The sequence below is a fragment of the Flavobacterium frigidarium DSM 17623 genome, assembly GCF_000425505.1.
GTDB classification, from domain to species: domain Bacteria; phylum Bacteroidota; class Bacteroidia; order Flavobacteriales; family Flavobacteriaceae; genus Flavobacterium; species Flavobacterium frigidarium.
On the sequence record NZ_AUDO01000013.1, the window covers coordinates 1 to 57,671 of the forward strand.

Below are 57,671 nucleotides of genomic sequence, written 5' to 3' on the forward strand. Positions count from 1 at the left end.
TCGGAAGAGCTAAGAAGGAAACTGTATGTCTTCGTTGTTTCTGATACTCTAACCTTCCGATAGCTATCGGAAGAGCTAAGAAGGAAACTGTATGTTTTATAAAGAACGTTTTAATCTTTTTTGATGCTTTATTTTGAAATGTTTTTCAGTTGTAAAGCGGTGCAAAGATAGGTCTAAATTTGATATCTCCAAACAAAAAATAAAATATTTTCAATTTTTTTTATCGGCCTACAATGGCTTTGTAAATGTCGTTTCCGTTAGCAAATAATAATAGTGTGATAAGTAAAACGAAACCAACAACTTGTGCGTTTTCTAAGAATTTATCTGATGGTTTTTTACCTGAAATTATTTCGTACAATAAAAACATTACGTGTCCTCCATCAAGTGCTGGAATAGGCAATAAATTCATTACTCCAAGCATAATTGATAGTAATGCAGTAATTCTCCAAAAGGTCTCCCAGCTCCATGTTTCAGGAAAAATATCAAAGATTGCTTTAAATCCACCTACTTGCTTGTATGCTTTAGTTTGAGGATTAAAGATCATTTTCAATTGTTTTCCGTAACCTATAAGTTGGTCTTTACCTTTTGTAAGCCCTACAGGGATTGACTCCATAAAAGAGTATTCCTGTTTACTGATTTTATAGTACCCTAATTTTTCTAAATTATCTATGGTCAATCCACCGCGCTGCACACCTACAGTACCTTCTTTAGATATTTTAAGAGTGATGTTTTGCTCTTTTTGATCACGAAGTATTGTAGCTGGAATCGTTTTTCCTTTACTGTTAGCCAATATAATCTCGGCTTGATCAAAATATTTAGTTGGTTGCCCGTTTAATGATGTGATTAAATCTTTTGGTTGTAAAGTAGTATTGGGTGAATCATCTTCAACTGCTCCTATTACAAATGGCATACGAATGTCAATAAGATTCGTTTTTTCGTACTGTGACAATCGATCAACTAAGTCAACTGGTAGTGCAATTTCTTGCTCTTTACCATTTCTTTCGATCAATACCTTTCTAGACATGATCAATTTCATGGTGATGTCGTTGTCAAATCTTGCAATTTTCTCACCATCGGCAGCTATAATTTTGTCACCTGTTTTAAAACCGGCTTCTTGCATTACAGGATTGTTGATTAACATTCCGTCTTGAAAATCACTGTTGGCAACATAAGTTTCGCCATAAGCAAATGCCATTCCTATATATATAATGAATGCCAATATAAAGTTTACAGTAACCCCACCAAGCATAATGATTAAACGCTGGTATGCTGGTTTAGATCTAAATTCCCAAGGTTGTGGAGGCAAAGCCATTTGCTCTTTATCCATACTCTCATCAATCATTCCTGAGATTTTCACGTATCCACCTAGTGGCAACCACCCAATACCGTATTCTGTTTCTCCAATTTTCTTTTTAAGAAGTGAATATTTAACATCAAAAAATAAGTAAAATTTTTCGACTCTGGTTTTAAATAATTTAGCAGGAATAAAATGTCCTAATTCGTGAAGTATTATAAGTAATGATAAGCTCAATAAAAATTGAGAAAGCTTGATAAATAGATCCATTTTTAAATTTTAATTCTTTTTATAACCCACAAAAGTAAGGTTTTCTATTTGTATAATTTGCAATTATTATTCCATAAGACTTTAAAAGTTTGTTAATTAATACAAATTCAGTTTCAAAATAACTTAAGGTCTACTAACTTTACTATCGCAGTAGATTGAGCAACGTCTTGTGATTTTTTTATCGAATGTACATTCGAAAATCACCTAAAAATTTGGCGCTCTGCTGCAAAAAATACTAATAAATAAAAATATAGATTTATGTCTTCACAATTGTTCACAGCTATAAAAATAAAAGATATTACTTTTAAAAATCGCATTGTTATTTCGCCAATGTGTCAATATTCGGCAACCGATGGATTTGCCACAAACTGGCATCTGGTACATCTAGGAGCACGTGCCATTGGTGGTGCTTCATTAATTATTCAGGAAGCTACTGCTGTCGCTCCCGAAGGTAGAATTTCTCCGGGTGATTTAGGGATTTGGAGTGATGCCCATATCGAAAAGTTTATCGAAATAAATGAATTTATCGAAAGCCAAAATTCGGTTCCGGGTATCCAATTAGCACACGCCGGTCGCAAGGCAAGTGTGTCTACACCATGGGAAGGGAATAAAAAATTAGACGATTCAGAAGGTGGTTGGGAAACCGTGGCACCAAGTGCGATTGGCTATCATGATAACGAACCAAAACCTGTTGCACTAGATAAAAACGGAATTCAAAAAGTACTTACTGATTTCAAAGTAGCGACTAGAAGATCAGTAGAAGCGGGCTATAAAGTGATGGAAGTGCATGCAGCACACGGATATTTATTGCACCAATTTTTATCACCGCTATCTAACATACGTACAGACGAATATGGTGGAAGTTTTGAAAATAGAATTCGTTTAACACTTGAAGTAGTTGAAGCAGTGCAATCAGAATGGCCAAAGAACTTGCCGTTATTCGTAAGAATTTCTGCTACAGATTGGGCAGAAGGTGGGTGGAATGCAGAGGAATCAGTAAAACTTTCGGCTATTTTAAAAGACAAAGGGGTGGACTTAATTGATGTTTCATCAGGGGCTTTGGTTTCGTACCAAAAAATTCCAGTGGAACCAAATTACCAAGTGCCTTTTGCTGAAAAAATTAAAAAAGAAACCGGAATATTAACTGGAGCTGTAGGCCTAATCACTGAAGCACATCAAGCAGAAGAAATCATCACTTCTGGAAAAGCAGACATGGTTTTATTTGCTAGAGAATCATTAAGAGACCCTAACCTTGCTTTGACTTTTGCCCATGATCTAAATGCCGAAACTACTTGGCCAAAACAATATGAAAGAGCAAAGAAATAATTTTTAGAATTTTTAAAATAGAGAAGTCACATAAGAAGTAAACACAAATTGCACAGATTTTCACGAATTGCTGTAGTTTGTGTTTGCTTTTTTTTATTTTGCATCGTAATGAAATTTGCGCATAATTTTTAGCCACTTATTAATAGAACATCCGTTCAAACATACAATCTAGTGCACGCTCGTTACGACCACAAAAAAATCCGTTTGATCCGACATAATCCGTGTCATCCGCATCCCATCCCGTACTGAAGATCACAAACATTATAAACAACAAAGAAAACCAGCTTCCAAAACACATAATAAAACCATAAGCCAATCTTAAAAAAATCCGTTTAAATCCGTTTAAATCCGCGTGCCATACCACAACAATGACTACCCACAATCCAAAAATCAAATAAAAACCAGCTTCTAGAGCACACAATAAAACCATAAGCCAATCATCAAAAAAATCCGTTTAAATCCGCGTCATCCGCGTGCCATCTCGCAATAAAGGCTAAGCGCCAAAAGTTTTAAAGTAAAATCCGTGGTCCACCACGTAATATAAGTCAAGCGAATTTCAAGCCTTAATAAAAAATCCGTTTGATCCGACAAAATCCGTGTCATCCGCGTTCCATCCCGCAATCAATGGCAAGTGCTACAAGATTAAAGTAAGATCAGCGTGCCATCCCACAACAAAGGCTACCCATAATCCAAAGAACAAATAAAAAGCAGCGTCCCATCAAACAAAACACAACTCATGAAAAAAATAAAAACAGCCCTTCTATCATACGGAATGTCAGGCAAAGTATTCCACGCACCATTTATAAAGCTACATGAAGGATTCGAACTTTTAGGATCTTGGGAACGAAGTAAAAAATTAATCCAAGAGGATTATCCAGAAACGGTTAGTTACACCACGCTAGAAGAACTCTTAAATTCTGATGTTGAATTAGTGGTGGTCAACACTCCAGTGGCCACACACTATGAATACGCAAAAAAAGCCTTACTAGCAGGCAAGCATATTATAGTCGAAAAAGCATTTACCACCACAGTCGCAGAAGCAGAGGAATTAGTGGCTCTGGCCAAAGAAAAAAACTTAAAACTTGCCGTATTCCAAAACAGAAGGTGGGACAGCGATTTAAAAACGGTGCAAAAAGTTTTAAACGACAAAGTCCTTGGAGAAATCGTAGAAGCCGAATTTCATTTTGATCGTTACAATCCTAGCTTGAGTGCTAAGTCACACAAAGAAACAGCAAACGATGGTGCAGGAATCCTGAAAGATTTGGGTCCGCATTTAATTGATCAAGCACTGTATTTATTTGGATTACCTAACGCTGTTATGGGAGATATTAGAACGACTCGAGAAGGATCATTAGTAGACGACTGGATTGATATTTCGTTATACTACGATAATCTAAGAGTACGTTTAAAAGCTGGTTTTTTTGTGAGAGAAGCAAATCCAGCATACACTATCCATGGTAAAAAAGGCTCGTTCTTAAAAGTTCGCGGTGATGTGCAAGAAGACGATTTAAAAGAAGGTAAAAAACCAAATCTAAATACTTGGGGAACAGAAAAACCAGAAAATGAAGGACTGTTGCACACTCAAGAAAATGACAAACAAATTAGAGAAAAAGTAAGCACATTACAAGGAAATTATTACGACTTTTTTGAGGGTGTTTATCAAGCGATTGTACACGAGAAAGCAATTCCTGTCTCTGGTCAAGATGGCGTTAATGTGATGAAAATTATCGAAGTCACAATTGCAAGTAACACTCAAAAACAAGTGATTACGATATAAAAAAAAACTAAATTAGAGTATTAATTTTATTATCAAGCTGTTTTCCAAATCTCACCATGTTGCGATTTAGAAAACAGCTTTTTTTCTTTTTAAGTGCGCTGTGACAATGAATAAGCACAATTATGGATTTTTTTTATAAACAATAACGTTGTATGTGATAGCGGCCAACAGGCTAATGCGTTGTTGCCCATTCCTTTTGACTACTTTTGCCGACTGAAATTAATAAAAAGGAAAATATCTTGATCGATTTAAAATTTATAACTAAGTATAAAGCCAAAGGGAAATATAAAAAAACCTATGGCAATGTAAAACTATCTTACTTAAATAGAATACGTTGGGCCGTGTCTTCATTCTATTTCGGGATGGGGTTGTGTTTTGCTACTTGGGCCAGTAGAATACCCGATATTAAAACAGCCCTTGATTTAAGTTCGGGAGAATTAGGGACAATTTTATTTGCAGTTCCTTTAGGGCAATTGCTAATCATGCCTTTTTCAGGAAAATTAGTAACTCGTTTCACCAGCTATAAAATCTTGATCGCTTCTTGTTTTCTATATGCGGTGAGCATGACTAACCTAGGATTAGCAACAAACTCTTGGCAACTATCCTTAGGTTTGTTCTTTTTTGGACTGTTCAGTAACCTAACAAACATAGCAGTCAATACCCAAGGAGTCTATACTGAGGTTTTGTTTAAAAAAACAATCATGTCCTCTTTTCACGGTATGTGGAGCTTTGCAGGATTTACTGGAGCATTAATAGGATTAGCAATGCTGGCTTTAGAGTTATCGCCTTACCATCATTTTTTAATTGTTGCAGCAGTGGTTTTTATATTGATGCTATTCAATTATAAATTCTTAATTAAGGCCAAAGAAATCCCAAAGAAAGAAACTAAAAAAATGTTCTCAAAACCAGATAGCGCCTTATTGTGGCTGGGAGTAATTGGTTTTTGTTGTATGGCTAGCGAAGGTGTAATGTTTGACTGGAGCGGTGTTTATTTTAAAGATGTTATCAACGCGCCAGGCCCCTTAGTGATTTTAGGATATACTTCGTTTATGATTACCATGGCGGGTGGTCGTTTCTTGGGAGATGGCTTGATTTTAAAATTCGGACGTAAAAAAGTAATCCAAATTAGTGGCTGCTTGATTTCGATAGGATTGTTCACGGCAGTTGCTTTTCCGTATGTAATTCCGGCAACAATCGCCTTCATGTTTGTAGGAGTAGGTGTGGCAACCATTGTTCCTACCTTATATAGTATTGCTGGAAAAAATTCCACAGTGCCGCCAGGTGAAGCGTTAACTATCGTTTCTAGCGTAAGTTTTCTAGGGTTTTTAATGGGACCTCCAGTAATAGGTTATATCGCCGAATTATCTAGTTTGAGATTTTCATTTGCATTCATAGGAATCTTTGGTTTTTTAATTGCATTTATGGCTTCTAGAATTAAAGCTATTCAATAATTTCAGGAATAGAACGCACTCTTTTATAATACATATTAGTCCCGCTGTACACAGTATCTTTATAGCCAAACCCTGGCTAAAAAGGATACTCGTTTCCATCGGGATTATTTACAACGTTTTGTTCTAGTAACTGCATTTTTTAAACGGTGCAACCATCCTATTTCTGTACTATCAACAGCTCAAATGCAACATTAGTATGAATCATATTTCAACCCGAGCAACCAATACTTTTAAGCTTAAAGATCATTCCATAAGATAGTTAATAGGTAAAATTCTTATATTTTTTTTGTGTAAACGTTAAATGTTTTTTATATTTAGAATCTGAAAATCAAACATTTAGTACAATTTACAGTAATTATTAACTCCCCAATTAATAATTTCTTGCAATTTATTGAAGCAGCGATAATACAAAACAGCTAGCTTTATAATAGCTTTTTTATTTAGCAGTACTATTTCATCTCAACAGCATATTCTATCGCAGTTGTTGGCAGCATTTCTACCTACATTTTCAGGTTAAAATCGCAACTAAAACCATAAATCTGCTTATGAAAAAATACTACTTATTGCTATTTTTTACTCTTTTTACTGTTACTTCATGGGCTCAAAATTCTAGCACACTTTCTGGAAAAGTATTAGATGCAAAAACCCACAAACCATTAGAATATGTTGTTGTGTCTGTGCAAAACACTAGCAAAATGCAATTAACCACTTCCAGCGGAACTTTCCTCTTCAACTCACTTGCCCTAGGACCACAAATGCTGCTTTTTCACAGTCAAGGATATAAAGATGCTTTGTACCCCGTAACTATTCGTGTAAACCAAACACTAGATCTGGGAAACATTTTATTAGAACATGACGAAATCTCCCAGCAACAAATGGCTGTTATTCGACTATATGATGAGGATTTAAGCGAAGACAATAGCGGCTCTGAAAGTATTTCGGGAATGCTACAGTCATCACAAGATATTTTTCAAAAGGCGGCGGCTTTTAATTGGGGACAAGCCCGTTTTCGTGTTCGCGGTCTAAATACGGAACAGGCAGTGATCATGATTAACGGCATCAAAATGAACAAGATTTATGACGGTAGACCGCAGTGGAGCAATTGGGGCGGACTAAACGATGCTACCCGAAATCAAGAATTCACAATAGGAACTACAGCTTCTGATTACACTTTTGGGAGTATTCTAGGAACCCAACACATGAATACTAGAGCATCAACATATAGAACAGGAACAAAAGCGACATTGTCTGCAACGAATACCAATTATAATGGCCGCGCGATGATAACACACGCTACAGGAATGAACAGTAAAGGCTGGGCGTTTGTATTTTCGGCAGGAAAAAGATTGACGCGAGAGGGGCATTTTGAAGGAACTACTTACGATGCAAATTCTTTGTTATTGGGTGTCGAAAAGAAAATCAATGACCAGCATGCTATCAATTTCACCGGTATGTACGCTCGAAATGAAAGAGGTAAAAACGGACCAAATTCTGCTGAGGTGATTGCGCTCACAAATGTAAACTATAACGCCTATTGGGGTTATCAAGATGGAGAGAAACGAAACTCGCGAGTGAAAACAATCGAGGAACCACTGTTTATTTTAAATCATTATTTTAAGGTCAATAAGGATAGTGATTTGAATACTAGTTTTATGTATCAGTTTGGTGGAATAGGGAATAGCAAAATTGATTACCAAAATGCAAACAGTCCTGACCCTACTTATTTTAGAAAAATGCCCAGCTATTTTACCGCTCTTTATGAACGTGACAATGGAGAGTTTTCTGGAGCATTCATACCTGATTTTGAAAATGCGGCTAAGAGTGAAGCATCTTTTCTAGCCAATCCTCAAATTGATTGGAGTGCTTTGTATCGCGCGAATCAAAATCCAATTACAAATCAAAACGGAACCATCACGGGCTATACTGCAGCAAAAAGTCATTATGTATTATATGAGGACCGTACTGATGATAAGCTGTTTGTGGGTAATTCAGTTTTTAATACAGTTTTAACAGAGAATATTTCATTGCAAGCGGGGGCTACTTTTCGAAAATTAAAATCTCACAATTATCAAAAGTTGACCGATCTCCTTGGTGGAAGCTACTTCGAAGATATCGATGGATTTTATAAAGGAAAACAAGCGCAAGCCGACCTGAATAATCCCAACAGGCAAGTAAAAGTGGGAGATGCTTATGGATACAATTTTCTATTTGATGCAACTACCTTTGATGCTTTTACTCAATTTAAATTTGCATACACTAAGGTCGATTTTTACTTGGCTCAAACATTTTCTAATAGCAGTTATCAACGCGAAGGATTGTACAAAAACGGAATTTATGAGAACATATCCTTTGGTAAAAGCCAAAAATTAAAATTTGAAAACTTTGGATTCAAAGCAGGACTAACCTACAAAATATCAGGAAAGCAATTGTTCCATTTTAACGCTGCCCACCTCACAATAGCGCCTAGTTTGCGAAATGCCTTCCCTAATTCTAGATTAAACAACGCTACTCTAGACGGACTTAAAAGTGAGACAATAAGTAGTGTGGATGCCAACTATATTTTTAGATCACCAAATATCAAAGCGAGAGCGACAGCTTATTATATTGCCATGCGGGATGCGACAAAAACCAGTTTTTTTTATGCTGAAGGAATATTTGATAATGGTGGCGGCGATACCAATACTAATGCTTTTGTAGGCCAATCACTTACGAATATCAATACTAGGAATGTGGGACTTGAGTTGAGTTTTGAATATCAATTAACCACAACAATTAAAACAACATTTGCTGCGGCTTATGGTAAAAATATTTATGCTAACAATCCCAATTTAAGTGTCAACAATGACGCGCTAGCCACAGTAGAAAACACAAAACCTTCGTTTGATTTTGGTCCGGCATTATTAAAAAATTACAAACAAGCCGGTATGCCGCAACAAGCATACAGTTTAGGTTTAGAATATCGAGATCCTAAATACTGGTGGGTGGCAACAAATTTAAATTACCTCGCCGATGCATACATTGATTTTTCGTCGATTACTAGAACAAATAGTTTTAATATAAATCCTGCAAGCAGCGCACCTTTTCCAGAAGTTACCGCCGAAAGGTCAGCAGAGTTATTAAAACAAGAACGTTTTCCTGCGGTGTTTTTGCTAAATGTTATAGGTGGAAAATCGTGGCGAATCAAAAGAAAATATATTGGTTTATTCATCAGTATCAACAACGTTCTAAATTTAAGATACAAAACCGGCGGATACGAGCAGGCGAGAAACGGAAATTTTAGACAACTTAATCAGGATGTTTCTAGCGGGACACCTTCTTTTGGTAGTAAATATTATTATGGATATGGTAGAACTTTTTTCTTAAATCTATCCTTTAACTTATAAACACAAGCAGTATGATAAACCAGTGGAACAAACTTATTTTTTTAGTACTTCTATCAACACTTCTAGTAAATTGTGACAATGATAATGTCGCTACGCCCAATTTATTATGTGATCAAACAGACCTAGTCGCTAATAAATCAGTTGCTGATATTCGTGCAGCCAGCAACAACATTGTAAGAGGTTATAACTATGATGACGTGATTGAAGCTTATGTGGTTTCAAGTGATGAATATGGGAATTTTTTTAAGGCAATTTCGTTTCAAACCTTGCCCACAGCCACGACTAAAACCATAGGATTTAGTGTTCCTATCGATGTGAGTAATGCTTACATTGACTATAGGGTGGGAAATAAAGTGTATGTCAAACTTAAAAATCAATTTACTGATATTAGATACGGTAGTTTGCGTATAGGAACGAGCTACATTAGTAGTTTTAATATTGGTGGAGTGGGCCGATTGTCTCAGAATGATTTTAAGGATATTTTGATCGCTTCCTGCACAACTGTTTCTGATGATCAGTTAGTAACGCCAATGACCATAGCACAATCTCAAGATGATGAAAAGGTAAATACATTAATTGAAATCTCAAATGTGCAGTTTACCGAAGAGGCAATAGGGAGAACTTTTTATGAAGAAACAAATGACATTGGCGGAGCCACAAACTGGAGTTTGAGAGATGATGAAGGCAATCAAATAATTTTGAGAACTAGCAGTTATGCTCGATTTGCTGCAGATGATCTACCTACAGGAGTGGGTACGGTACGCGGTGTGCTTACTAAGTATAGCGATGACTTTCAATTAGTAGTGCGATCGCTAGACGATATTGCTATGAAAGGGGAGAGAGCCATCCCTTTTTTTATCGAAAATTTTCAATCAGTAACCGACAAGGCAAATTTGAGCTTGCCTGACTGGACCAATATTGTTACCGAGGGAAAATTATTCTGGAGATCGGGTATACTTGATGGGAACGGCTATGCTGAGTTTGCAATAAGCGGAACAAGAGTAGACTTGAATGAGGCTTGGCTAATTTCACCACCTATAAATTTAGACGACACTATAAACGAAGTACTCACCTTTAGAACGGCACAAGAAGGATTAGATGTGAATTCAAATTTGAATGCTCTGGAAGTATACATCGCGACTGATTTTGATGGGCTAAACGTTGATCAAGCATCTTGGATAAATTTAAATCCAAAGTTACCCAATCAAGCCACTCCCGATTTACAGTATATAGGTTCTGGGAAAATTGATTTGTCTTCTTATGAAGGCGAAGTGCATATTGCCTTTAAGTATGTGGGTTCAGGAAAGAATTTAGCACTCGACGGAAGCTTTCTGCTTGACGATGTGCAAATTGTTGCCGAATAATTTGTAATTATATCAAACACACTTTTAGTATATTTGCAGAAATAATAAATTTTAAACACCATGAAATACGCTTTATTCGCTGGGTTATTAACACTTTTTATTTCTTGTAACAGTGGTTCTAAGGATGAAAATATTGATTTTGTAAAACAAAACGATGCAGATATTACTGCTTATATTAAGGAGAAAAACTTAGATGCAACAAAAACAGATTCAGGTATGTACTATGTCATTACTGATCCAGGAACTGGCGCACAACCTACAGCAACTTCTAATGTGACTGTGGCTTACAAAGGGTCTTTCTTGAACGGAAAGGTATTTGACGAAAGTGAGGCAGACGGAATTAGCTTTCCTTTAAACCAAGTTATCAAAGGATGGACAGAAGGTATCCCATTATTTAAAGAAGGCGGAAGCGGAATTTTATTAATACCAGCACACTTAGGTTATGGTGAGAATGATTATAGCACAATACCGGGTGGATCAGTTTTGATTTTTGATGTAAAGTTGATTTCGGTAAATTAATACATAATACATTTATGCTAAAGGGATTTTTACAACAGGTAAAAATCCCTTTTTTTATATCTAATTTACAACTGTGTTGTTAAAAAAACTTTAATAAGAATGTACATCTTTAAATATTACACTACCTTACAGTTAATAGCATACAAATGATTAAATTTGTAACTTATTTAAAAATATGTTAGAAAAAGAAGTATTAAATTTTGAAAAGACCGCCATTGTTGGTATTGTAACGCAAAATCAAAGTGAAGAGAAACTAACGGAGTATCTTGACGAGTTGGAGTTTTTGACTTTTACAGCAGGTGGGGAAGTAGTGAAGCGTTTTTCACAAAAAATGGAGCGCCCAAATCCCAAAACTTTCATGGGAACTGGGAAAATAGAAGAAATTCATGCCTATGTAAAGGAAAACGGAATCTCAACTTTGATATTTGATGACGAGTTAACGCCTTCACAACAAAAGAACATCTCAAAAATAATAGTAGAATGTAAAATTTTAGATAGAACACACCTTATCCTAGATATTTTTGCACAACGTGCAGAGACTTCTTATGCGAGAACTCAGGTTGAGCTAGCACAATGTATTTATATGTTGCCCCGCTTATCAGGATTATGGACTCACCTTGAACGTCAAAAAGGGGGAATTGGAATGCGTGGACCTGGAGAAACTGAGATTGAAACAGACAGACGTATTGTGCGCGATAGAATTGCATTATTGAAAGATAAAATTAAAGCTATCGACAAGCAAATGGGAACACAACGCGGTAATCGTGGTTCGATGGTGCGTGTGGCTCTCGTAGGATACACAAATGTAGGTAAATCAACTTTGATGAATGCGGTAGGGAAAAGTGATGTTTTTGTCGAAAATAAATTATTTGCTACTCTTGATACAACCGTTAGAAAAGTAGTGATTAAAAACCTGCCTTTCCTATTGTCTGATACTGTTGGTTTCATACGTAAATTGCCTACTATGTTAGTCGACTCTTTTAAGAGTACGCTAGATGAGGTTCGTGAAGCTGATTTGTTATTGCATGTTGTTGATATTTCTCATCCAGATTTTGAAGATCATATCGCATCTGTAAATCAAACATTGTTAGACATTAAAGCTAATGATAAACCAGTAATTATGGTTTTCAATAAGATTGATGCTTACAAACATTTGACAATCGACGATGATGACTTGATGACTGAGAAAACACCAAAACATTACACACTTGAAGAGTGGAAATCAACTTGGATGGGTCGCGTAGGTCAAGAGAACGCCTTGTTTATTTCGGCAACAAACAAAGAAAATTTTGAGGAATTTAGAGCACGTGTTTATGAAGCTGTAAGACACATTCATATTACTCGTTTTCCTTACAATAAATTCTTGTATCCTGATTATAAAGATGCTGTCGAAAAAGAAGATGACGACGACAACGAAGAAGAATAGAACATTACGCAAATCCCTTTTACTTTAAAAGGGATTTTTTTAGTTTAAAACTGTTGGGAATGGATTGAAGCTTTTCCTTTTTAAAAAAAAATAGCTTTACAGTTACAAATAAAAAGAGTATCTTGATTTGAATATTTAGTTAAGATGTAGTGAAAAGTAATATCCCCAACATAGCATTTAAAGGCAAGCAGGGAGCCACAGATATAGAGCTTATTTCCTTAAATGAGTTATTTTTGCGTGTAGGAGAAAATCCTGATCACGATCCTAGGCAGCCACATCGCATTGAATTTTTTGCACTATTGATTGTAACTAGCGGTGCTGGGACACATCAAGTCGATTTACAAAATTATGATATTACAGCAGGGGATGTGCTTAAGATTGCCAAAGGACAAGTACATGCATTTCAAGAAACTTTTGAATACGAAGGTTTTCTTGTCGCCTTCACGGAAGATTTTCTAGTCAAACAGTTTTCGAAATCTTCTGTTGATTTTATTTCTCATTTATACAACTACCACCTTTCTAAAACGCCTGTTCAAAAAAGCTCACATACACTTCCATTTCTAAAGGAAGCGCAGTTCGAACTTAAATTAACTAACGACTACGCTAAAAAAGAAATTTTAGCCAAAATAGTAGAGCTTTATCTTTTGAGATTAGAGCGTCAAGCGCAAATCGATTTTCCCGTAGATGTAAATGTGAAGCATCAAACACTGTTTCTGAATTTTAAAAACTTGGTTGAAAAAAAATATACAGAAACACGCAATGTAAAAACATACGCTGAGGAATTAGCTATTTCTCCCAAATATCTGAATGAAATTGTTCAAAAGGTGACTTTAAACACCGCTAAGAACTTCATAGATAATTATGTTATTCTCGAAATTAAAAGGGTGATTTTCGCGCAAGCGCTAAGTCTTAAAGAAATTACTTATCTAGTGGGTTTTGATGAGGTGACTAATTTTACTAAGTTTTTTAAAAAACATACTGGATACACCCCTAAAGAGTTTAAATCTAGTTTGTAGTTACATGGTTTCATATTTACCATTATGTGAAATCTTTTCACCTTTCTGTTTTTCTTAATGTAAACGAACTTTGCTCAAAAATAAATTATGAGTACAATAGCAAAATGCCCAACTTGTGGCAGCACTTCAAGCATAAAAGAAAAAGAAGGAACAACAATTTACCAAGCCATTCAAGATGAAGATGCCTTAAAAAAAATAGGTCAACTGAAAAAAGCTATGGAGAAATTCAAACTTAAAGCCGAAGAATTAGAACTAGAGTTAGCTACTTTAAAAGCGTTTAAATAAGTTTATCACAATAATTCACTATACGCATTTCAAAAACTTTAAATCTTAACTTCATGAAAATTGCAGTAACATCAGCGAGTGGGAACTTAGGTTCTGCTATCGTAAAATCATTAATAAAAGAGATAGGTGCGGCAAATATTGTGGCTATCGCACGCACTCCTGAAAAAGCCACATATTTTGGAGTTGAGGTAAGAAAGGGAGATTATAACAACCGAGAAGATTTTAACAAAGCACTTAAAGGAATAGATAAGGTGATGCTACTATCGGGTATGGATGTACCTGAAAATAGAATCGTGCAGCATCAAAATGTGATTGCTGCTGCTAATCAAAATGGTGTAAAAAAGATTGTCTATACAAGTATTATAGGTGATGAGCATGGAACATCATTTAGTCCTATTGTAAATAGCAATCGCCAGACTGAACTGGATATTAAAGACTCAGGAATGGAATGGGTGATTGATAGAAACGGAATTTATATCGAGCCGGACTTAGAATATATCCCAACGTACATACAGGAAGGGATGATAAAAAATAGTGCTGATCAGGGTAAGTGTGCATATACAAGTCGGGAAGAGTTAAGTTATGCTTATTCAAAGATGTTGCTAGAAGACACACACAATGGACAAACATACAATTTGGTAGGTGAGCCTATCACACAAACACAGTTAGCTGAATACATTAATCAAGTGTACGATACTAACCTCATATATGTAAGCACATCTATTGCAGCTTATAAAGAGGAGCGTCAAGCTGCTTTGGGAGATTTTCTGGGAAATATTATCGCAGGTATTTATGAGGGAATTAGAAATGGAGCTACTAATATACTATCTGATTTTGTCATAGCAGCTTCTAGAAGTCATAAATTACCTTTACAAATGATTAAAGATTTTCTCGATAAGAACAATTAAATACATTGCCAATCATTTTCTTTCTATCCAATTTTATAAGTCGTCACTTTCTAAAGTTCTATCTTTGCACGACTTTTAATTAGATCCATTTTTGAACCAAGAAGAAACCATAAGAACAAATTTCATTGTATGTACGCAATGCCAAGGTCGTGGCAAAAAAAGCAAAGGCCTTAGTAAAAATGTGCGCAAAAATCACCAAAATGCTTTACGACAGTATGAGCGTTCAGGTAGAAGTGATAGTGAACCTATTTTACCTAAAGCTCATTTATATGTTTGCTTGAGTTGCAACGGTTCTGGTATAGTGGAGTGCCAAGATAAACCTATTGCAGATGTTGCAAAGTTTCCTCATGTTGCTATTATTGGTGCCGGTATAGGTGGAGTGGCACTAGCAATAGCATGTTTGCATCGAAATATTCCATTTACTTTGTATGAACGAGATCAGAACTTTGAAGCACGATCTCAAGGATACGGCCTTACATTACAGCAAGCGACAAAAGCTGTTAAAGGTTTAGGAATAGCGTCATTAAAAGATGGGGTAATTTCGACTAAACACATTGTTCACAAAACGAATGGTGAAATTATAGGAAGCTGGGGAAATAGAAAATGGATTGCCGCAGAAGATGATTATTCATCAAAGCGAACAAATATTCATATTGCGAGGCAATCTTTGCGCCAAGCTTTATTAGAACAATTAGGCGACGACGACAAAGTATCTTGGGGACATCAATTGCTGGATTTTACCGAGTCAAAAGAAGGCATTTCATTAGAATTTAATTTTGAGGACCAAATTAAAAAGACCCATGCAGATCTTGTAGTAGGTGCTGATGGTATTCGAAGTATTGTTCGAAAAAAAATCATAGGGGATCAATACACCCCTTTACGGTATTTAGATTGCATCGTTATTTTAGGTATCTGTCCGTTAGCGGCATTAGATAATATTGAAAGTCCGCTATTGGATTCTGCTACAGTTTTCCAAACGGCAAACGGTAACGAACGTATTTACGTGATGCCGTATGACCAAAACACGGTAATGTGGCAACTTAGTTTTCCAATGACTGAGCAGGCTGCGATCGCATTAAGTTCAAAAGGTCCCAATGGCTTGAAAGCAGAAGCAATTAAGCGAACCAACTGGCACAGTCCCATTCCAGAAATTATCGCAGCTACTCCAGAGTATAAAATTTCAGGATATCCAGTATATGATCGCAAAATTCTAATAGAGGAGGATTTAAAAAGCCTTGGGAATTGCACCTTAATAGGCGATGCAGCCCATCCTATGAGTCCTTTCAAGGGTCAAGGTGCTAATCAAGCATTGCTAGATGCCTTGTCGTTAGCAAATACTATTTACAAAGTTTGTAACCAACCCAATCTTTGGGAAAGAGCCGAAATAAGAGAAACTATTTTAAAAGAATATGAGCGGGACATGCTATTGCGATCAGCTGTTAAGGTCAAGGATTCTGCAGCCGCCGCACAGTTTTTACACTCAAATGATGTGCTACGGGAAAGTGATGCGCCTCGTGGCAGCCGTTCATAGGACTAATAAAAAAATAATTTTCAAAAGTAAATCCTGCACAAACAAACATCTGATTACTATCTAAACTTCGCCAACGTTAAATATAGTATAAAGTCTTTACTGCTAAGTCTTCACTGTAATTTTTTTTCGAAATTTATGCTTAATTTAGAGTGATAATACAATCGCTGAACTTTCTCTTACACCACATTTTTAATCGTACACAATCTAATAAAGTTCAGGCATAAAATTAAATTATGAAAATCTACCCTACAAACATAAGAGAACAAGACCACTACCTTACAGAAAAAATCAAAGAGCAGTGCCAAAAATATTTTGTCCCCAATACCGTTAATGATTTGACTTTAGGTTTGTCAAATGTAACAGCTGCATTCTATGGCTTATCGCTAAAACATATTTCGACCGAATTTGGCAAAGAAGCAACTAATCGCATTTCGAAGAAAATATTTTATGATTTAGGAAAAATGAAGGCGATTCAATGTAGAGATAAAATGCCTGACTTTCCTTATGATACCAAAGCATTTGCATTAACGACAATCACGGCTATCTACACTTCAAATCCAGAATACGTTTTCACTATTAGTGAATTTACTCCTGAGAAAACAGTCTTAAAACTTGAAGGAGTTGACCGTTACTTGAAAATATTGAAAGAATTAAAAATTGAAGATCAAATCGAACTTCCTACTCTGCTAGGATTTATGGAAGGAATCAATGATGAACTAGCGCTAGATGCTGAAATCACCTACGAGATTGAGGTCAACGAGAAAGAAAATACAACCAATACAACATATACTTTAACAAAGAAATAAGCTTGCCATAAATCAAAAAAAAAGTCCGCTTTGAAATCATTTTCAAAGCGGACTTTTTGATAAATACTGGGATTAGAAACCGTAGTTTACTCCAATACCAAATAGTTCTTTTACTTGTACTCCTTTAATAGCGTTGTCATCATAAATTGCTTGCAATGCTACGTTAGCAGATAAATATTTGTTGATTTTCATGACCACATTCATTTGGTAATCGATATCAACATTTTGTGGATTATCAAGATAATTCGAATACAAATTCAGTCTGTTTTCGATAGAAACATTGCTCATCACCACAAATTTGTAATAAGCAGAAATACTTGCTCCAAATTCAAAACGTGAGGTATCCCCTTGTAATACACCAAAAGAAGATCCAAGCTCAGTAAAGTGACTGTGAACAAATATTGCTTTTGCGGCAGCTGGAGCAAAATTTACGCTTAAATTGTCATTCTTTTTCCATAACATACCTGGACCCACTTGAAAATAAGCCGGTGAGAAAAAGTGTGAAATGCGTGTACCATCTTTGTCTAAACCAGTGTCTAATTGACTCTTAAAATTAAAGTACGCAGAATAGTACCAGTTGCCTGACGCTTTCTTTCCCCATAATGAGTTCAATTCAAGTCTGTCATCTGTTTTTGCTGTTTGTTGGTCGCCTTTAATTTTACTCAAACCATAAGCAAGTATAAACTTATTGTCCCAAACGATATCCTCTTTCTTATAATTGAAATCGTAATTCAAACCAAAGTTTCCTGCAATGTTTGAGGTTCCTCCACCCAGCCATTGCTTGTTGTAAGATGATTGATTGAATAACAAGGAAATATTACCTTTCTTGGTCCATAATTTTGTTGAATCCTTTACAGCTTCTTCTTGTGCATTACTCACAAATATTGTGAAAACAAATAGGAGTGTTGCTAATGATTTTTTCATAGTGTTTGTTTTAAAAACACAAATGTAATTAAATATATTAAAGTGAAGTATTTTGTATAATACTGTTTTACAGATAGTTATTTAATTTATAATAGTATTTTACATACAGTAATTTATTTAAAAATGACAACTTAAATTAAGTACTCGATTTTAAATTAAAATTTCATTCCCAGAATTTAAAAACTTGACGTACAGTTATTTATAAAAATAAACTTGTGCAAAAGATGCTATGTTGTTGCTGTAAGAATTAATGAAAGAAGACTGAAATTACACTCAATTCAAAAGTTAATAAAAAGTTAATTAATTTTTAGACTAACTGTATAAATAATCGTTAAATAACCATTTTAAGAGTATAATGGATATGGTACTGAATAAAAATAGCGCAAATTATAATAGTGAAGCAATTGCTTGAATATTATAATTTGCGCTAGGATATATTACTTTGATTACAGCTTTGGAGCTTTGTAAAGTGGCACTGCAGAACATGCCTCGCCGTACATAATACTCCTTGCATATGTTTGTAAATTGCTTGCAGCAATAACATAAGCACGCATAGGAACTGGTTTTTTAGAACAACCTTTAATAATTACAGCCTTATTTTTATAAACGCTATAATCAACATTTGCTAGAAGACCTTCGTATAATGCTGCGTCAAGATCTTCTATAGTACCATTTACAATCTTTGATGCAAATGGTGCTAATTGTATGGTGACTAATATTGAAGCCCATGCAGGAACAATAGCATCAGTGCTGCAATGTATAGCTACAAGCTGATCTTGATATTGAGTCCAATCGTGATTTTTTAAATGTTCTCTAAAGTCTTTTTCCTTTAATAGAAAACCCTCTAAAAGCCATTGTGAAATATCGATTTGTGTACGTACACCCTTTGGATAATAATCTTCAAGATCAAAAACCTCAAGAGTACTACTAGCTACTTTATTTATTATTTCTTCCATCTCTTTTATGTTTAAAGTTTAAAGTTTCAGGTTTAAAGTTTTGCACGTATAACTTGACATCTCAAACTTGAAACTTTTTTAAAGCATTCCTAGTTCTAGTTTTGCTTCTTCACTCATTAAGTCTTTACTCCATGGTGGGTCAAAAGTGATTTCTACTTCGGCATCTTTTACGTGCTCGATAGATCTTACTTTATCTTCTACTTCCTTAGGTAAACTTTCAGCAACGGGACAGTTAGGAGAAGTAAGTGTCATTAAGATTTTTACTTCATAATCTGTATTTACCATAACATCATAGATTAAGCCTAATTCGTATATATCTACAGGAATCTCAGGGTCGTAAATTGTCTTTAATTTTTTTACGATCGCTTCACCTAATTGGTTTGTGTCTATTTCTTCAGTCATTTTTCTTATTTTTTATTTTAGAATATAAGCTTTAAAAGGGCTTATAAAGTAGCATCATTTTTTGCGTTAAATGCTAATGCATACATTTTGATATTTTTAATCATTGAAACTAATCCGTTTGCTCTAGTTGCAGACAAATGCTCTTTTAATCCAATCTCATCTATGAAACCCATATCAGCGGCGATTATATCGGCAGCTTTTTGATTTGAAAAAGTACGAATCAATATTGCGATAATTCCTTTAGTTAAAATGGCATCACTATCTGCAGTAAAAACAACTCTATCATCGTTTTGTTCTCCTTGTAGCCACACTTTTGACTGACATCCTTTGATTATGTTGTCTTCCGTTTTGAATTCGTCTTTAATAAGAGGTAAATTTTTGCCTAGGTCAATGATGTATTCGTAACGCTGCATCCAATCATCAAACATTGAAAATTCGTCTACTATCTCGTCTTGTATTTCTTTAATATTCATCGTCTTGTTTTGAAAATGAGTTAATTTTATTTACTAATTTTTTAATTTCGTACGGCGGAAAACCGTGATCAAAACTGGGAGATTTATAAGTGACACCTTTATATGTTATTTGCAAATTTGCAATAGCAGCACCATCATAAAATCGTTTCTCAGTAGGAGATTTTAAATCTTTGATCTCCTCTAAATCCACTTCTTCAAAAAGCGAAATGAGTGTTTTCCAATCTTCATCTGAAATTTTTTCAGGCTTAGTTTTTTCGTTTCCTGTTCTATCTTCTGTAATCGATACAAACTGCTCTTCAATTACTATTTTTTGGTAAAATCCTCTTGTATTTGCAACATATTCAATCACAGCAGTATTGATGTCTTGATCAGTTTTACTGTCACATCCTTTGCCCACAAACAAGGTTAGTATTAATAGGGAAATTAGTTTCATATTGTATAAATTAAGACAGCATCATTACCGCTTTTTTAATAGCTTCAATCATGGCGTCAATCTCTTCCTTGGTATTATAAAATGCAAACGATGCACGTATCGTACCAGGAATGTTAAAGTGATTCATAATAGGCTGAGCGCAATGGTGACCTGTACGAACAGCAATTCCTAATTTGTCAACTATCGTACCAATATCGTAAGGATGAATGCCCTTGATATTAAATGAAATCACAGAGGTTTTATTTTCTGCAGTTCCTACAATGTTTAATCCCTCAATCTCTAGTAATCTTTTGGTTCCGTACTCAAGCAATTCTAATTCTTGTGCTTGAATGTTTTCAAAACCTATTTCGTTCATATAATCGATGGCGGTTCCTAACACAATTCCTCCTGCAATATTGGGAGTTCCTGCTTCAAATTTAAAGGGTAGACCCGCATAAGTTGTTTTTTCGAAAGTCACCTCTTTGATCATATCACCACCACCTTGATAGGGTGGTAATTTATTCAACCAATCTTCCTTACCATACAAAATTCCTACTCCCGTAGGGCCACACATTTTATGTCCAGAAAACACATAAAAGTCACAATCTAATGCTTGTACATCAGGTCTAAGATGCGGTACTGCTTGAGCTCCATCTATTAAAACGGCTGCGCCTACTGCATGTGCTTTTGAAATGATTTCCTTTATAGGATTTACGGTTCCCAATGCATTCGAAATATGATTTACCGTTACAATCTTTGTTCGATCAGATAATAACTTATCATACTCTTCCATTATTAGCTCGCCTTTTTCATTCATAGGAATGACTTTAAGAACGGCCCTTGTTCGCTCACATAACATTTGCCATGGAACGATATTGCTATGGTGCTCTAATGCCGAAACGATCACTTCGTCACCCTCCTTTAATAGAGAAGTAAATCCGTTTGCAACGAGATTGATACCAAATGTTGTCCCCGAAGTAAAAAGCACCTCATGAGAAAACTTAGCGTTAATATGATTCTGTATTTTACCACGCGATATTTCGTATGCATCAGTTGCTAGCTGGCTCAAAGTATGAACGCCACGGTGAATATTTGCATTGATTTCCTGATAATATTTAGAAATTGCATCTATTACAACTTGAGGCTTTTGAGAGGTAGCTCCGTTATCGAAATACACTAATGTTTTTCCATTTACTTTCTCAGAAAGAATAGGGAAATCGGCTCTTATTTTTTGGATGTCTAGCATAATTATTTAGAAAAAATCTAAATACAAAAGTACTAAATATAAACCACTATGAAATTATGATATCCAAGTTTTTAATAGATTCTTAACGCTGATGTGAAATAATTTTTCATAAAAGTAATTGCTAATTTTATTTATGTCAGTAGATTGTTTTTTAATACATTGCATTAAAATAATAGTTCATGAAAAAAATTTTCAGATTTATTGGTATTGCTTTACTTCTTAGTATTTTTTATGTTGTTTTTACATCCTACCCTAAACTAGATTTAATTTCTGGCTTTGCAGCTAAGAGTATTGCTTCGGGACATTTTATTGATGGACGTTCACAAGAGATGATTGAAAAAGGGGACAATGACATCAAGCTTATAGATTTAGCTACAAATAAAATAAACGAGGCGGGGAAATTTGCGAAGGCATCAGTATATGGTTTGAAAGAACGCAAAGCTATTTACCGCGAAGGTCTAGGAGCTACTTTGATCGACGATGAGTTTGATGTGAATAAAGCGTATGAGATACCTAAACGAAATAAGGTTTCGAATAAGCTAGCCTATCCATACGGCGATCTAGATCACAAAGACACGGTGTTCTCGACTATAGATTACAACAAATTAAATGCGGCTGTAGCCAATGCTTTTGATAAGAAAGGAATTATAAATAAGAGAACGAGATCAGTTCTAGTACTTTATAAAAATAAGATTGTCGCTGAAAAATATGATGACGGATTTAACAAAAACAGTAAAATTCTGGGCTGGTCTATGACCAAAAGTATTACGGCTACCATTTTTGGTATTCTACAACATCAAGGGAAATACAATATCAATACACCAGCACCAATTGTTGAATGGAAAAATGATGATCGTAAAATTATCACTACTAGCGATTTACTGCACATGAACTCAGGTTTAGCGTGGAGTGAAGATTACACAGCTATTAGCGACGCTACAAAAATGCTGTTTTTATCACGCAACATGGGACGCATTCAGCTCGAAAAGGAAGTAGCTTATAAACCCAATACACATTGGAATTACTCGTCAGGAACAACAAATTTGTTGTCTTATATTTTGAGAAATCAATTCAAAACCCACCAAGAATATTTAGATTTCTGGTACTCGGCACTAATTGATAAAATAGGAATGCATTCTATGATTGTAGAAACCGATATGGCTGGAAATTATATAGGATCCTCTTATGCATGGGCAACAACACGGGATTGGGGAAAATTTGGACTACTGTACTTAAATAAAGGAAACTGGAATGGCGAACAATTATTTGATCAGAGTTGGGCCAAATATGTAGCGACTCCCACTGCTGGTTCAAATGGAGATTATGGAGCTCACTTTTGGTTGAATGCTGGCGGGCGTTATCCTGACGCTCCTAAAGATTTGTACTCTGCGAATGGTTTTCAAGGACAAAAAGTATTTATTATTCCGTCAATGGATTTAGTAATTGTAAGAATGGGTTTGACCGAAGATGCTAAGTTTAATGTAAACGGAATGTTGAAAGAGATTCTTGGGAGTTTTAAAAAGTAATGTTTATTCTTTAGCTCCTAGATAGTTTACAAAACTATTCCTCCTCGTTTGTCACGCTGAAAGCGTCTCTGCACCAAACGGTTCCATATGGGGATACAAAAAGCTTATAGATGAACTGAAATATATTCTTAGAAATCCTTACTAAACTAGCCCCGATAGCAGTGAAAATCCTTTTAATGTTTTTCTTAAAACAATAAAAGATTGTAACGAATAGCGGGAATAGCTCCTAAATAGCAATAGTGTTTCAAGATAGGTCTAAAAAGAGAAAGGGCACAAAGTTTACTACAAACCTTGCGCCCTTATTTTATAATGTACCTTTTGATTACAAATCAAATCCCATTTTCACACCTAATTTACTTGCAATAAGTTTAGTGATGCGTTGTTTCAATTCTGGTATTTTAATGCTTTCAATTACGTTGTTTGTAAAAGCGTACATCAACAATGCTTTGGCTTCTTTTTGAGGAATACCACGTTGTTGCATGTAGAACATCGCTGTTTCATCTAATTGACCAATAGTACAACCATGCGAACATTTTACATCATCGGCAAAAATCTCTAATTGCGGTTTTGCATTGATTGTTGCTTTGTCGCTTAAAAGAATATTATTACTTTTTTGGAATGCGTTAGTTTTTTGCGCTTCTCTTTCAACAAATATTTTTCCGTTAAAAACTCCTGTTGCGCGGTCAGAAAAGATTCCTTTATAATCTTGGTGACTTTCGCAGTTTGGCGTCGCGTGTTGCACTAGTGTATAGTGGTCTACGTGTTGTTTTTCACCAATGATTGTGATCCCGTTCAAGTAACTTACAATGCGCTCGCCAAAGTGGTAAAAGTTCAAATTGTTACGTGTTAAGTTTCCACCAAAACAGAATGTATTTACTGCTACACTGCTTTCTTGCTGTTGCGAAACGTAAGTATTGTCAATTAAATTGGCAGTGGCGTTGTCGTTTTGAATTTTGTAGAAATCTACTACAGCATGTTTTTCAGCAAAAATTTCAGTAACCGAATTGGTTAAAACTGGATTTTCGTTCAAGCTTTGGTGACGCTCAATAATTTGGACTTGTGCATTTTCATGAACAATCACTAAATTACGAGGTTGCACCATTAATGCTGCTTCATTACCTGTAGAGAAATACATGATTTCGATAGGCTTGTCAGCGACCTTACTTTTAGGAATATTGATATAAGCTCCTTCATTTGCAAATGCTGTATTCAAAGAGGTTAAGCTCTCTTCTTTATTAGCGATTTGGTTGAAGTATTTTTCAATTATCGTTTTGTATTTTGGCTTAGTCAAAGTAGATGACATCAAGCAAACATCAATTGCTTCATGTGTTGTTGATGATAAGTGTGAGCTAAATACACCATCAATAAACACCACTTTATAACTATCTACTTCATGTAAAAAATATTTCTTTACATCAGAATATTGTACGGTACTTTCCTGTTTTGGAAAAACGGTAAAATCATTTTTTAAGATAGCATTAAGCGAAGTATATTTCCAAGCTTCTTCTTTTCTAGTTGGAAACCCTTTGTTTTCAAAATTCTTTAATGCTGCTGTACGTACATCATGAAGCTCAGAATGCACATCAACGCGCTCTTCAAAAGCCATAAAAGACGATACTAATTTTTCTTTTAAATCCATTTTATTATAGTTTGTTTAAAGTTTAAGGTTTAAAAGTTTAAAGTTATATGGTGGTAACTTTAAGCTTTAAACTTCAAACAAAAATTATGCTTCCTGCTCTTGTTTTATCCAGTCGTATCCTTTTTCTTCTAGCTCATGTGCTAGTTCTTTTCCGCCTGATTTTACAATTTTACCATTGAATAATACGTGAACGAAATCAGGTACGATATAATCTAATAAACGTTGGTAGTGTGTAATTACTACAATTGCGTTTTTGTCACTTTTCAATTTGTTAACTCCGTTTGCTACGATACGCAATGCATCGATATCTAATCCAGAATCAGTTTCATCAAGAATAGCAATTTTTGGCTCTAGCATTGCCATTTGGAAAATTTCATTACGTTTCTTTTCTCCACCTGAGAATCCTTCGTTAAGAGAACGAGATAAAAACTTACGGTCAATTTCTAATAATTCAGATTTCTCACGAATTAATTTCAACATTTCGTTAGCTGGCATTTCGTCTTGACCATTTGCCTTACGCGTTTCATTGATGGCAGTTCTCATGAAGTTGGTAACTGAAACTCCTGGGATTTCTACTGGATATTGAAACGAAAGGAAAACGCCTTTGTGTGCTCTCTCATCTGGAGCTAGTTCAGCAAGATCTTCTCCTTCTAATGAGATTTCTCCTTCTGTTACTTCGTAGTTTTCGTTTCCTGCAATGATAGACGCCAGGGTACTTTTTCCAGCACCGTTTGGTCCCATTATCGCGTGAATTTCTCCTGCTTTAACTTCAAGATTAATTCCTTTTAATATTTCTTTGTCGCCTATTGAAGCGTGTAAATTTTTTATGCTTAACATCCTTTTTTAGTTGTTTAAAGTTTAAAGTTTAAAGTTTCTGTGTTTACTGAAACTTGGTTCCTTTAAAATCTTTCTTGTTTAAATATGATATAAAATTATTTATTTTTCCACTTAAATTTTCGAAGTCAGTTTTTAAAATTTCAAACTTAACAACGTCGATATAATTGTAATCTAGTACGCGGTATAATTGCGATCTTGTTTCTCCTGATGAGCCTTTAGCAATAGACAAAAACTGTCTAAATTCTAAATTTCCATTTCTTTCAAATCCTTCGGCAATATTATCCATTACAGAACCAGATGATGCTTTAATTTGATCTCTAAATCTGAAATCCCTCTTCAAATCTGTTTCTACAGTTATCAAGTGGATTTCTTTAGCGAGTCTTCTGGCTTCTTTCCAAATTTCTAAATCTTCAAAACGTGTAATTGTAGCCATTTATTTTTGTTTAAAGTTACAAGGTTTTCTTTGTTTATAGTTGAAAATCGTTTCCGGTTGCACAACTTTAAACCTTAAACTTTAAACTAATTTTTAACCAACACTTCCCTCAAGCGATATTTCCAATAATTTTTGAGCTTCTACAGCAAATTCCATTGGTAGTTTGTTAAGAACGTCTTTACTAAAACCATTTACGATTAAAGCGATTGCTTTTTCTGTTGGGATTCCACGTTGATTGCAATAGAAAACTTGGTCTTCACCAATTTTACTAGTCGTCGCTTCGTGTTCAATTTTGGCAGATGGGTTTTTACTTTCGATATATGGGAAGGTGTGTGCACCACAATTGTTACCCATTAATAAAGAGTCACATTGTGAAAAGTTACGCGCATTTTCAGCACGCGGACTTATTTGTACTAAACCTCTATAGCTGTTTTGTGATTTACCCGCTGAGATTCCTTTAGAAATAATGGTCGATTTAGTGTTTTTACCTAAATGGATCATTTTTGTTCCAGTATCTGCTTGTTGGTAATTATTAGTTACTGCAATCGAATAAAATTCTCCTACTGAGTTATCTCCTTTTAAGATACAAGAAGGGTATTTCCACGTCACTGCTGAACCTGTTTCTACTTGTGTCCAAGAGATTTTTGCATTGGTTTCGCAAAGTCCTCGTTTAGTAACAAAATTATAAACCCCACCTTTTCCTTCTTTGTTTCCTGGGAACCAGTTTTGAACAGTTGAGTATTTAATTTCGGCGTCATCAAGAGCAATTAACTCTACAACTGCAGCGTGTAATTGATTCTCGTCACGGCTTGGTGCTGTACATCCTTCAAGGTAACTTACATAACTTCCTGCATCAGCAACTAGTAATGTTCTTTCAAACTGTCCAGTTCCTGCTTGATTGATACGGAAATAAGTAGAAAGTTCCATTGGGCAACGCACACCTTTTGGGATATAACAGAAAGATCCATCAGAGAAAACAGCTGAATTTAAAGCTGCATAAAAATTATCTTTTTGAGGTACTACAGTTCCTAAATACTTACGAACTAATTCTGGATGCTCTTTAATAGCCTCAGAAATACTCATGAATATAATTCCTTTTTCTCCTAATGTTTTCTTGAATGTTGTTGCTACAGAAACCGAGTCAACTACGATATCCATGGCTACATTGTTCATCATTTTTTGCTCATCAACAGAGATACCTAACTTTTTATACATTTCTAAAAGTTCAGGATCTACATCGTCTAATGTTTTATTAGGGTCAACTGCTTTTGGTGCCGAATAGTAAGAAATCGCTTGAAAATCAGGTTTAGCATAATGTACGTTTGCCCATTCAGGCTCTGTCATTTCTTGCCAAGCACGAAATGCCTCAATACGCCAATCGGTCATCCATTGTGGTTCTTCTTTTCTAAGTGAAATGGCACGAACGATATCTTCGTTTAACCCAATAGGGAAAGTGTCCGATTCTAATTCGGTGTAAAAGCCATACTCGTATTCTTTGTTTTCGAGTTCGATTTTTAAGTCGTCTTCTGTGTATTTGCTCATTCTTATTTATAGATTTAAAGATATAGTAGTTCAAAAAATGAATGCTAATCTTTATTATAATTGTCTTTTAAAGTTGTAGTCTTTTTTATAAATAGCACTCAAATCTTGCGAGATGAGTGCATTATTTTTTTTGACTATAAAGAGAAACTCTCTCCGCATCCGCAAGTTCTTGTTGCGTTAGGATTGTTAAAAACAAATCCTTTTCCGTTCAAACCTCCTGAGAATTCTAATATGGTCCCAGCTAAGTATAAAAAAGATTTTTTCTCTACTGCAATAGTGATGTCGTTGTCTACGAATATTTTATCATCGTCACCTTTTTTATCGTCAAATTTTAAATCATACGATAATCCAGAGCATCCTCCGCTTTTTACACCAACTCTTACATAGTCTGTTGCAGCATCAAAACCATCGTCTTTCATTAAGTCGATAATTTTCTTCTTTGCAGTGTCAGAAACTTTTATCATGTTTTTGTTGTTTATTATTAATGCATTACAACTTAGAAAAATAAAACCAGCTCTTTAAAAATCAGCTAATTAAAGCGATGCGATTTTATGCTATGTTGATTTTGTCTAAATTAACTGCAAAGATACTATATAAAAACCTTTTTCCATAACGGATAACATTTTTATAACTTATTGTAAAATAGAGAGGACTTATCGTAACTCTTTCAAATAAATAACATATTTTTAACGGTTTTTAACTTACAAATTTTTAACCAACATTAATTTTAACCGTTTATGGAAGATTTTTTAACAAAGAAAATGACTTATAATCTTGATTTTAAAGGAAAAGGAGGAGACTTTTTCGGGATTATAATTGTTAACTGGCTTTTAACTATCGTTACTCTAGGTCTTTATTATCCTTGGGCAAAAGCCAAGACATTACAATTTCTTTTTGGACAAACGACTTTGAACGAAGATGCTTTTGCATTTCATGGAACAGGAAAAGAGATGTTTAAAGGCTTTATTAAGGCGATACTATTGTTTATTTGTTTTGGAGTTATTTTTGGTATTTTCATCTATCTAAATATGCCCATCGTAGGACTATTGTTTTTTTATGCAGGTTTAATTGCCATTATGCCTATCGCAATTCATGGTTCTTACCGTTACCGCACATCACGCACCTCATGGAGAGGAATTCGTTTTGGGTATCGCGGTGACCGAAAGGAGTTCATTGGTTTGTTTTTTAAATGGATCTTTTTTACGGTTATAACTCTAGGAATTTATGGACCGTGGATGATCATTAATCTTAGAAATTATATTATTAGTAATATCCGTTTTGGAGATGCAAGATTAGATTATGAAGGTGACGGAGGCGATTATTTTATAATGAATATTAAAGGCTATTTCTTGAGTTTATTCACACTTGGAATATATATGTTTTGGTGGCAAAAAGACATTTTTAATTATTATGTAGACCATTTAAGTATGCATAAAGATGACAAGCAAATTGGCTTTTCATCTACGGCTACAGGTGTTGATTTTGCGGGATTGTTTATAACAAATTTTCTATTGCTTATTTGTACACTAGGCCTTGGCTATGCATGGATGGTTACACGCACTATTAAATTTATGTGTGATCACATCGAGTTAGAAGGTAACATTGACTTAGACACGCTACATCAAACGGAAGCTAACTTTAAAGATGCGACAGGCGATGATATTAGTGATTTTCTAGATCTTGATTTTATAGTATAATTTATGAATCACCAAGCCGAAGCTATTTTATATGATGGGAAATCATCTGTACCTCAAAATATAACTATTCGTTTGAATAAAAATAGGCATAGTTTTACATTTGAAACTGCTGCTATTTCTAAGAATGAATGGTTTATCAAAGATGTCATTTTTGAGACTTATGATGGTGGTTTTCAAATTCAATTTCAAGGAGAGGATGCAATTGAAATTATCAAAATTGTAGACGTTGCTTTTATCAATCACATCAAGGTTTTTAGAAAAGAAAATGGTCACGAGAATTGGTACGAACAATTAATCAACTATGGTTTTAAAATGCACATGGTTTTAGCGCTGATAATATTTGCGTTAATTGGTTTGACCTATATCTATGTGATTCCATGGTTTGGAGAAAAGTCAGTGGCTATAATTCCTGAAAGTTATGATGATAAGCTGGGTAGTACTTTTGTAGAGCAGAGTTTGCTATTCTCAGAGGTAGATTCTGATAAGACAAAGTCCCTTAACGCTTTCGCGAAAGAGTTGCAGCTTAACAATACAAAACCATTGCATTTTATCTATGTCAATGAAGATGTTGTTAATGCATTTGCCTTGCCTAATGGAACTATTGTAGTCTATTCTGGAATTGTAAATAAAATGAAAAATTATGACGAATTGGTGGCATTATTAGGTCATGAGTCAGTGCATGTGAACGAAAGACATTCGATGAAAATGCTATGCCGAAACCTCTCTGGATACATTTTTATCTCTGCTATTTTAGGGGATGCAAATGGAGTAATGGCTATCATTGGTGATAATGTTAATAGCTTACAATCGCTTTCTTTTTCGAGAAAATTTGAAGAAGAAGCTGATTTAAAAGGATTTCAAATTGTGACTCAAAACAAAGTAGATCCTAAAGGAATGTCAAATCTTTTTAAAAGATTAGAATCTAATGGATCTATGTCGATACCTCAATTTTTGAGTTCGCACCCTATTACTAAAGAGCGCATGAAGTACATTAACGCACGCAATATTAACAAGAACTACACTATTCAAGAAAATGCAAAATTAAAAAAGTTGTTTTTAAAAATGAAACAGTAATAACTTTTTATCGAAATATCAAAGTCACAATTTCTAGTGTAATAGCGGGTTATTGTGACTTTTTTTTTGTGGCTAATAAAAGTTAAAAAAAAGGTCATTCCGTTAGAATCTGTTATATTTGGTTATTAATGTCTCTAAAAAACAAACAATGAAATTATATCCTGTAGAAACCGGAAACTTTAAACTTGATGGAGGAGCGATGTTTGGTGTAGTGCCTAAAACCATTTGGAATAAAACCAATCCTGCTGATGCCAATAATTTAATTGATATCGCTGCACGTTGCTTGCTTATTGAAGATGGTAACCGATTAATTTTAATTGATACCGGAATGGGAGACAAGCAGTCTGAAAAGTTTTTTGGATATTACTCCCTATGGGGTTCTCATTCTATGGATGCATCATTGGCCAAATATGGTTTTCACCGAGACGATGTAACCGATGTTTTCATGACGCATTTGCATTTTGATCATTGTGGTGGATGTGTGCAGTGGAATAGTGACAAAACAGGATACGAACCGGCTTTTAAAAACGCTAAGTTCTGGTCTAATGAAAGTCACTGGGAATGGGCAACAAAGCCAAACCCGAGAGAAAAGGCGTCTTTTTTGTCAGAGAATATTCTGCCAATGCAAGAGAGCGGACAACTTAATTTTATAAAGCGACCTGATGGTGATTTTCTAGAACAGTCTGAACTAGGTTTTGGAATCTTCTTTGCCGATGGTCACACCGAGAAGCAAATGATCCCGCACATTCAGTACAAAGATAAAACGATTGTTTTTTGCGCAGATTTATTGGCTACAGCCGGACATATTCCCATTCCTTATGTAATGGGCTACGATACAAGGCCTTTGTTAACAATGCCTGAGAAGACAAAATTCTTGAATGCTGCCGCAGATAATAACCATTATTTATTTCTAGAGCACGATGCGCATAACCAAATCATAACCGTGCAACACACTGAAAAAGGGGTGCGTTTAAAGGATGTTTATAATTGTGAGGATATCTTAAGTTAGTGTTAATCGTTTCTTTATTGTAACAAATTAAATTATTTTAGACAAATAATTAAACTAAATTAAATTTTTATACATGAATACCATTAAACCTATTTGTATTTCTGCATTTGCAGCCATTGTATTGGCAGGATGTGGAGCTCAAAAGCAAACAGTTTCTTTGCCTACATTACCAATGATTACTGCACCAATGAACGTTAAAAAAACGACTGCATTGACAGAAAATCAACTACAGCGCTGGAGTCACCTAGATATTGTAAATGATACTATTCCAGGAATGAGCGTTGATAGAGCGTATGCAGAATTATTGAAAGATAAAAAAGGCGTTCCTGTTATTGTGGGAATCGTTGACTCTGGAGTAGATATCGAGCATGAGGATTTAAAAAACGTGCTTTGGACAAATACTAAAGAGATCGCTGGAAACGGAATCGACGATGACAAAAACGGTTATGTTGATGATATTCACGGTTGGAATTTTCTAGGAGATATTACTAAGGAAAATTTAGAGTACGAAAGAATTATCAAAAACAAAACTTTAGTTGATGATGTAACGTATCAAGAAGCTAAAAAACTAAATGATGATAAAATCGCTGAGGCAAAAGTAAATCAAGAAAGATTAAGCGGAATGCTTACTGCAACAACTGCTGCAGATAAAATCATTGCTAAGCATTTAGGAAAAGACACTTATACTGTTGACGAAGTTAAAGCAATCGAATCTACAGATTCAACTATTTTAGAAGCAAAAGGAATGATGATGAGAATGCTTTCTTTTGGTCTACCCGTTGTAGATTTGAAAAAAGCAATTTCAGGAGATCTTGAAGGGATGACTACTTTGCTTAACGGAGACAATTTAAAACAAAATTATCGTAAAGTATTAGGTGATAATCCAGATGATTTCTCAGACAATAAATACGGTAACAATAATGTGATGGGACCAGATAAAGAAGAAATTCTTCACGGGACTCACGTTGCTGGTATTGTTGCACAATCACGTTACAACAATTTAGGAGGTGACGGTGTTGCTAATAATGTTCAAATTTTAACTGTTCGTGCCGTTCCTGATGGAGATGAGTATGATAAAGATATTGCATTAGGAATTCGTTATGCTGTAGATAATGGTGCTAAAGTAATCAACGGAAGTTTTGGAAAAAGCTTTTCTCCTCATGCACAATGGGTTTATGATGCTATTAAATATGCTGAGGAAAAAGATGTACTAATTGTTCACGCGGCAGGAAACGATGCAAAAGACATTGATACTTACAACAATTATCCTAACGATTCTAAAGATAAGAAAACAGAATTTGCAGATAATATGATTACTATTGGAGCGTTAAATTTTGAGTATGGTACTAAGGTAGTAGCTAGTTTTTCAAACTATGGTAAATTAAATGTTGACGTTTTTGCACCTGGAGTAAAAATTTATGCTACAACACCTAATAATACTTATAGATACTTACAAGGAACATCAATGGCGTCGCCTAATGTTGCTGGAGTTGCTGCTTTAATTCGTTCGTACTATCCTGCTTTAACGGCATCACAAGTAAAACACATTTTAATGGATTCTGGTGTAGCTATTACAACAAATGTAGTTGTAGGTGGTAACCCTAAGGACAGTCGTTCATTTACAACATTGTCTCAATCAGGGAAAATAGTAAATGCTTACAATGCGCTATTAATGGCAGAGAAAATGTCAAAAAAATAATCCTTAACAAGTATTAATCAAATGGAAGGGCGTCAAGTTCTTCCATTTTTTATTTTATAAATAGATGAAAAAATTTCTACTAATTTCATTTCTTACAGTGAGCGCAGCATCGCTTTCTGCTCAAAGTTCTAAGTATTGGCAGCAAAATGCCGACTATAAGATGGAGGTAACGATGGATGTAAAAAACTATCAATACCAAGGAACACAAGAATTAGTGTATAGCAATAACTCTAGCGATACACTTAAAAAAGTATATTACCATTTATTCAACAACGCTTTTCAACCGGGTAGTGAGATGGATGCAAGATTGCATAGCATTAAAGATCCTGATGGTAGAATGGTAACCAAAACTAAGGTCGATGGACAAGATGTAAAAGTAAGCCGTATCGAAAGTTTGAAGCCAGATGAAATAGGGTATCTTAAAATTGCAAACTTCAAGCAAGATGGCGCTACAGCAGTAACAAAAGTGGCAGGAACAATTCTTGAAGTAACTTTGGCTAAGCCAATTTTACCCAACACAAAATCAACGTTCACTCTTGATTTTAACGGTCAAGTACCAGTACAAATACGTCGCTCAGGAAGAAATAACTCTGAAGGGGTAGCGTTATCAATGTCTCAATGGTATCCAAAGTTGGCCGAATTTGATTTTGAAGGTTGGCATGCTGATCCGTATATCGCAAGAGAATTTCACGGTGTATGGGGTAATTTTGATGTGACAATTAACATTGATTCAGCGTATACATTAGGTGGTTCAGGATATTTGCAAAATCAAAACGAGATAGGTCATGGTTATGAAGATACAGGAGTTACTGTAAAAGCACCTAAAAAAAATAAAATGTTAGCGTGGCATTTTGTAGCTCCTATGGTACATGATTTTACTTGGGCTGCAGATAAAGACTATATTCATGATGTTGTAAAAGGACCTAATGATGTAGACTTGCATTTCCTTTACAAGAACTATCCAAAAACGGTTGAAAACTGGAAACAATTACAACCTATGATGGTAGAGGTAATGGATTTTTACAATAAAAATATCGGAGACTATCCTTATAAACAATATTCGTTTATTCAAGGTGGAGATGGTGGTATGGAGTACGCCATGTGTACTTTAATGTTAGGTAATGGGACGTTACAAGGAATCTATGGTACAGCGGTGCATGAATTAGGACACTCTTGGTTCCAGCACGTATTAGCTTCAAATGAATCTAAGCATCCATGGATGGACGAAGGTTTTACCACTTATATTCAAGACCTAGCAGTTAATGAATTATCTAATAAAAAAGTCGAAAATCCTTTTGAAGGAAATTATAGAGCTTATTACAGCTTAGTGAACTCTGGAAAAGAGCAAGCACAATCAACTCATGGAGATCGTTATGATGAAAATAGACCGTACAGCATTTCATCTTATGTAAAAGGAAGTTTGTTTTTATCACAATTGCGTTATGTAATTGGAGATGATAAATTAGCGGAAACAATCAAAAGATATTACCATGACTTTAAATTCAAACACCCTACGCCTAACGATATTAAAAGATCGGCTGAGCGTGTTTCTGGTGCAAATTTAGACTGGTATTTAATGGATTGGACTGAGACTACAAACACCATCGATTATGCTATAAAAGAAGTAACAGAAAATGGAGATCAAACAACAGTAAGTTTAGAAAGAATTGGTAGAATGCCAATGCCTATTGACTTATTAGTTGAATACGCTGACGGTAGTAAAGAAAGTTTTTATGTTCCTTTACGCATGATGAATTTCGAAAAAGAAAATCCAAATCCTGCGATTACCAGAACGGTATTAAACGATTGGACTTGGGCTGCTTCTACTTATGATTTTACCATTGCTAAAGCTAAAGGAACAATCAAAAAGATCACAATTGATCCTAGTGGATTGATGGCTGATGTAAAACAAGATAACAACGTGTACAAAAAATAATAATACAGATTACTGATCCCTTTTGACCATGAATATAACATATAATGAACAGGATAAAACAATCAATGTTAAGGACGGACTTAAAAGTCATTTGTTCTTGATGAAGTTTTTAATGATTGTTACATTAATCAATTCAGTAGTGAATGTCTACGATTTAAATTCAATGAATTTTACTTATGTAAGTGCTTTGTGGATTGTTTTAGGGATAGTAGCTGCATTATTTTTATATAATTTCACTGTTAAAAAATCGGGTCTTGAAAAAATTCCTGGTTATCAAATTCAAGGACTTGGAGAACGTGTATTTTCAGGAAGAAAAAAATATTTTATTGTTCTCGAAAAAGGAAAAACAAGGGATCTACTAGATGTAAAAACAGAAGCTGATCGAAAGAAAGTAGAGCAGATTTTTAAAAAGAACGGAATTAAAGTTTAAATTTAAAGGGTTACAAAAACACTGTTTTTGTAACCCTTTTTTATTTGTTCAAGGATATTTGTTGGCTTGTTGCATCCAAGTCAAGGAATCGCTAAATTTGTAATAATCGAATTTAAATAAACGATATGAAACCTACTATTACCATCATAGGTGCCGGAATCTCTGGATTGACTGCAGCCATTCATTTACACCGTAAAGGCTTTGCTGTTAAAATAATTGAAGCAACTGATCGCGCTGGCGGACGCATTAAAACAGATACTGTCAACGGATTTTTACTAGATAGAGGTTTTCAGGTTTTATTAACATCGTATCCCGAAGCTAAGGAGCTATTAGACTATGAGAGTTTGAATCTAAAGCGATTTTTGCCCGGGGCGACCGTATTATACGAGGAAGGAAAGTTTGAAATTGCCGATCCTTTTAGAAGACCCTCTGCTTTGTTAGCGACAGTTTTTGCACCAGTGGGATCTTTAAAAGATAAAGTCAATACTTTTTTTCTAAAACAAAAGTTACTCAGTAAATCTATTGAAACTATCTTTGAACAGAAGCAACAATCTAGTCACGAACAGTTGCGAGGATATGGCTTTAGTCAAAAAATGATTAATAGGTTTTACAAGCCCTTTTTCTCAGGGATATTTCTCGAAGACAACTTGACTACTCCTAACAGAATGTTTGATTTTGTAATGAAAATGTTTTCTGATGGAGACGCTGCTGTTCCCGCATTAGGAATGGAGGAAATCCCAAAACAGCTTCTTAAACACTTACCTGATAATAGCGTACGATATAATACTAAGGTAACTTCGATTGAAGGAAATACTATAATCACAGAGAGTGGTGAAAAAATTATTTCAGATACTATTCTAATCGCTACTGAAGCAAATTCTTTTATAGCTAAGTATAAACCAGAAGTTACACTTGCACACCGCTCTGTCACTAATGTGTATTTTGAAGCTAAAGAAGCACCGTCAAAAAAAGCAGTGGTAATTTTGAATGCATTAAATACAAAGGAGATTGTAAATAACCTAACAGTAATGTCTAATGTAAGTAGTCAATATGCTCCTAAGGGCAAAGTACTCGTATCTGTTTCTTGTAATGGTATTTTTGATTTAAGTGATCAGGAATTGACACATAAAATTAAAACCGAATTGCAGCCTTGGTTTGGGCAGCAATTAACACAATGGCAACATATTAAAACCTACAAGATTGAATATGCCTTGCCCAAATTAAAAGAATTAAAAGACACCATTACTATTGCAGACGTTAAACTAAATGACAATTTATATTGCTGTGGTGATCACTTAATGAATGGTTCTATAAATGCGGCTATGAAATCAGGAAGAGTAGTGGCGTCAATTATTGCTGAAGAGAGTAGTAAGAAGTAACGTTCAAAAAAAAATAGACATAAAAAAACAGAAGAGACTTGAATATTAAGACTCTTCTGTTTTTTTATTTATTAGAAATACTAAACGTTGTATAATAGCCCCGGTAGCAGCGGCATCTCCCAATTTAGAAAAACAAGGCGTATTTCAAGCCGTAGTTTTTATTATTGGGAATATAGCGAATGACGGGAGCAGACATCTTGTAAAGTACAAAAGTAGCTGCTCCTAAAAATCGAGATTAAACTATTCGTTTATAGTACTTAAGTTTTTCAACATATCAACGGTCATGCTTTCTAGATCAAATTTATGTTTCCATCCCCAGTCAGCTCTAGCGTTGCTGTCGTCTATACTTGCAGGCCAGCTATCAGCAATTTTTTGACGGAAGTCAGGTTTGTATGTAATCTCAAACTCAGGAATGTGTTTTTTAATTTCGGCAGCAATTTCTGTTGGTGTAAAGCTCATCGCAGCCAAGTTATATGACGAGTGAATTTTAATTTGATCAGCAGGTGCTTGCATGATTTTTATAGTTGCTGCAATCGCATCATCCATATACATCATAGGCATTTTTGTCTCTGACGAAAGGAAACATTCATACGATTGATCAGCAAGTGCTTTGTGGTAAATATCAACAGCATAATCAGTTGTTCCACCACCAGGAGGAGACGACCAACTAATTAACCCAGGATAACGGATGCTTCTCACGTCAACACCAAAGATGTTATGGTAATACTCACACCATCTTTCTCCCGCTTGTTTACTAATTCCGTAAACGGTAGAAGGCTCCATGATGGTATATTGTTGTGTATTTTCTTTAGGAGTTGTAGGTCCAAAAACAGCAATACTTGAAGGCCAGAATATCTTTTTGATTTTTCCGGCTTTCGCCAAATTCAAAACGTGAAAAAGAGAATTCATATTTAAATCCCAAGCAAAAGCAGGATTTTTTTCAGCCGTAGCCGAAAGTAAAGCAGCCATTAAATACACATCTGTAATTTGGTGCACTTCAACTAAATGTTCTATTTGATTAAAGTCTAAAGCGTTGATTACTTCAAATGGACCCGAATTTACAACGTCGATATTCAGCTTGCGAATGTCTGAAGCTATAACATTTTCCGTTCCGTGTATTTCTCTAAGAGAGTGGGTTAACTCAGTACCAATTTGACCGCATGCCCCAATAATTAATATCTTTGTACTCATAATCAATAGAATTTAAAAAGCAAAGGTAACGTTTTCGTAAATAATTAATAAGCGACTTTAAAGGTTTGTCAATACTTAAATCAAAGCCTTAAAAGGAATTGGTAATAATTACTATTTTGGCAGTAATGCTAGTAATACTTTATTGAATGTAAATGAATCGTAATTCTTATTTTCAAATCTTTATTTGTAAATTACTTTGTAACTTTGTAGTTCAATATTATCTCTATGAAATTTAAATTATTATATACTTTTTTAGCACTCGTTTTATTGACGTCATGCAAAGACGACAGCGAAAAAAGACGTCTTGAGAATGAAAAACAGCAGAAAAAAAATGAACTTATATTTTCTAAAGTGAGTAATGCTTGGGATTTCTATGACGAACCTATAAATGAAACTTCAGAGAACTTGGTTTCTGATTGGACAGAATTTCGCTCTTTATTAAACGAACTGCGCTTAAAGCCTAAGAAAACGATTGGCGCTTTTCAACAAAAAGCGACAGCAATTTCTAAAAAGGCAGCAGCAATGGATGATAATATTCCTGAGAAATTTAACCAGCCACAAATTAAAAGCCGCATTGCTACGATGACGACAAAGGTGAGGTTGCTAGATTTATACATTCACTTAGATCTTATTCCTGCAGAAAAAGTGGTTAAAATAATTTCAGAAATTAACAATGAACTGGCCTCGTTGCAACGACAAATGGACAAAATTGAAGTAATAAGCACTATTCCAGTTGAGATTGGCGAGTCAGAATTAAAACAAATGTTGGATGCGTCACGCGCAATTCCTAACGAACCTATAGATCCTAATTTACCTAAAGTTGAGTAAGACAATTTTATACAATACCTACGATAATTCGCCAAAAACGCAGCAAATTGCAGCGCAGTTAAATGAAACAGATGGCGTAAAAATTCACCTTAGCGGTTTGCTAGGGTCGGCTACTTCTTTTGTAATACGCTCGTTATTTAAAAAGACCGAAAATCCGTTTTTGATTGTGTTTAACAACAAAGAAGAAGCGGCTTATTACTTGAACGATTTAGAGCAAATGGTAGGTGAAAAAGACGTGCTTTTTTATCCAGGCTCTTACCGAAGACCGTACCAAATCGAAGATACAGATAACGCTAATGTTTTACTACGTGCTGAGGTGCTTAACCGCATTAATTCTCGTAAAAAACCGGCAGTGATTGTAAGTTATCCAGAGGCGTTATTTGAAAAAGTAGTTACCCGAAAAGATTTGGAAAAAAATACTTTAAAAGTAACTGTTGGCGATAAAATTTCGATTGATTTTATCAACGAGGTTTTATTCGAATATGAATTTAAAAGAGTTGATTTCATCACAGAGCCAGGAGAGTTTTCTGTTCGTGGTGGAATTGTGGATGTATTTTCTTTTTCGAATGATAATCCGTACCGAATCGAATTTTTTGGTAACGAGGTTGATAGCATCCGAAGTTTTGATGTGGCAACGCAATTGTCAATCGAAATTCAGAAGAAAATTACGATCATCCCAAATGTCGAAAATAAAGTTTTCCAAGAAAATCGAGAAAGTTTCTTAGATTATATTTCGAGTAAAACGATTATTTTTATTCAAAACACCGAAGATCTTTTTGGACAATTAGACAAGCATTTTGCAAAAGCAGAAGAGGCATTCGAAAAATTATCCAAAGACATTAAACATGCCACACCAGATCAATTATTTGTGAATCAGGCTGCGTTTATTAAGCGTGCGGTAGATTTCTCGGTAGTAGAATTTGGTTCAAAAGCGATTTTTAGAACAACAAAAGCTTTCGATTATCATATAAAACCCCAACCTTCTTTTAATAAGCAATTTGACTTATTACTGAATAACTTAAACGAAAACCATTTTAATGGATATAAGAATTTCTTATTTTGTTCGAATGATGCTCAGGTTAAAAGATTTCAAGTAATTTTTGAAAATTTAGATGAAGTAAACGCTGAAAATATTAGCAAGCAGTACAATAGTATTGTGTTGCCTATTTATCAAGGATTTATTGATGAAGAAAATCAAATTGCTTGTTATACTGACCATCAAATTTTTGAGCGTTACCATAAATTTAATATCAAAAATGGTTATTCAAAAAAGCAGAATATTACTTTAAAAGAATTAACCACTTTGTCAGTAGGTGATTATGTGACGCATATCGACCATGGAATAGGGCGCTTTGGTGGGTTGCAAAAAATTGATGTTGAAGGAAAAACACAGGAAACAATAAAGCTTGTTTACGCAGATAATGATATTGTATATGTGAGTATTCACTCGCTGCATAAAATATCAAAATACACTGGTAAAGACGGTACGCCACCTAAAATATACAAAGTTGGCTCTAGTGCTTGGAAAACGCTGAAGCAAAAAACTAAGGCACGCGTTAAGAATATTGCATTCAATTTGATTCAGCTTTATGCTAAGAGAAGGTTGGACAAAGGATTTCAATTTGCTCCAGATAGTTATTTGCAAAATGAATTAGAGAGTTCGTTTATTTACGAGGATACTCCTGATCAAACGAAGTCCACGCAAGAAGTAAAAGCAGATATGGAGAGCGATCGCCCAATGGATCGTTTAGTTTGTGGTGATGTAGGTTTTGGAAAAACAGAGGTGGCCATTCGTGCGGCTTTTAAGGCAGTTGATAATAGTAAACAAGTAGCAGTGCTGGTTCCTACGACCATTCTTGCTTACCAACATTATAGAACATTCACAGAACGTTTAAAAGATATGCCAGTTTCAGTTGGTTATTTAAACCGTTTTAGAACTGCAAAACAAAAAGCCGAGACGCTAAAATTATTAGCAGAAGGAAAACTAGACATTGTTATAGGAACGCACCAACTGGTGAATAAAAATGTCGTTTTTAAAGATTTGGGATTGTTAATTGTCGATGAAGAACAAAAATTTGGTGTTAATGTAAAAGACAAATTGAAAACCATCGCTGCTAATGTTGACACGTTGACATTAACCGCTACGCCTATACCTAGAACGTTGCAGTTTTCATTGATGGCAGCACGTGACTTATCTGTAATTACGACTCCTCCGCCTAATCGATATCCTATTGAAACGAACGTAGTAGGTTTTAGTGAAGAGATGATTAGAGATGCGATTTCGTATGAAATTCAGCGTAACGGACAAGTTTTCTTTATCAATAATAGAATTGAAAATATCAAGGAAGTTGCGGGAATGATTCAGCGTTTGGTCCCTAATGCACGAGTAGGTATTGGTCACGGTCAAATGGACGGAAAGAAACTCGAAGAATTAATGTTGGCTTTCATGAACGGAGAATTTGATGTTCTTGTCGCTACGACAATTATTGAAAGCGGATTAGATGTTCCCAATGCCAATACGATTTTTATCAACAATGCCAATAATTTTGGATTGTCTGATTTGCATCAAATGCGAGGACGTGTGGGCCGTAGTAATAAAAAAGCTTTTTGTTATTTTATTTGTCCGCCATACTCTGCAATGACTGATGATGCTAGGAAACGTATTCAGGCGCTAGAGCAATTTAGTGAATTGGGTAGTGGTTTTAATATTGCTATGAAGGATCTTGAGATTCGTGGCGCTGGAGATTTATTAGGTGGTGAGCAATCTGGTTTTATAAACGAGATTGGTTTTGATACGTATCAAAAAATCATGAATGAAGCCATTGAAGAATTAAAAGAGAATGAATTTAAAGATTTATATCCTACAGAGAACGATATTGAAACTAAGGAATATGTAAAAGACCTCCAAATCGATACTGATTTTGAATTGCTCTTCTCTGATGAGTACATTAATAATATCAGCGAGCGTCTAAATCTATACAATGAGCTAGGAACAATTAAAAATGAAGCCGATCTACAATTATTCCAAGAGAAGTTAATTGACCGTTTTGGACCTATGCCACCTCGTGCGGTTGCCTTAATGAATAGTATTCGAATCAAATGGATTGCGAGTAGCATGGGAATCGAAAAATTAGTAATGAAGCAAGGTAAGATGATTTGCTATTTTGTATCTGATCAACAGTCGTCATTTTATCAATCAAAACGTTTTCTATCTGTGATGGATTTTGTTCAAAAGCAGAAAGACATTTGTAAAATAAAGGAAAAGGTAACACCAAATGGCTTGCGCTTACTGTTAACTTTTGATAATGTTAAGGCTACTAGAAGAGCGCTGGAGCTAATGAAAATGTTGGCAGGAGTCGAATAGAAATCTTGTAAAACCGTAAAACACAAAAGCTTCTAATCGTTATGATTAGAAGCTTTTTTATTGTTATATTTGAAATTAACAAATCAGTTTTTTATGAGGTTGAAATCTATTGATGAATTTTACAATGACATTACTTACGGATCTAAATCTGAAGGCAACTCTTTATTACCTAATGGTATTCAAAAAGAATTGGGTCAATTTAATGTATTCAATATTAGAGAACTCTTTGAATCTTTTGATGAAAAACCTGAGATACCTTATGACAGCCGGTCTTATTACAAGATTAGTCTAATTAAAGGAAAAAACAGAGTAGAATATGCAGACAAAGTTATTTGTATCGAAAAAAACGCTTTGTTATTCACCACACCAAAAATCCCTTATCATTACGTTCCTCAAGATTTGAACAAACTAGCTGGACAGTTTTGTGTTTTTACTACCGCGTTTTTCATGAAGGAAAAGAGTGGTATCGACTTAGATAATGTATCAGTTTTTCAACCTGAAGAGCATCCCGTTTTTGAGATAACAGATGAAGAAGCAGGTCAAATCGAATTGATATTTAATAAGATACATGTTGAGATTAATTCTAGTTATACTTTTAAATATGATTTAATACGGAATTATGTGGCTGAATTGATCCACTTTGGACAAAAGCTCCAGCCCTCGGCAACTTTATATTGCAAGCACAATTCGGCTGCAAGAGTGGCTTCACTTTTTTTAGAATTATTAGAAAGACAATATCCCATTGATTCTATGCGCCAACGTTTAGAATTAAAAACTGCAAAGGATTTTGCAGACCGATTATCAATTCATGTGAACCATTTAAATAAAGTGCTTAGAGAAACTACAGGCAAAACAACCACCGAGTTAATTAGCAATCGCTTAATAAATGAAGCTAAAATATTGCTTAAAGAAACCGATTGGAATATATCTGAGGTGGCTTATTCACTGGGGTTTGATGAACTTTCGCACTTCTCACATTTCTTTAAAAAGCAAACTAGTTTAACAGCTTTGGCTTTTAGGAAATAAATCATAAATTTGATTTATACAAGTATTGATTGATTCGTGGAAACCAATAATAAACTTTCAATTTATTTCCACATGTCGATTGTAAAAGATAGTTGAGCAAATAATACTTCTTACTAAGTATTTTTAATGAGAAAAGCGTCCTATCAATAGTGATTAGAACGCTTTTAGTTGATTTGAAATAGCAGTAATAGCTACATTATATTCTATCTAGAACTTTAATTCTTTAAATCTTTGATCACTTTAAAAGCAACATCAACTTGTTCTTCACTAACTAAGATTGTGAATTCATTTGAAGTTGAAATTACCTCGTTGATAATAATTCCTTCCCAAGCCAGACGCTGAAAAATGAAATAATAAATTCCAGGAACGGCAATGTTTTCTTTAGGTAATTTTACTGTAATTGAGGCTAAATTTTCCAATTTCTGAATTAATTTTTCAGCAACAAAGTGCTTGTCAACTAGGTTGTCAACACTATTACTAATCACAATGTTTATTTCGTTTACCCCACGTGAAGAGGTATAAAATACATCTGGTAAAGCATTTATATTCGAAATCAAATCAGCCTGTTTATGTAAGACAGTTTCTGATACGGCAAAAGTGTAATCTGTTAAAGCAGAACGCACAGTGATTTCGCCAATATTTTTTATAACTTTATTAATCTTGTGATTCAAACGAAAGTCAAGCTCTTCTGTCAATCGTTTTAAGGACATCACAATAGCGCCTTGTTTCACTTCCTTGCCAAATTCACTTTCTAATTCTGACATAATATTCCTTGAAAGAGAAGTCAAATTGATAATTCCTAGCGATAAAGCATTTAATAAAAAGGGCTTTGTTTTAATGTAATTTTCTACAATTGAAGAAACAGTTTTCATAATTGATTTCGTTTTTTAATAGTTAGTTGCTGTAGATAACTTAGTTCAAGTTGTGTTAAAAACTACTGCAAATATAAATAAAAAACATTTTGTTACAAATATAACATTAATAAATATTATTAAAAATGATAAAATGCATCTATAAGATGCTCAATTACAAATGATTTTTCCTTATTCTCTCCCTCTGACGACTTTGTACCGTCTGTATTTATAGCGATAATATCAAAGCGAACTTCAAGATCGAGTTCTTTACTATTGACGTAAGCATCAATCGCTTTAATCAATAATTGAATTTTTTTTGAATTGACAAAATCCTGTGGTAAGCCAAATAGAAGTGAAGATCTAGTCTTAACTTCGACAACTGCTAGGACAGCATCTTTTTTAGCGATAATGTCTATTTCGGCCTTTTGAAATGTCCAGTTTGTTTCAAGTATTTCATATCCTGCTTTCTCTAAATAATCGACAGCCAACTCTTCTCCTAATTTTCCTAAGTCATTGTGTGCTGCCATTTAATTTTGCTTTTACATTTATTGAAATTCCACCGTACTGCTAGTAGCAGTAACATCCATAGTTATGGTGCTACCTAAGATTAATGCGCGATTGTCTCTAATGTGTCCTGCAGGAAAATTGTATATCACTGGAATATTGTAGCTCTTAGTCACATCTTCAATTATGGCAACAGCATCTTTTCCCCATGGAATATCGTTGTCTTTCATTTGCGTCATTGACCCTACAATAATTCCTTTAACACTCTCTAAACATCCATTTCGTTTTAAATTCATCATCATTCGATCAATATGATACAGGTATTCGTCTAAATCTTCAATAAATAAGATTTTGTCTTTACAATCAATTGCAGACTGCGATCCTAATAAACTATATAAAATCGATAAGTTTCCGCCTACTAACTGTCCAGTAGCGTGGCCTTGACGGTTCATTTTATCTGTAGTAATGGTGTAACTTAAAGCTTGACCAAATAATGAAGCATGTAAACTTTCTATTGCTGGCGGGGTAGCACGAGCAACAGTGATAGGCATCACGCCATGAATAGATTTGTATCCCATCGTATTTAAATGGTTGTGTAATACAGTAATGTCGCTAAAACCCACAATCCATTTTGGTTGTGATTTAAATTTTGTAAAATCTAATAAATCAACCATTCTTACAGTTCCATAACCCCCTTTTACACACCAAATTGCTTTGATTTTTGGGTTGTCTAATTGATCTTGAAAATCAGCAGCTCTTTGTTCATCTGTTCCAGCAAGTTGATTATAATCTAAACCAATCGAACTCCCAACAACTACTTCAAGCCCCCAGCTGTGTGCTAAATCAATTGCTGCTTTAAGACTTCCGTCAGTGGCTTTTCTAGCTGTTGCCACTAGTGCAATTGTATCTCCTTTTTTTAAATTAACTGGTGTTATCATTTTTGTTTGAGCTTGTGATGTAAATGTTTGAAAAATCAAGATTAAAATTAAAGACTTAAAAAAGGTAGATTTTTTTCGAAAGGGCCAATTTAGGTTCTGCTGCATTAGATTAATTTACGTATGATGATTTTAAAGACTCCAATTTAGGTGGATTTACAACAAAGATAGGAATTAGAAAATAAATAGCTAAAACTGATTAAAGGCAATTTTGAAGGAAAAAACCAATGAAATAGAAAGAGTATTTGTAAATTGCACATCCTTCTAACTACTGATTATGAGATTTTTACGTTACTTTCTATTTGTTATATTTCTGATTACTACAAAAACGACTTTTGGACAGCAAAAAAAATACTCCATTCATACGGTTGCGTTTTATAATCTAGAAAACTTATTTGATACCATAAATAACCCGGCTGTAAATGATGATGAGTGGACGCCTAGCGGGGGCAGACATTGGAGTAAAAGCAAGTACAATCAAAAACTTAAAAATCTAAGTGAAGTCATTGTGCAAATAGGATCTACAAAAAATAAAACGGCACCCACACTCATAGGCTGTTGCGAAATAGAAAATAGAGGTGTGCTTGAAGATTTATTGAAGGAACCTAATTTGATTGACGTAGACTACGGAATCATTCATTTTGACTCACCAGATAAAAGAGGGATAGACGTTGCTTTATTGTACCAGAAAAAATATTTTAGACCTACAGACTACGCAAATATTCCGCTCTATGTTTATAAAAAAGACCCCGAATTATTTAAAATGGAAGCCGATAGTACGCAGTCAAATAGAGTCTTTACTAGAGATCAGTTGTTAATTACAGGATTTCTAGAAGGAGAGGAGGTCAGTATTATTGTAAACCACTGGCCGTCGCGATCAGGTGGTGAAAAAAGATCAAGCCCTTTTAGAGAGGCTGCTGGCGCTTTAAACAAGAAGATTATTGATTCATTGCAAAAAATTAATCCACTGGCTAAGGTAATTACGATGGGAGATCTCAACGACGGACCTACGAATAAAAGTGTCAAAAATGCTGTTGGCGCCATTGGTAAAAGAAAAGCAGTTGGTAAATTGGGAATCTATAATCCATTTGAGAATATGGCAAAGCGCGGATTAGGAACCATTGCTTACAGAGATTCTTGGGATATTTTTGATCAGATTATGATATCGGAACCATTTATAAATAATGATTTTACAAAATACCAGTTCTGGAAAGCAGGCATTTACAACAAGCCGTTTCTCATTCAAAACTCAGGAAAATATAAGGGATATCCAAAGCGAAATTCTAATAATGAGGTAGGTTTTAGTGATCATTTTCCCGTTTATATTTATCTGATTAAAGAAATAAATTGAATCATTGAACTATAACACTTTCAGAATTTATTAACGTAATGTACAGTCCCTTTTTTATACCTTAGCATTTACAAATACAATAAAAATCTCATGGCAATAGCAAAACCTTTTAACCTTAATAAGTGGATTGATGAAAATCGTGATTTATTAAAACCACCAGTGGGAAATAAAAATCTGTATCATGAATCTGGCGATTATATTGTCATGGTTGTTGCGGGTCCCAATGCTCGTAAAGACTATCACTATAATGAAACGGAGGAGTTATTTTATCAATTAGAGGGTTTCATAAAAGTCATCATTCAAGAGGACGGAGAGAGAAAAGAAATGGAGTTGAACGCAGGGGATATGTACTTGCACCCAGCAAATATTCCTCATTCACCTGTTCGCTCAGAAGGATCAATAGGATTAGTTATCGAAAGAAAACGAGTAGGAAAAGGCTTTACTGATGGATTGTTGTGGCATTGTGACAACTGCAATCACAAGCTATATGAGGTCAAATTTGAGTTACACGATATAGAAAAAGATTTTCTACCACATTTTAAAGATTTTTATAATTCACTCGATTTGAGAACTTGCGATAATTGCGGTACTGTGATGGAAGCCGATCCTCGTTTTACTGTTTAGATTATTCTTCAATGAGCCATTTCCCGCCCAGACTCTTTGGGGCGCTGCATCTTCATGTTTTAAAAAGCTATTAGAGAATAAGGCTGCTAGCGAAATAGATTTAAAGTTCAAATTGGACTCCCTGCTCTGGAAAAACGTAATGTACTTGAAAAGGATTGCTTTCAATTAATTGTTCTTTCAGCAATGCAATTTTGTCGCTAGGTGGTTTGACATGAGTAACAATAATGTTAAAATTTTTTAATGCTTGCTTTCCTGTGAACTTGCTTAAAGACTCTAGTTCTTGACTTAGCAAGCTCGGTGTTAAATGTCCATAAAGTTGATTGACTGGTTGATCATTGGGGAATGAGACTTCGATAAATATTCCTTTCAATGTATTGTTTATAATAAGTGGGGAAATTGTTTTCCATAGGGAAGCTAGTTTATCGCTTTTTTCAATACTATCAGCACCGGTATCTCCCAAATACAATATGTAGTCTTCGTTATTCTTTAATAAAAAAGCAGTACTCTCAAATGGATTTACATGACTAAGAGGATATGCTTGTACTGTCATTGTAGTATTAGTCACCACTGTTTTTTCAGCTAAGTTCAAGGTTTGGAAATGATACTTTTTGATTTGGAATCCAGGTCCTTCATCTCCAAAGTTGGCCCAAGTTTCTCCATTAAAATAATGATCTTCCATCATTTTCATGCACTTTTCAGTAGCGTAAACCGTTTTTGTAGCGTCGGCGGGTGAGTTGATTATCAAACCAGAAACATGGTCCAAATGCGCATGAGATATAAAATAGCCTTTGATGTATTTTTTCAAAACAGTAGTTAGCGGTACACTAAAAGTAGTTTTTTCAATTGCCTTCTCTATTCCGGCATTTATTGTACCTGCGTCAAAGGCCACGAAATCATTAGTCCTAGAAGGAGCCACTAAATAGCATGATAAATTGCTTTCGTCTATACCTCCTTTTATGCCAAGTGGAACTACAGTGAAACTTGATTTATTTTGTTGTTGGCCTAAAGCAATAGTAACAACTAAAAATAGAGAAAGCACTAATTTTATCTTCTGCTGCATATTCTTGATTTTGAATTTGGTGTATCAAACTGTAAAATTAAACGTAGTTTTCGAAAACAATAAAAAAACTCCGATTATTTGATGTCAAGATTATTAATTTAACTTTACAGCAAGGTATTATTTCGAATTGCAATTCTTTGAATTAAATTTGAAATAGTATATTTACATAAAAATATAACAATTTTAACCAAAAAAGTTACAATGATAACAATAGCAAATCAATTCGGAATGAAAGAAGCTTTAACTCAATTGGGTATAAAGGAGATAAATGATGGTACATCAACAGGGTTACAAAACTTTTCTAGTGGTACTACCTTAGAAAGTTATTCTCCGGTAGATGGACAATTGATAGCAAAAGTTACCACATCAACAGCTGCAGATTACGATAAGGTGATGGAGGCAGCAACAGCAGCTTTCAAAACATTTAGAACAATGCCAGCACCGCAACGTGGAGAAATTGTAAGGCAGTTTGGTGAAAAATTGCGTGAAAAGAAAGATGCATTAGGAAAACTAGTTTCTTATGAAATGGGTAAATCTTTGCAAGAAGGATATGGTGAAGTACAAGAAATGATCGATATCTGTGATTTTGCTGTAGGTTTATCACGTCAGTTGCACGGTTTGACAATGCATTCAGAAAGACCACAACATAGAATGTATGAGCAATATCACTCATTAGGCGTAGTGGGGATCATCTCTGCTTTCAATTTTCCAGTAGCAGTTTGGGCTTGGAATACTGCATTAGCGTGGATTTGCGGTGATGTTTGCGTTTGGAAACCCTCTGAAAAAACACCTTTATGTGGAATTGCATGTCAAAATATAATTGCTGAAGTAATTAAAGAAAATAACTTACCTGAAGGAATTTCTTGCTTAATTAACGGAGATTACAAAGTAGGAGAGATGATGACTGCTGACAAACGCATTCCCTTAATTTCGGCTACTGGTTCTACTCGAATGGGGAAAATTGTAGCGCAAACAGTAGCGGGACGATTAGGTAAATCATTATTAGAGTTAGGTGGAAACAATGCCATCATCGTTACTCCAGATGCTGATATTAAAATGACCGTTATTGGAGCTGTTTTTGGAGCAGTAGGAACGGCAGGCCAACGTTGTACGTCAACACGTCGTTTAATTATTCATGAAAGTATTTATGATAAGGTAAGAGATGCAATAGTTGCTGCGTACCAACAATTAAAAATAGGAAATCCATTAGATGAAAATAATCACGTAGGGCCGCTTATCGATAAAGACGCTGTTGCAATGTATAGCAAAGCACTTGAAGATGTTATAGCACAAGGCGGGAAAATTCTTGTTGAAGGTGGTGTACTTGCTGGTGAAGGTTATGAAAGTGGTTGCTATGTGCAACCCGCAATCGCAGAAGCAGATAATTCTTTCAAAATAGTACAACATGAAACGTTTGCACCTGTTCTATACTTATTAAAATATACCGGATCTGTGGAGGATGCGCTTGATATTCAAAATGGTGTTGCTCAGGGATTGTCTTCGGCAATTATGACAAACAATTTAAGAGAAGCAGAACACTTTTTATCAGTAGCTGGTTCTGATTGTGGAATTGCCAATGTTAATATTGGAACTTCTGGCGCAGAAATTGGTGGTGCCTTTGGAGGTGAAAAAGAAACAGGTGGTGGTAGAGAGTCAGGATCTGATGCTTGGAAAGTATACATGAGACGCCAGACAAATACAATCAATTATGGTAGCAGTTTACCACTAGCACAAGGAATTAAATTTGATTTATAAATTTATAAGCATGATAATTACAGCATAAAAAAAACGGCAATTTGATCAAATTGCCGTTTTTTATTTATTTAAATTTATTTTATTCGAACAAATTATAAGTTGAAAGAAGCTCCAACGTTAAAAGTAAACTGATTATTTAAATCATGTCCAAAGTCAGTGTCATTAGTATCGTATTTAGCAAGTGGTACGCCAGCTTCAGCAAATAAACCAAAACCATCAGTAAAGAAATAACGGAAACCTAAATGTGCTCCAAAATTCTTTAAACCCAAATCTAAACCAGGGTAAACATCCATATTTGGCTCTAGTTGTAATACGCTGCCTAAGTTTGCATTAAATCGAGCTTTTAAATCAAATCGATCTCCAAAAGAAGGGTTGTTACCATTGATGTCATTATCAACAGATAATAAATAATTTGTAGTTAATCCTAATGACATGTTTTCTCCAATTCCAAAATCTGAAGAGATAAATATACCTGTTCCTCCATCTTGAGCAGAAAAACCAACTTGTCCTTTTACATCTCCTTTACCACTGAATGCTTGTGCATTAATTAAACCAACAGTGCATAGTAACACTAATGTAAATACCTTTTTCATAATTTTTAATTTTAATAAAACCGGCACAAAACTACTCATTTATAATTTAATTTCTACCCTTCTCGTCAAAATAGAGTTGGTTAAGCGGGTCACTCTGCCAGAATTCTTTACTATCAATATCCATAATGGTAAGGGGACCTTTAAATGCCGCCCCAGTATCTACGTTCCATATACATGCTTTATTAACTGGAGTTGATTCAGCAATGCGGCTAACCGGAGTGTGTCCAATATAAACTTCATTATATAATGTAAAACGCTTTGGATAAAACGGACTTTCTTTTTTAATCGCTGGGTCTAATGCAAGCGCAGTTTCCCATAAGGTGCGATCCCAGTAAAATAGTTTTGGATAAAATTCATGTTTCACACCATTCATATTTGTGAACCCTGCATGAACAAATAATCTGTTTTTATCGTCTAAATGATAATCCTGAAGTGAGAGTAAAAATTCTACGTGCAATTGTTTTGTAGTCGTATCTACCTTTTCATAAGCGGTAACTGTGGCTTCACCTCCATGTTTGTACCACATCAAGTTATCACGACTTTCTTTTAACCAATGCAATAACAATTCATCATGATTTCCCCTGATGAAAATACAATCATTAGTAGTTTTTAAATTTATCAAATAATCAAGTACCTGCGGTGATTGGCTCCATCCATCAACGTAATCACCTAAAAAAATTAAATTATCTTGTGGAGTAACTTTGGCTCTTTCCATAATTTGGTGAAGTGCACGCAAGCCTCCATGTATATCACCTATAACTAATGTTCTCATTTTATTTTGGGTCAATCGGGATTATAATTAACAGTTTGGTTGCTGTTTTTCCAATCTATAAAATTAAGGAAAAGAGTTGGGAAGGAGGTTTATTTATTTTGTTTTTTACGCTAAAACTTCATAATTCGACTATTTCTTTAATCTATATCGATTGCATTTTAAATTAGAATTCAATGACATGTAACAATTATTACTTTAAATTTTAATTATTGGAAAAAATATCTCAAAATTTTTTTTAATAAATGAGTTATAAAATTTCAATTAAAGATTACAAATAAAAACTACAATTTACCAGTGATAACAGTACGTCGCACTCAATATTTGAAAGCTAATAATGGTAAGAAAATAGCGAGTAATTTAACAAGTATTGAAAATCACTGAATTAGGTGATTGTTTATTATATTAATTTTATTTAGTTTTACGGAAATATATAAAACTTTAAAAAATGAATACACTCATCGCTTTATCTCTGTTGATTATCAGAACGATATGTAGTTTTTTAAATGATCTTGTATCTTTTTTCAATCTCCATTTTTAGTATCGTATTTCATTTTTCTTAAAATGCGTAATGCCTCTTTAAATAAAAGGTAAACGGCAGGGTACGCTTTTAATAATGGTTTAGAATGAACCAACTTCTCTTTTGCTTCAGCAAATCCATTCAAGTAACAAATCATAAAAGTAGACGGAAGATTTTCTAAATCTTGATATTCTCTAGCCGTTAATGTATAGCTTTTCTCTAGCTTTTTTAATAAAGCAATATTTGAATTATAAATGTGAAATAGCATTTTTCTACTATATCTAGGTGGTTCAAACAACATTTCATTCTCTATTTTATAATAGCCATTCTCATAAAAATAAATTGTTTGCTTTTCTAACGGATAGTAGGTTGTTTTGTCGTTTAACCCTAATGGAACATATTCAGTAATTGTAAACGTATTTTTATCATAAGTAATAGTCACAACATCTTGTGCAGAATAAAACAATTTTACTTGTTCATTTATTAATTCGATATCGACTCTTGATAAATAAGTTTTGTGATGCACATTTTTAGGAATTCCAGCCCAGCAGATAATAAAAAGTTCTTTAAATACATGGTATTTTGGAGACATGTCCTTATGTCTAAAATTTATAAAATCAAATACGCTGTCTAATGTATTTTGGATACTATTGCGTGCACTATTTTCAATAGATGTAACGGTGCTAAGATTTTGATTGCTCTTTAAAACCTTGTCTGTAGTAGGGGTGGTATTCGAGCCAATTCTAATATAAACACTTTGAGAAAGGATAGTATAAATAGATTTTTTAAAGTAGGAGGTGTGCTTTTTTGGTTTTATAGTAACAAGCCCTACAACCTTATGTTTAGGTAAGTTGGGAAAGGGAACATTTTCATACTGAATTTTTGGCGGATTTTCTAGATAGGCATTTACAAGATTTTGTATGCGACTGTCGTCAAAAAAATCGTCACCAACAATTTCGTTTTCGTGATCTTCCACACCTACGACTATAAAAGAATTATTGAAAGGATTAGAGTTAGATAAAGCGCAAATGTGCTTGAGAAATTTTGCTTTACCCTCTTTAGTATGCAGATTTAACTGTCGTTTTTTATCATAAAAGCTATTCTCATCATTGTGAGCAAGTAAGTTCTTAATAAGTAGCCGTTTATTAATCATTGCAATTTATGATAGAAATTCATAAACATAAATATAAGCAAATCGATAGAGGTAAAGGCAGAATAAAAGGTTTTAAATGTTATCAATGAGTTATTTAAATCTCGATTTGTAATTATTAGAACATTGATAATTTTTGGGTTATCGCACTAATGATAACCCAAAAAAAAAGGTATTTATGACTTGTTTACAATAGTCGACGATGCTTGTGCCGTACTCATTACTACAAGATCAGCGATGTTTATATGATAAGGACGAGAAACAACAAAATGGATAATATCTGCGATATCTTCTGCTTGAAGAGGTGTGAAGCCTTTGTATACATTTTCAGCTTTCTCAGTGTCACCTTTAAAACGAACAGCGCTAAATTCTGTTTCTACCATTCCAGGATGAATTGCCCCTACGCGAATACCAAAGGGATTTAAATCGATTCGCATCCCTTGATTCAAGGCGTCTACTGCATGTTTTGTAGCGCAATACACGTTTCCATTAGGGTAAACCTCTTTTGCGGCAGTGGAACCAATATTAATAATGTGGCCTGATTTTCGATCTTTCATTTGCGGAATAATTGCTTTAGAAACATATAGCAATCCCTTTACGTTGATGTCAATCATAGCATCCCAATCGTCAGTATTTCCGTTTTGAATAGGGTCTAATCCATGTGCATTACCTGCGTTATTTATTAGAACGTCAATAGTTGAAAAGGCTTCTGGTAAAGAAGCAATAGCTGCAAAAACAGCTTCTTTATCTCGAACGTCAAACTGTAATGTATGAACATCTGTGTAAGCAGATAGTTCTTTTTTTAAAATATCTAGGCGTTCTTTTCTTCTTCCGCATAGAATTATTTTATAGTTATTTTGTGCTAGAATTTTTGCGGTAGCTTCACCTATTCCGCTAGTAGCGCCGGTGATAAAAGCTGTTTTAGTCATGTTGTGGTGTGATTATTTGAGAATTAAAATAAATTCGTCTTGTGAAAAAAAATGTTTAGGGAACTTCATTTCCCATGCTTTCGCTCCATATTGCAAACCAGTCTTCTTTATCTAACGTTAATTCAACCGCTTTATGAAGTGATTGTATGCGGGCAATATTTACAGTACCGGCAATAGGAATAACATTTGCAGGATGTTGTAGAACCCAAGAAAGCAAAATAGTGTCTGAGCCTAAATGGTATTTAGAAACTAAATTGGCAAGGAGGTTTTTAAGACGACGTGTTTGGGGAACATCAGCTCTAAATACAGATCCCAAGGGATTCCAAGACATGGGGCGAATGGTATGCAGTTGCATGTAATCAAAACTGCCGTCCATCATGGGTTCGAAATTTGTTGCTGAAAATTGTACTTGATTATAGTTAACTGTTGTTTTTTGTCGAATCAATTCTGTTTGACTTGTCGTAAAATTTGAAAGACCAAAATCGATTATTTTCCCTTCAGATTTTAATTGAGTAACAGCCTCTGCAATTTCGTCGGCCTGCATTAATGGGCTAGGTCTGTGTAGTAAAAAAACATCTAAATAATCAGTGTGCAAATTTTTTAATGATTGCTCTACTGACTCAATAATGTGCTTTTTCGAATAATCGTAATGCTTTATTGTATTGTTTCTGTTTTCAGAAATCATTTGGATTCCACATTTCGAAATTAACTGGATATTTTCTCTAGCTATTTTACTCGAATGGTAGGCCTTACCAAAATCGGTTTCTGTAGTGTATGATCCGTAAATATCGGCATGATCAAAAGTTGTTATTTTATTTTCATAACATACGTGAATCATATTCTCCATCTCCTTCTGGTTGAGGTTTTTATCCCATACACCCCAATTCATAGTACCAGCAATTATGGGAGATAATGTTGTTTTTGTCATGTTTTTAGTTTTTTATATGAGATGGTTTTTTTACTTTTCCAAAGTATATTTTTCAAAGTTCTTAAAAATATAAAAATAGTATCATAATTCATGCTTAAAATTAGATTATTGCGAGAAGTTTTAACCATTTTTTAACATCTTTCCTCTAAAAAAAAATTCAATTTGCACTACCAAAAGTGGGGCATTAAAATAAAGGTAATAAATACATCAATATGGAAGAGAATACATCGACTTTAGACATTAGAGCAATCAATGAAAAAATAGAAAGAGAAAGTGCGTTTATCGATTTACTTTCAATGGAAATGAACAAAGTGATTGTGGGTCAGAAGCATATGGTTGAGCGATTATTAATTGGTTTATTAGGTCAAGGGCATATTCTATTAGAAGGAGTTCCTGGACTGGCAAAAACATTAGCGATTAATACATTGTCTCAAGCTATTCACGGTTCCTTCAGCCGAATTCAATTTACACCAGATTTATTGCCTGCCGATGTTGTAGGAACAATGATATACAACATTAAGGCAAATGAGTTTTCGATAAAAAAAGGACCAATTTTTGCCAATTTTGTTCTTGCAGATGAGATTAACCGTGCTCCAGCTAAGGTGCAATCAGCACTTTTAGAGGCGATGCAGGAAAAGCAAGTGACTATTGGGGATACTACTTTTAAATTAGAAAGACCATTCCTTGTACTAGCAACTCAAAACCCAGTTGAGCAAGAAGGTACTTATCAATTACCAGAAGCACAAGTTGACCGTTTTATGTTAAAAACAGTTATCGACTACCCTAAAATGGATGAGGAGCGTTTAGTAATTCGTCAAAATTTAAAAGGAAGTTACGAGAAGGTAAATCAAGTGGTTTCTGTGGAGCAGATTTTGCGTGCTCAAGAAGCGGTTCGTGAAGTGTATATGGACGAAAAAATAGAGAAATACATCTTAGATATCATTTTTGCTACTCGTTATCCTGAGAAATATAAATTAGCGGAGTTGAAACCATTAATCAGCTTTGGATCTTCTCCGCGTGGAAGTATCAACTTAGCTGTAGCGGCAAAATGTTACGCTTTTATAAAACGTCGTGGTTATGTTATTCCTGAGGATGTACGTGCCGTTGTTCATGATGTGTTGCGTCACAGAATAGGAATTACATATGAAGCTGAAGCAGAGAATGTAACATCTGTAGATATTATCAATAAAATTGTAAACGAAGTAGAAGTACCTTAAAATTTGTTTAAGGTTTAAGGTTTCAAGTTGCTGTAGCAAAATATGAAAATCTTAAACTTTTTTAAACTTTAAACAAATTAAATAAATGGATACAAAAGATCTTTTAAAAAAAGTACGTAAAATAGAAATTAAGACCCGAAGATTGAGCGATCATATTTTTTCGGGAGAATACCATACGTCTTTTAAAGGGCGCGGGATGACTTTTAGTGAAGTGCGTCAATATCAATATGGAGATGATATTCGAAATATAGATTGGAATGTAACCGCGAGATACAACGAAGCCCACGTAAAAGTATTTGAAGAAGAGCGTGAATTGACCATGATGTTAATGGTTGATATTTCGGGTTCTGAAAGTTTTGGATCAAAAAATCAGTTTAAAAAAGATATCGTTACTGAAATTGCTGCAACAATGGCTTTTTCGGCTACACAGAACAACGACAAAATTGGACTCATATTATTCTCAGATCAGATAGAATTGTATATTCCACCTAAAAAAGGACGTTCTCATGTGTTGCGTATCATTAGAGAATTAATCGAATTTGAACCTAAAAGTCGCAAGACAGATTTAGGACAAGCGTTGAAATTTCTATCGAGCACGCAAAAGAAAAAAGCAATTGTATTTGTAATCTCTGATTTTATGTGTGAAGGATATGATCAAACATTGAAAATCGCTGCAAAAAAGCATGATATCACAGGAATACGAGTATACGATATTAGAGAACAGAGCATACCAAATATTGGAATGGTTCCTATGCGAGATGCAGAATCTGGTGAAATTTCTTTAATCGATACAGGTTCTAAAACCGTGCGTTTTAATTATGAGAAACATTATAACGAGAGACTAAATTACTTCAAAGAAACCTTTAGTAAGTCGGGATCTGGAGTAGTAAATACACGAGTAGATGAAAGTTATGTAACAAAATTGTTGGGTTATTTTAAATCAAGATAACGATGAGGACTTACAATTTTTACAACTAAAATGAATTGGAAATAATTAAAATTTTAGAGATTTATAAAAGCACAACTGCAGAGGAAACTTATATCAGTTAGACGCTAATCAAGGATCTAAAGTTTCATTAATTAAATATGAAAAGAGCTATATA

Annotated in this window: 51 protein-coding genes (1 of these 51 running past the window's edge); 29 read left to right on the forward strand and 22 right to left on the reverse strand. The window is 34.5% G+C overall.

All coding sequences use genetic code 11. From position 1 onward, the window contains the following. Positions 1–220: 220 nt before the first annotated feature. The gene (gene rseP, locus H603_RS0109315; RefSeq protein WP_026708340.1) at positions 221–1,564 is read right to left on the reverse strand and encodes an RIP metalloprotease RseP; all 1,344 of its coding nucleotides are present in this window, start codon (positions 1,562–1,564) and stop codon (positions 221–223) included. A gap of 258 nt (positions 1,565–1,822) precedes the next feature. Here rseP and H603_RS0109320 point away from each other — a divergent pair, with 258 nt between their 5' ends. From H603_RS0109320 to H603_RS16675, 12 genes are all read left to right on the forward strand, one after another. Beyond that, the gene (locus tag H603_RS0109320; RefSeq protein ID WP_026708341.1) at positions 1,823–2,890 is read left to right on the forward strand and encodes an NADH:flavin oxidoreductase/NADH oxidase; all 1,068 of its coding nucleotides are present in this window, start codon (positions 1,823–1,825) and stop codon (positions 2,888–2,890) included. 736 nt (positions 2,891–3,626) lie between these two features. Next, a complete protein-coding gene (locus tag H603_RS0109330; protein ID WP_026708343.1) occupies positions 3,627–4,667 on the forward strand; it encodes a Gfo/Idh/MocA family oxidoreductase in 1,041 nt (346 codons plus the stop codon). Positions 4,668–4,906: 239 nt separating this feature from the next. Continuing rightward, the gene (locus H603_RS0109335) at positions 4,907–6,118 is read left to right on the forward strand and encodes an MFS transporter (protein ID WP_026708344.1); all 1,212 of its coding nucleotides are present in this window, start codon (positions 4,907–4,909) and stop codon (positions 6,116–6,118) included. A gap of 545 nt (positions 6,119–6,663) precedes the next feature. Then, positions 6,664–9,501 (forward strand): carboxypeptidase-like regulatory domain-containing protein, encoded by a 2,838-nt coding sequence (locus tag H603_RS0109340; RefSeq protein WP_026708345.1) that lies wholly within the window; start codon positions 6,664–6,666, stop codon positions 9,499–9,501. A gap of 11 nt (positions 9,502–9,512) precedes the next feature. Continuing rightward, a complete protein-coding gene (locus H603_RS0109345) occupies positions 9,513–10,865 on the forward strand; it encodes a DUF5689 domain-containing protein (RefSeq protein ID WP_026708346.1) in 1,353 nt (450 codons plus the stop codon). Between the two features lie 60 nt (positions 10,866–10,925). Beyond that, positions 10,926–11,384: an FKBP-type peptidyl-prolyl cis-trans isomerase gene (locus H603_RS0109350; RefSeq protein WP_026708347.1), complete on the forward strand. Its 459-nt coding sequence runs from the start codon at positions 10,926–10,928 to the stop codon at positions 11,382–11,384. A gap of 175 nt (positions 11,385–11,559) precedes the next feature. After that, the gene (hflX, locus tag H603_RS0109355; RefSeq protein WP_026708348.1) at positions 11,560–12,810 is read left to right on the forward strand and encodes a GTPase HflX; all 1,251 of its coding nucleotides are present in this window, start codon (positions 11,560–11,562) and stop codon (positions 12,808–12,810) included. Between the two features lie 149 nt (positions 12,811–12,959). Beyond that, positions 12,960–13,826: a helix-turn-helix domain-containing protein gene (locus tag H603_RS0109360; RefSeq protein ID WP_026708349.1), complete on the forward strand. Its 867-nt coding sequence runs from the start codon at positions 12,960–12,962 to the stop codon at positions 13,824–13,826. A gap of 87 nt (positions 13,827–13,913) precedes the next feature. After that, the gene (locus H603_RS0109365) at positions 13,914–14,111 is read left to right on the forward strand and encodes a hypothetical protein (protein WP_026708350.1); all 198 of its coding nucleotides are present in this window, start codon (positions 13,914–13,916) and stop codon (positions 14,109–14,111) included. A 53-nt stretch (positions 14,112–14,164) separates the two neighbouring features. Then, positions 14,165–15,019, forward strand: coding sequence for an SDR family oxidoreductase (locus tag H603_RS0109370; protein ID WP_026708351.1), 855 nt, complete (start codon positions 14,165–14,167; stop codon positions 15,017–15,019). Positions 15,020–15,110: 91 nt separating this feature from the next. Next, complete coding sequence (locus H603_RS0109375; RefSeq protein WP_026708352.1) at positions 15,111–16,550, forward strand: FAD-dependent oxidoreductase; 1,440 nt, start codon at positions 15,111–15,113, stop codon at positions 16,548–16,550. 233 nt (positions 16,551–16,783) lie between these two features. After that, entirely contained in the window at positions 16,784–17,356 is a 573-nt protein-coding gene (locus H603_RS16675; protein WP_051219258.1) for a hypothetical protein, read from the forward strand. Positions 17,357–17,428: 72 nt separating this feature from the next. On the opposite strand, the gene H603_RS0109385 is transcribed toward H603_RS16675, so the two are convergent. From H603_RS0109385 to H603_RS0109410, 6 genes are all read right to left on the reverse strand, one after another. Continuing rightward, positions 17,429–18,280, reverse strand: coding sequence for a DUF3078 domain-containing protein (locus H603_RS0109385; RefSeq protein WP_026708353.1), 852 nt, complete (start codon positions 18,278–18,280; stop codon positions 17,429–17,431). Between the two features lie 446 nt (positions 18,281–18,726). Beyond that, positions 18,727–19,236 carry a DUF2480 family protein gene (locus H603_RS0109390; RefSeq protein WP_026708354.1) on the reverse strand — a complete coding sequence of 170 codons (510 nt, stop codon included), beginning with the start codon at positions 19,234–19,236 and terminating at the stop codon, positions 18,727–18,729. Positions 19,237–19,314: 78 nt separating this feature from the next. Beyond that, positions 19,315–19,638, reverse strand: coding sequence for an SUF system Fe-S cluster assembly protein (locus H603_RS0109395; protein WP_026708355.1), 324 nt, complete (start codon positions 19,636–19,638; stop codon positions 19,315–19,317). Positions 19,639–19,679: 41 nt separating this feature from the next. Continuing rightward, on the reverse strand, positions 19,680–20,111 hold the full coding sequence (locus tag H603_RS0109400; protein ID WP_026708356.1) for a SufE family protein: 432 nt from the start codon (positions 20,109–20,111) through the stop codon (positions 19,680–19,682). Then, positions 20,101–20,544, reverse strand: a complete 444-nt coding sequence (locus H603_RS0109405) for a hypothetical protein (RefSeq protein WP_026708357.1) — start codon at positions 20,542–20,544, stop codon at positions 20,101–20,103. The genes H603_RS0109400 and H603_RS0109405 overlap by 11 nt, the downstream gene beginning before the upstream one ends. Before the next feature lie 10 nt (positions 20,545–20,554). Then, positions 20,555–21,769 carry an aminotransferase class V-fold PLP-dependent enzyme gene (locus H603_RS0109410; protein ID WP_026708358.1) on the reverse strand — a complete coding sequence of 405 codons (1,215 nt, stop codon included), beginning with the start codon at positions 21,767–21,769 and terminating at the stop codon, positions 20,555–20,557. Positions 21,770–21,948: 179 nt separating this feature from the next. Here H603_RS0109410 and H603_RS0109415 point away from each other — a divergent pair, with 179 nt between their 5' ends. Continuing rightward, positions 21,949–23,295: a serine hydrolase domain-containing protein gene (locus H603_RS0109415; RefSeq protein WP_026708359.1), complete on the forward strand. Its 1,347-nt coding sequence runs from the start codon at positions 21,949–21,951 to the stop codon at positions 23,293–23,295. Positions 23,296–23,617: 322 nt separating this feature from the next. Here H603_RS0109415 and sufD read toward each other — a convergent pair whose 3' ends face one another. The 5 genes from sufD to H603_RS0109440 all read right to left on the reverse strand — a co-directional run bounded on the left by sufD (position 23,618) and on the right by H603_RS0109440 (position 28,210). Next, the gene (gene sufD / locus H603_RS0109420; protein ID WP_026708360.1) at positions 23,618–24,934 is read right to left on the reverse strand and encodes a Fe-S cluster assembly protein SufD; all 1,317 of its coding nucleotides are present in this window, start codon (positions 24,932–24,934) and stop codon (positions 23,618–23,620) included. Between the two features lie 84 nt (positions 24,935–25,018). Continuing rightward, positions 25,019–25,771 (reverse strand): Fe-S cluster assembly ATPase SufC, encoded by a 753-nt coding sequence (gene sufC, locus H603_RS0109425; protein ID WP_026708361.1) that lies wholly within the window; start codon positions 25,769–25,771, stop codon positions 25,019–25,021. A gap of 43 nt (positions 25,772–25,814) precedes the next feature. After that, a complete protein-coding gene (locus H603_RS0109430; protein ID WP_026708362.1) occupies positions 25,815–26,204 on the reverse strand; it encodes a four helix bundle protein in 390 nt (129 codons plus the stop codon). 93 nt (positions 26,205–26,297) lie between these two features. Continuing rightward, positions 26,298–27,746 carry a Fe-S cluster assembly protein SufB gene (sufB, locus tag H603_RS0109435; protein ID WP_026708363.1) on the reverse strand — a complete coding sequence of 483 codons (1,449 nt, stop codon included), beginning with the start codon at positions 27,744–27,746 and terminating at the stop codon, positions 26,298–26,300. A 134-nt stretch (positions 27,747–27,880) separates the two neighbouring features. Next, positions 27,881–28,210 (reverse strand): HesB/IscA family protein, encoded by a 330-nt coding sequence (locus tag H603_RS0109440; RefSeq protein ID WP_026708364.1) that lies wholly within the window; start codon positions 28,208–28,210, stop codon positions 27,881–27,883. A gap of 273 nt (positions 28,211–28,483) precedes the next feature. Between H603_RS0109440 and H603_RS0109445 the strand changes: the two genes are divergently transcribed. From H603_RS0109445 to H603_RS0109475, 7 genes are all read left to right on the forward strand, one after another. Then, positions 28,484–29,443 carry a YjgN family protein gene (locus tag H603_RS0109445; protein WP_026708365.1) on the forward strand — a complete coding sequence of 320 codons (960 nt, stop codon included), beginning with the start codon at positions 28,484–28,486 and terminating at the stop codon, positions 29,441–29,443. A gap of 3 nt (positions 29,444–29,446) precedes the next feature. Next, positions 29,447–30,517 (forward strand): M48 family metallopeptidase, encoded by a 1,071-nt coding sequence (locus H603_RS0109450; RefSeq protein ID WP_026708366.1) that lies wholly within the window; start codon positions 29,447–29,449, stop codon positions 30,515–30,517. Positions 30,518–30,665: 148 nt separating this feature from the next. After that, the gene (locus H603_RS0109455; RefSeq protein ID WP_026708367.1) at positions 30,666–31,526 is read left to right on the forward strand and encodes an MBL fold metallo-hydrolase; all 861 of its coding nucleotides are present in this window, start codon (positions 30,666–30,668) and stop codon (positions 31,524–31,526) included. A 73-nt stretch (positions 31,527–31,599) separates the two neighbouring features. After that, the gene (locus H603_RS0109460; protein WP_026708368.1) at positions 31,600–33,225 is read left to right on the forward strand and encodes a S8 family peptidase; all 1,626 of its coding nucleotides are present in this window, start codon (positions 31,600–31,602) and stop codon (positions 33,223–33,225) included. 64 nt (positions 33,226–33,289) lie between these two features. Further along, a complete protein-coding gene (locus H603_RS0109465; RefSeq protein ID WP_026708369.1) occupies positions 33,290–35,161 on the forward strand; it encodes a M1 family metallopeptidase in 1,872 nt (623 codons plus the stop codon). A 28-nt stretch (positions 35,162–35,189) separates the two neighbouring features. After that, a complete protein-coding gene (locus tag H603_RS0109470; RefSeq protein WP_026708370.1) occupies positions 35,190–35,591 on the forward strand; it encodes a hypothetical protein in 402 nt (133 codons plus the stop codon). Between the two features lie 125 nt (positions 35,592–35,716). Next, positions 35,717–36,970, forward strand: coding sequence for an NAD(P)/FAD-dependent oxidoreductase (locus tag H603_RS0109475; RefSeq protein WP_035675813.1), 1,254 nt, complete (start codon positions 35,717–35,719; stop codon positions 36,968–36,970). A gap of 240 nt (positions 36,971–37,210) precedes the next feature. Here H603_RS0109475 and H603_RS0109480 read toward each other — a convergent pair whose 3' ends face one another. Further along, positions 37,211–38,161 carry an L-threonine 3-dehydrogenase gene (locus H603_RS0109480; protein ID WP_026708372.1) on the reverse strand — a complete coding sequence of 317 codons (951 nt, stop codon included), beginning with the start codon at positions 38,159–38,161 and terminating at the stop codon, positions 37,211–37,213. Between the two features lie 225 nt (positions 38,162–38,386). On the opposite strand from H603_RS0109480, the gene H603_RS0109485 reads away from it, so the two are divergent. The 3 genes from H603_RS0109485 (at position 38,387) to H603_RS0109495 (ending at position 43,379) form a co-directional block, all read left to right on the forward strand. Then, a complete protein-coding gene (locus tag H603_RS0109485) occupies positions 38,387–38,989 on the forward strand; it encodes a hypothetical protein (RefSeq protein WP_026708373.1) in 603 nt (200 codons plus the stop codon). Continuing rightward, positions 38,982–42,353, forward strand: coding sequence for a transcription-repair coupling factor (mfd, locus tag H603_RS0109490; protein WP_026708374.1), 3,372 nt, complete (start codon positions 38,982–38,984; stop codon positions 42,351–42,353). Before H603_RS0109485 ends, mfd begins: the two co-directional genes overlap by 8 nt. Before the next feature lie 99 nt (positions 42,354–42,452). After that, entirely contained in the window at positions 42,453–43,379 is a 927-nt protein-coding gene (locus H603_RS0109495; RefSeq protein ID WP_026708375.1) for a helix-turn-helix domain-containing protein, read from the forward strand. Positions 43,380–43,594: 215 nt separating this feature from the next. Here the strand turns inward: H603_RS0109495 and H603_RS0109500 are convergent, their stop codons facing one another. The 3 genes from H603_RS0109500 to H603_RS0109510 form a co-directional block, all read right to left on the reverse strand. Next, a complete protein-coding gene (locus tag H603_RS0109500; protein WP_026708376.1) occupies positions 43,595–44,251 on the reverse strand; it encodes an aspartate kinase in 657 nt (218 codons plus the stop codon). A gap of 119 nt (positions 44,252–44,370) precedes the next feature. Continuing rightward, positions 44,371–44,760, reverse strand: coding sequence for a YraN family protein (locus H603_RS0109505; RefSeq protein ID WP_026708377.1), 390 nt, complete (start codon positions 44,758–44,760; stop codon positions 44,371–44,373). Between the two features lie 18 nt (positions 44,761–44,778). After that, positions 44,779–45,675 carry a S66 peptidase family protein gene (locus H603_RS0109510; RefSeq protein ID WP_026708378.1) on the reverse strand — a complete coding sequence of 299 codons (897 nt, stop codon included), beginning with the start codon at positions 45,673–45,675 and terminating at the stop codon, positions 44,779–44,781. A 274-nt stretch (positions 45,676–45,949) separates the two neighbouring features. Between H603_RS0109510 and H603_RS0109515 the strand changes: the two genes are divergently transcribed. Both H603_RS0109515 and H603_RS0109520 read left to right on the forward strand, forming a co-directional pair. Beyond that, positions 45,950–47,023, forward strand: coding sequence for an endonuclease/exonuclease/phosphatase family protein (locus tag H603_RS0109515; protein WP_026708379.1), 1,074 nt, complete (start codon positions 45,950–45,952; stop codon positions 47,021–47,023). 90 nt (positions 47,024–47,113) lie between these two features. Next, a complete protein-coding gene (locus H603_RS0109520) occupies positions 47,114–47,647 on the forward strand; it encodes a 3-hydroxyanthranilate 3,4-dioxygenase (protein ID WP_026708380.1) in 534 nt (177 codons plus the stop codon). Positions 47,648–47,747: 100 nt separating this feature from the next. Here H603_RS0109520 and H603_RS0109525 read toward each other — a convergent pair whose 3' ends face one another. Next, positions 47,748–48,707 (reverse strand): MBL fold metallo-hydrolase, encoded by a 960-nt coding sequence (locus H603_RS0109525; RefSeq protein ID WP_026708381.1) that lies wholly within the window; start codon positions 48,705–48,707, stop codon positions 47,748–47,750. 201 nt (positions 48,708–48,908) lie between these two features. Here H603_RS0109525 and amaB point away from each other — a divergent pair, with 201 nt between their 5' ends. Beyond that, entirely contained in the window at positions 48,909–50,462 is a 1,554-nt protein-coding gene (gene amaB / locus H603_RS0109530) for an L-piperidine-6-carboxylate dehydrogenase (RefSeq protein ID WP_026708382.1), read from the forward strand. Positions 50,463–50,554: 92 nt separating this feature from the next. Here the strand turns inward: amaB and H603_RS0109535 are convergent, their stop codons facing one another. From H603_RS0109535 to H603_RS0109555, 5 genes are all read right to left on the reverse strand, one after another. Next, entirely contained in the window at positions 50,555–51,055 is a 501-nt protein-coding gene (locus H603_RS0109535) for a DUF6646 family protein (protein ID WP_026708383.1), read from the reverse strand. A gap of 46 nt (positions 51,056–51,101) precedes the next feature. Then, a complete protein-coding gene (locus tag H603_RS0109540; RefSeq protein ID WP_026708384.1) occupies positions 51,102–51,827 on the reverse strand; it encodes a metallophosphoesterase family protein in 726 nt (241 codons plus the stop codon). A 521-nt stretch (positions 51,828–52,348) separates the two neighbouring features. Beyond that, positions 52,349–53,497, reverse strand: coding sequence for an ATP-binding protein (locus H603_RS0109545; RefSeq protein ID WP_026708385.1), 1,149 nt, complete (start codon positions 53,495–53,497; stop codon positions 52,349–52,351). Positions 53,498–53,670: 173 nt separating this feature from the next. Further along, positions 53,671–54,423, reverse strand: a complete 753-nt coding sequence (locus H603_RS0109550; RefSeq protein WP_026708386.1) for an SDR family NAD(P)-dependent oxidoreductase — start codon at positions 54,421–54,423, stop codon at positions 53,671–53,673. A 55-nt stretch (positions 54,424–54,478) separates the two neighbouring features. Then, positions 54,479–55,351 carry an aldo/keto reductase gene (locus H603_RS0109555; RefSeq protein ID WP_026708387.1) on the reverse strand — a complete coding sequence of 291 codons (873 nt, stop codon included), beginning with the start codon at positions 55,349–55,351 and terminating at the stop codon, positions 54,479–54,481. Positions 55,352–55,563: 212 nt separating this feature from the next. Here H603_RS0109555 and H603_RS0109560 point away from each other — a divergent pair, with 212 nt between their 5' ends. The 3 genes from H603_RS0109560 to H603_RS0109570 form a co-directional block, all read left to right on the forward strand. Further along, positions 55,564–56,568 (forward strand): AAA family ATPase, encoded by a 1,005-nt coding sequence (locus H603_RS0109560; protein WP_026708388.1) that lies wholly within the window; start codon positions 55,564–55,566, stop codon positions 56,566–56,568. 85 nt (positions 56,569–56,653) lie between these two features. Then, complete coding sequence (locus H603_RS0109565) at positions 56,654–57,517, forward strand: DUF58 domain-containing protein (protein WP_026708389.1); 864 nt, start codon at positions 56,654–56,656, stop codon at positions 57,515–57,517. Positions 57,518–57,654: 137 nt separating this feature from the next. Continuing rightward, a protein-coding gene (locus H603_RS0109570) for a phenylalanine--tRNA ligase subunit alpha (RefSeq protein WP_026708390.1) crosses the window boundary here: on the forward strand, positions 57,655–57,671 show its 5' end (the start). It continues 1,618 nt past the right edge of the window; 17 of the gene's 1,635 nt are visible here — the first part of the coding sequence; its start codon is at positions 57,655–57,657; its stop codon lies off the right edge, out of view.

What these genes read in the sequence shown, in the direction of transcription:
- rseP (WP_026708340.1), bottom strand. Translation starts at nt 1,564, where the DNA reads ATGGATCTATTTATCAAGCTTTCTCAATTTTTATTGAGCTTATCATTA.
- H603_RS0109320 (WP_026708341.1), top strand. Translation starts at nt 1,823, where the DNA reads ATGTCTTCACAATTGTTCACAGCTATAAAAATAAAAGATATTACTTTT.
- H603_RS0109330 (WP_026708343.1), top strand. Translation starts at nt 3,627, where the DNA reads ATGAAAAAAATAAAAACAGCCCTTCTATCATACGGAATGTCAGGCAAA.
- H603_RS0109340 (WP_026708345.1), top strand. Translation starts at nt 6,664, where the DNA reads ATGAAAAAATACTACTTATTGCTATTTTTTACTCTTTTTACTGTTACT.
- H603_RS0109345 (WP_026708346.1), top strand. Translation starts at nt 9,513, where the DNA reads ATGATAAACCAGTGGAACAAACTTATTTTTTTAGTACTTCTATCAACA.
- H603_RS0109350 (WP_026708347.1), top strand. Translation starts at nt 10,926, where the DNA reads ATGAAATACGCTTTATTCGCTGGGTTATTAACACTTTTTATTTCTTGT.
- hflX (WP_026708348.1), top strand. Translation starts at nt 11,560, where the DNA reads ATGTTAGAAAAAGAAGTATTAAATTTTGAAAAGACCGCCATTGTTGGT.
- H603_RS0109365 (WP_026708350.1), top strand. Translation starts at nt 13,914, where the DNA reads ATGAGTACAATAGCAAAATGCCCAACTTGTGGCAGCACTTCAAGCATA.
- H603_RS0109370 (WP_026708351.1), top strand. Translation starts at nt 14,165, where the DNA reads ATGAAAATTGCAGTAACATCAGCGAGTGGGAACTTAGGTTCTGCTATC.
- H603_RS16675 (WP_051219258.1), top strand. Translation starts at nt 16,784, where the DNA reads ATGAAAATCTACCCTACAAACATAAGAGAACAAGACCACTACCTTACA.
- H603_RS0109385 (WP_026708353.1), bottom strand. Translation starts at nt 18,280, where the DNA reads ATGAAAAAATCATTAGCAACACTCCTATTTGTTTTCACAATATTTGTG.
- H603_RS0109390 (WP_026708354.1), bottom strand. Translation starts at nt 19,236, where the DNA reads ATGGAAGAAATAATAAATAAAGTAGCTAGTAGTACTCTTGAGGTTTTT.
- H603_RS0109395 (WP_026708355.1), bottom strand. Translation starts at nt 19,638, where the DNA reads ATGACTGAAGAAATAGACACAAACCAATTAGGTGAAGCGATCGTAAAA.
- H603_RS0109400 (WP_026708356.1), bottom strand. Translation starts at nt 20,111, where the DNA reads ATGAATATTAAAGAAATACAAGACGAGATAGTAGACGAATTTTCAATG.
- H603_RS0109405 (WP_026708357.1), bottom strand. Translation starts at nt 20,544, where the DNA reads ATGAAACTAATTTCCCTATTAATACTAACCTTGTTTGTGGGCAAAGGA.
- H603_RS0109410 (WP_026708358.1), bottom strand. Translation starts at nt 21,769, where the DNA reads ATGCTAGACATCCAAAAAATAAGAGCCGATTTCCCTATTCTTTCTGAG.
- H603_RS0109415 (WP_026708359.1), top strand. Translation starts at nt 21,949, where the DNA reads ATGAAAAAAATTTTCAGATTTATTGGTATTGCTTTACTTCTTAGTATT.
- sufD (WP_026708360.1), bottom strand. Translation starts at nt 24,934, where the DNA reads ATGGATTTAAAAGAAAAATTAGTATCGTCTTTTATGGCTTTTGAAGAG.
- sufC (WP_026708361.1), bottom strand. Translation starts at nt 25,771, where the DNA reads ATGTTAAGCATAAAAAATTTACACGCTTCAATAGGCGACAAAGAAATA.
- H603_RS0109430 (WP_026708362.1), bottom strand. Translation starts at nt 26,204, where the DNA reads ATGGCTACAATTACACGTTTTGAAGATTTAGAAATTTGGAAAGAAGCC.
- sufB (WP_026708363.1), bottom strand. Translation starts at nt 27,746, where the DNA reads ATGAGCAAATACACAGAAGACGACTTAAAAATCGAACTCGAAAACAAA.
- H603_RS0109440 (WP_026708364.1), bottom strand. Translation starts at nt 28,210, where the DNA reads ATGATAAAAGTTTCTGACACTGCAAAGAAGAAAATTATCGACTTAATG.
- H603_RS0109445 (WP_026708365.1), top strand. Translation starts at nt 28,484, where the DNA reads ATGGAAGATTTTTTAACAAAGAAAATGACTTATAATCTTGATTTTAAA.
- H603_RS0109450 (WP_026708366.1), top strand. Translation starts at nt 29,447, where the DNA reads ATGAATCACCAAGCCGAAGCTATTTTATATGATGGGAAATCATCTGTA.
- H603_RS0109455 (WP_026708367.1), top strand. Translation starts at nt 30,666, where the DNA reads ATGAAATTATATCCTGTAGAAACCGGAAACTTTAAACTTGATGGAGGA.
- H603_RS0109460 (WP_026708368.1), top strand. Translation starts at nt 31,600, where the DNA reads ATGAATACCATTAAACCTATTTGTATTTCTGCATTTGCAGCCATTGTA.
- H603_RS0109465 (WP_026708369.1), top strand. Translation starts at nt 33,290, where the DNA reads ATGAAAAAATTTCTACTAATTTCATTTCTTACAGTGAGCGCAGCATCG.
- H603_RS0109470 (WP_026708370.1), top strand. Translation starts at nt 35,190, where the DNA reads ATGAATATAACATATAATGAACAGGATAAAACAATCAATGTTAAGGAC.
- H603_RS0109475 (WP_035675813.1), top strand. Translation starts at nt 35,717, where the DNA reads ATGAAACCTACTATTACCATCATAGGTGCCGGAATCTCTGGATTGACT.
- H603_RS0109480 (WP_026708372.1), bottom strand. Translation starts at nt 38,161, where the DNA reads ATGAGTACAAAGATATTAATTATTGGGGCATGCGGTCAAATTGGTACT.
- H603_RS0109485 (WP_026708373.1), top strand. Translation starts at nt 38,387, where the DNA reads ATGAAATTTAAATTATTATATACTTTTTTAGCACTCGTTTTATTGACG.
- H603_RS0109500 (WP_026708376.1), bottom strand. Translation starts at nt 44,251, where the DNA reads ATGAAAACTGTTTCTTCAATTGTAGAAAATTACATTAAAACAAAGCCC.
- H603_RS0109505 (WP_026708377.1), bottom strand. Translation starts at nt 44,760, where the DNA reads ATGGCAGCACACAATGACTTAGGAAAATTAGGAGAAGAGTTGGCTGTC.
- H603_RS0109510 (WP_026708378.1), bottom strand. Translation starts at nt 45,675, where the DNA reads ATGATAACACCAGTTAATTTAAAAAAAGGAGATACAATTGCACTAGTG.
- H603_RS0109515 (WP_026708379.1), top strand. Translation starts at nt 45,950, where the DNA reads ATGAGATTTTTACGTTACTTTCTATTTGTTATATTTCTGATTACTACA.
- H603_RS0109520 (WP_026708380.1), top strand. Translation starts at nt 47,114, where the DNA reads ATGGCAATAGCAAAACCTTTTAACCTTAATAAGTGGATTGATGAAAAT.
- H603_RS0109525 (WP_026708381.1), bottom strand. Translation starts at nt 48,707, where the DNA reads ATGCAGCAGAAGATAAAATTAGTGCTTTCTCTATTTTTAGTTGTTACT.
- amaB (WP_026708382.1), top strand. Translation starts at nt 48,909, where the DNA reads ATGATAACAATAGCAAATCAATTCGGAATGAAAGAAGCTTTAACTCAA.
- H603_RS0109535 (WP_026708383.1), bottom strand. Translation starts at nt 51,055, where the DNA reads ATGAAAAAGGTATTTACATTAGTGTTACTATGCACTGTTGGTTTAATT.
- H603_RS0109540 (WP_026708384.1), bottom strand. Translation starts at nt 51,827, where the DNA reads ATGAGAACATTAGTTATAGGTGATATACATGGAGGCTTGCGTGCACTT.
- H603_RS0109545 (WP_026708385.1), bottom strand. Translation starts at nt 53,497, where the DNA reads ATGATTAATAAACGGCTACTTATTAAGAACTTACTTGCTCACAATGAT.
- H603_RS0109550 (WP_026708386.1), bottom strand. Translation starts at nt 54,423, where the DNA reads ATGACTAAAACAGCTTTTATCACCGGCGCTACTAGCGGAATAGGTGAA.
- H603_RS0109555 (WP_026708387.1), bottom strand. Translation starts at nt 55,351, where the DNA reads ATGACAAAAACAACATTATCTCCCATAATTGCTGGTACTATGAATTGG.
- H603_RS0109560 (WP_026708388.1), top strand. Translation starts at nt 55,564, where the DNA reads ATGGAAGAGAATACATCGACTTTAGACATTAGAGCAATCAATGAAAAA.
- H603_RS0109565 (WP_026708389.1), top strand. Translation starts at nt 56,654, where the DNA reads ATGGATACAAAAGATCTTTTAAAAAAAGTACGTAAAATAGAAATTAAG.